The sequence below is a fragment of the Paenibacillus sp. TC-CSREp1 genome, from assembly GCF_050171015.1.
Taxonomy (GTDB): domain Bacteria; phylum Bacillota; class Bacilli; order Paenibacillales; family Paenibacillaceae; genus Paenibacillus; species Paenibacillus silvae.
Genome location: NZ_JBNOKM010000026.1, coordinates 1 through 57,671, shown reverse-complemented (window position 1 = coordinate 57,671; position 57,671 = coordinate 1). Strand labels below are relative to the sequence as shown.

Here is a 57,671-nt window from a genome sequence, read left to right as displayed (position 1 = left end):
CCGAGTCCGTACAAAAAGCCGTGATCCGTTACAGGAACCACGGCTGATGCCAGCTGAACCAGCTTTCCGTTCATCGCGGCATATTGCATGTTATACGGTTGCCTTCTGCTGTGACAGGAAGTTGCGAAGCATCTGATGACCATGGTCTGTAATAATGGATTCCGGGTGGAACTGTACCCCTTCGATCGCATACTCCTTGTGACGCAGACCCATAATTTCACCTTCTGCCGTCTCCGCTGTAATCTCCAGGCAATCCGGCAGACTGCTGCGCTCTACAATCAAGGAATGGTAGCGCGTTGCTGTAAACGGAGAAGGCAGCCCGGTAAACACGGACGTACCCTGATGGTGCATCTCGGACGTTTTGCCATGCATCATACGATCTGCACGAATAACATTGCCACCGAACGCCTGTCCAATAGCCTGATGTCCAAGGCATACGCCAAAGATCGGAATGCTGCCTTTAAAATGATCAATAACCGCCAGGCTGATCCCCGCCTCATTCGGCGTGCACGGCCCTGGAGAGATCAGAATATGATCCGGTGCCAGCGCTTCAATGCCTGCCAGATCAATTTCGTCGTTGCGGCGAACTTCCACCGTCTCCCCCAATTCACCCAGATATTGAACCAGGTTGTACGTAAAGGAATCGTAATTGTCGATAACCAGAATCATATGCCCGCTCCTCCTCATCTTCCGCCGCAGCAAGCGGCAGGTACCTTGTTTATTTTAGATTCGTTACGCCGTTCATTTCGTCAGTTTGCTTCTCTGCTTCAGCTCGTTCACTATAATTTACAGCTCTCATCATCGCCCTGGCCTTGTTCCGACACTCTCTGTATTCACGATAGGGGTCGGAATCAATGACAATACCTGCACCAGCCTGCACATACCCTGTACCATCCTTAATTGCAAGGGTGCGGATGATGATATTCAGCTCCATATTACCACTGTAATCTATCCACCCGATGGAGCCCGTATATGGCCCCCTACGTACTGGCTCAAGCTCTTCAATAATCTCCATGGTGCGTACTTTAGGGGCACCCGTTATCGTCCCGCCTGGAAACGTTGCGGCAATCACATCAAATACCGACAATCCTTCTGCCAGTCTGCCTTCTACCTGTGATACAAGATGCATCACATGGGAATACTTCTCGATGGTCATTAGCTCAGGCACATGGACCGTGCCGTATGCAGCAATTCGTCCAATATCATTACGCTCCAGGTCAACCAGCATAATATGCTCGGCCCGCTCCTTCTCACTGCCAAGCAGCTCATCCGCCATCGCCTGATCTTCTGCCGCATCACGCCCTCTTCTTCTCGTTCCGGCAATCGGGCGTGCGCTTACTTTGCCATTCTCCACTTTGACCAGTAATTCCGGCGAACCGCTGACCAGCTGGAAGTCTGGACTGCGAAGCATCCCCATATACGGTGAAGGATTCACAATTCGCAGCCATTCATAGATGTGCTCACCACCCGACTGCAGTTTCTTCTCATGTCTGAGCGACAAATTCACCTGAAACACATCACCTTGACGAATATACTCCTGTACCTTGTGCACCGCCTGTTCAAAGTCCTTCTGCGGGAAGGTGGTATACCATCCTTCCGTTTCCTGCTCCGATTCTTCCGGCCGCAATGCAAGATGCACCTGTCTATGACGCAGCTCCAGGGCCTGCTGCTGCTCTTCTGCCTGGGCAAAGCCCAAAATATGAAGCCATCGCTGCTGCATGGCTGCTGCGCGCCGCTCTGCTGCCGCATAGAGGCTGCGAAGATCCGTATGCTCCTGCTGCTCTGGATTCAATTCCAGATGCACCATGCAGAAGAGCGCTTGCTGCTCATGGTCGTAAGCCCATACCTCTTCAAAACGCATCCACCAGTAATCCGGCAGCGCAGGCTGGTCTTCAGCCAGTGTTGGCAGCTTCTCCAGCGACCTCGCCACATCGTAGCTGAGATACCCGGCACAGCCACCTGCAAAATCCGGTGCTCCATTCACCCTCGGTGCGCGGTAAGGAGCCATCCATCTTTTTAATACGTCCAGCGGCTTGCCCCGATCTGTCCGAGTAATCCCTTGAGATACGTCAACAATTGTAGCCTCCAGCCCTTTGCCAGAAACGATGGAAACGGGATTTAAGCCAAGGAATGTGTATCTTCCTCCCTTGCCATTCTCCAGCACAATCGCATCAGGGGATGCATACTGCCATGCCGCTTCCCACGTCAGCGGTAAACCGCCATGATAGGGCCCCTCATCCGACCTCGTAATATAAGGCAGCATCGTCCAGCCTTGAGCAGCCCACGCTTCCCAGTCGGCGTATGTAGTCATCTGGTGTGTCATTGCGGCCCGCCGCCCTTTCCTCTGTCGCTATATATGTTGTGTATTACATGTTCAACTTATATAGTTCTTATTGTTTGATAGTATACTAAAGCGTCGTTGCTTTTAAAAGCATTACGCAAAAAATCCTCCCCACCCGTCAGGGCAGGAAGGATTCATTTTTACAAAGCATACAACAGAATCATCTCGTCAGAATATATGATGCATGCCAAATCGTTATATTATGCTTACGCTTCAAAGTTATACAGCGGTGTGCTCAGGTAACGTTCACCGTTACTTGGCACGATTACAACTACACGTTTACCTGCCCCAAGCTGTTTCGCTACCTGGAGACCTGCACGAATCGCTGCACCGGAAGAAATACCGGACAGGATGCCCTCTTCTTTTGCAACTGTACGAGCTGTTTCGAACGCATCCTCATTCTCGATGTGAATAATTTCGTCGTAAATTTCCTGATCCAGAATCTCGGGAATAAAGTTGGCTCCGATCCCCTGAATTTTGTGAGGGCCAGGTTTGCCTCCGGCAAGGATTGGCGATGCTGCTGGCTCTACTGCTACAATTTTAATGCCAGGGAATGCTTCTTTAAGCACTTCACCCGCACCTGTAATTGTTCCGCCAGTACCAATACCGGCAACGAATGCATCCACTGTTCCACCAACGGACTGAATTGCTTCAACAATTTCAGGGCCTGTCGTTTCGCGGTGAATTTTCACATTTGCTTTGTTCTTGAACTGCTCTGCCATGAAATACGTTGGATTCTCTTTGAGCAGCTCTTCGGCTTTCTTAACTGCACCGTTCATTCCTTCTGCCCCAGGAGTAAGCACCAGTTCAGCACCATAAGCACGAAGCAGGTTGCGACGCTCCAAGCTCATCGTTTCAGGCATAACAATAACAGCCTTGTAGCCTTTAGCCGCAGCGACCATCGCGAGGCCGATTCCTGTGTTACCGCTTGTTGCTTCAATGATGGTACCGCCTGGTTTCAGCTTGCCTTCTTTTTCCGCTTCTTCAACAATGCTTACTGCGATACGATCTTTAACACTTGATCCCGGGTTCTGATACTCCAGTTTCACCAATACTTCAGCGCTGCCTTCAGGTACGATACGGTTCAGACGGACAAGCGGTGTACCTCCGATGAGTTCTGTTACGTTATTAACTACTTTAGCCATATGAATGCCCTCCTTAGTGGGATGAATATATTAAAATTCATGTATGTCAGATCTCGATGTGTTTTTTATATCCGAGTAAACGAGTAGGTATTTATTATTTTCATATTATCAACGTTACAGGACATTGTCAATATGAGTACTCAAAAAAATACTTTGCCTTAGGCCCAAGGGCTGTAGACAAAGTATTTTTATCCAGATGCAATATCTATAAGACGGGACAATAGTCATTTATAATCATGATCTCACGATGCTGGAATATCAGAGATAATGACGGCTTTGTATTTATCTCGCAGCATCTCTTCCACCTGTGACAACGGATCAGCCTGACTTAGCGCCAGCTGCAAGCGAATCTCTTCATGCACTTCCTCAGGCGATTGTTCCTGGCGCTCGACTTTATCATTCAGCTTGATGATCGCATAGCCTTCTTCCACCTCTACCGGACCACCAAGTTCACCAACTTGCAGTTGGGCCGCAAGCTTCAGCATCGCCTTAGGTTGAAACGGATCATTCTGTTCAATCCAGCCAAGCTTGCCGCCGGAGTCACGGGAATAGCTATCCACGGATTGCGTGCGAGCCGCCTCTTCAAAGTTCTGCCCGTTCCTTAGAGCAGTCAGTAAAGCTTCCGCTTCCGATTTCTCTTTGACAACGATCATCGACAGGTCATACTTCTCAGGTGTGATGTAATCTTCACGATGCTCTGCCCAATACTGTTTAATATCATCATCTTTGATCTGTATGCCAGCGGTAGCAATCTTCTCCAGCAGCAAACGATAACCCGCCTCCAGCTCCAGATCCTGTTTTGACAGGCCAAGCTGCGATTTCATCGCATCATAATAAGACTTCTCGGAGTCATACCCATCCATGGATTCAGCCATTTCTCGGGCAATCTCCTTCGGAGTCACGACCAGATTCTGCTGAACAGCCTCGGCATATACCGCTTTCCGATTCAGCATCTGAAGCAGAATTTCGCTGCCGTAACGTCGTTTTAATTCAGCAATCCAGGCTTGATCTGTAATGACTTCCCCATTAATGGTTGCAACCGTGCTGCCCTCTTCCTGATTTGTATCCTGAGGTTTCTCTGCTTCGTCTTTACCTTGGTTGAGCACCTGCATAGCCATCACTGTACCCATAACCATTACGCCCAATGTCAAAATAACAACTGCCGTCCACAGTCCCTTTTCCTGTCTGTTCATACCTCATCCCGTCCCTGCATCGATCAGCTCTTGGCTTGTTCTAGGATGGTTTCCAGCTGCTCTTTGTTAAAATCATATGTTTCGTTACAAAATTGGCAAACCACTTCGGCCTGTCCTTCTTCCTCAATTAACTGCTCCAGTTCAACCTGACCCAGACTGATTAACGTTTTCTCCAACCGCTCACGTGAACAGCTGCAATTAAAACGAATATCCAGTTCGCCCATAACCTGCACATCTGGCAGAAGACGGCGCAGCAGCTCCTCCAGCTCAAGTCCCTCATTCAGCAAGGTTGTTACGGGTGGCAGAGCACCGATCGCATTCTCAATCTCCGTAATCTCCGGGTCCGTTAACCCTGGCAGCAGCTGAATAATAAAACCTCCCGCGACAATAACGGAGTTATCCGTATCTACCAGGACCCCTACACCAACTGCGGAAGGCGTCTGTTCTGATTGTGCAAAATAATACGTAAAGTCTTCGCCCAGTTCCCCCGAAATAATAGGGATGCTGCCGCGATACGGCTCCTTCAATCCCAAATCCTTCGTGATGTTGATGAAACCTTCTGTACCTACGGCTCCGGCAACGTCCAGCTTGCCAAGTCGGTTACTTGGCAGATGTACATGCGGATGAGTAACGTAACCCCGTACCTCACCCTTGGCATTGGCATCAGCTACGATCTGACCAATTGGACCGTCGCCCTTAACCTGGATGGTCAGCTTCTCTTCACCTTTCAGCATCGCTCCCATAATAGCCGCTGTTGTGACTGTACGCCCCATGGCTGCTGTAGCCGTGGGAAACGTATCATGTCTTCTTCGCAGTTCTTCCACCAGTTCCGTTGTCTGAACGGCAAAGGCTCTTACCTTTCCGTTCATCGCTGTACCACGGATCAACCGGTCAAGCTTGTTGTTGTTTTCCAAGTCATTCAGCCTCCTTTGGCGTGTGATTTTGATTCCATTCCTTTAACAGAAAAAAACGGCTCAACATTAAAGCTGATACTCCAGCCTGCTGTACGCCGCCCTTTGTATGTCTACCTCTCCCTGTTCCGCTCATAGATGACTCGCAGCCCTTCAAGCGTAAGCAGCGGGTCCACCTTCTCGATACTTCGGGTCTCTTCAGCAATCAATGAAGCAAGGCCACCTGTTGCAACAACCATGGGATCAGCATTCATCTCTTGACGAATCCGCTCCACAATGCCGTCCACTTGTCCGGCATATCCATAGATAATGCCTGCCTGCATCGCATGCACCGTATTACGTCCAATCACTTTCTTGGGCTTCTCCAGCTCTATTCGCGGCAGTTTGGCTGCCCACTCATAAAGCGCCTCGGTAGCAATGTGAATGCCGGGCACGATGGCTCCTCCTAAATAATGACCCTTTTCATCAATACAGTCAAACGTTGTGGCTGTTCCAAAATCAACGACCACAAGCGGGCCGCCATACTTCTCTACGGCCGCCACAGCGTTTACGATCCGATCCGCTCCAACCTCACGCGGGTTCTCGTATCGCAGATTCAGGCCGGTTTTGATGCCCGGCCCCACAAGCAGTGGTTTTCTGCCCACATATTTCTCACACATCGCCTCAATAACATTCACCAGCGGTGGAACCACCGATGAAATAATAACACCCTCGATGTCATGGGCCGAGATACGGGACATATGAAATAAATTATAAATCAATACGCCGTATTCATCCACTGTGGACTGACGGGATGTGCTCAGACGAAAATGGTGCAACAGTTCACGGCCCTGATATACCCCGAGCACAATGTTACTGTTGCCCACATCGACAACTAGAATCAAAGAGGTTCACCCCTCTTTCTTTTCGTTTAAATCCAGGCTGATATCCAGGCTCTCAAAAGAATAGGTTAACCTGCCAACTGAAATTACATCCACACCCGTTTCCGCAATTCCACGAATAGTTTGCAGAGAAACGTTACCAGAAGCCTCCACTTTCACATGCGGAGCCTGTTCACGAATCAGTGCAACCGCCTCCCGCATCCGATCAGGCTGCATGTTATCCAGCATAATGATATCTGCCCCGGCATGCAAGGCCTCCTGTACCTGGGCCAGATTTTCCGTCTCTACTTCAATCGTCATCGTATGCGGAATGACCGCACGCGCACGCTGCACCGCTTCGGTAATTCCGCCTGCACCTTTGATATGATTATCCTTGATCATAACGGCATCATATAACCCGAATCGATGATTAGCGCCGCCGCCAACACGTACAGCATACTTTTCCAGCAGGCGATGGCCTGGCGTTGTTTTGCGTGTATCGACCAGTCTCGTCTTCAGGCCCTCGAGTGCATCCACGTAAGAACGTGTACGCGTAGCAATACCCGACATCCGCTGCAACAGGTTCAGGGCGAGCCGTTCCCCGGTCAGGAGGGAGTGTGTGCTGCCCTCAACTTCAGCCAGTATCGTACCCGGATGGACAGCATCACCGTCACTCACTTTTGCCGTATAACGAAGTGCCGGATCAACGACTTGAAATACAAGCTCAGCAATGGGCATGCCTGCAATGATTCCTTGATCCTTGGCATGGATGACAGCTTTGGATTCACTGCCTGTGGGGATGGTCACACTGGTGGTGACATCTCCTGCACCTACATCCTCGTGCAGCCAGCCTTTAATCGTCTCGATCAATTGTTGATTGTATCCATTCAATATCATGACATCCATTCCTCCACAATCGCTTGTTCTCGCTGCTGCAAACTATGCTTCTGCCACATCGCATCGTCTCGGGCCGGGTAATCTTCACGATAATGCGCCCCGCGACTCTCCTCACGATGAAGTGCTCCGCAAGTCACCAGCCATGCACAGGTAAGAAGGTTCGCATATTCCAGCTCTTCTCTGTAGTTGAGGCTTTGATCCAAAAACGGAAGCTCCTGCTGCAAATTATCCAGGGCCTGCTGCAGATTTTTGCCGTTTCTTCGCAGACCGACTTTACGAACCATCATTTTCTGCAGGCTCAGCCGTTTTTCTGATATCGGTTTGGATTGCTGCTTCTGTTCAGCACTGCTGTTATCCATGCTCCGAGATTTCACATCTCTACCAAGCGACGGTGCTAGGGAAGGTAGCGATTCAATACGTTCCACAATTCTGCGGCCAAATACAATCGCTTCAGACAAGGAATTGCTTGCCAGGCGATTCGCTCCATGTACACCTGTAGATGACACTTCGCCGCAGGCAAATAATCGTGGAATGCTGCTTTCGCCGCTCAGATCGGTTTTGACCCCGCCCATCATGTAATGTGCTGCAGGTGCAACCGGTATCCAGTCTGATGTCATATCAAGACCATATCGCATACAGGTTTCATAGATCGTAGGGAAGCGATGCTTTACCATCTCCGGCGGCTCATGTGTAATATCAAGGTAAACAAATGTACTGTTCGTTAATTCTATCTCGCTGACAATTGCTCTGGCTACGATATCGCGTGGCGCAAGCTCCAGCTGGGGATGATATTTTTCCATAAAACGCTCCCCTTTTACGTTGCGCAGATATGCGCCTTCCCCGCGTACTGCCTCGGATACCAGAAAGCGCGGAGCACCGGGATAACACAAAGAGGTAGGGTGGAACTGAATAAATTCCATATCACGCACAACGGCACCTGCACGATATGCCATAGCGACTCCATCAGCGGTTGCAACATCAGGATTGGTTGTATAGCGGTAGAGCTGTCCAGCCCCGCCAGAGCACAGCACCGTGGCCTTGGCTCTGACAAATACTTTTGAGCCGTCTTCCTTCAAAACCAAAGCACCAATACATTCGCCCTGATCCGTAATCAAGTCGATGACAAAATGCTCATCCCATACATCAATTACCGGATGTTCATGTACCTCAACGGCAAGTGCACGAACAATCTCATATCCTGTTGCGTCTCCATTGGCATGCAAAATACGGCGGTGGCTATGCGCACCTTCCTGCGTCAACGCCAGTTCGCCGTTCTCCAGGTCAAACAATGTCCCCAGACGGATCAGTTCCCTGACGCCTTCTGGCCCTTCATTCACCAATACTTCTACTGCTTCGGAGCGGCATAAACCCGCTCCGGCAACAAGGGTATCCTGCAGGTGGTATGCAGGCGAATCATCTTCAGCAATAACAGCCGCAATGCCTCCCTGCGCATATCGGGTGTTACTCTCAAGTAAAGACTTCTTCGTAATCATCAGCACGCGATGCTGTTCACTGGCCTTAATCGCCGTAAACAGCCCGGCAATGCCTGAACCGATCACGAGCACATCGGTCTCCACCATGGGCAGCGCAGAGAGATCAAAATCATGTATATATTGCGGTATCTGCGGTTTCATCTCATTCACCTGTCTCGGAGCAAGAGTAACGCATGTTACTTCACCAGTAACATGCGCTCTAGTGATTCTCTGGCTTTATCAGCAACAGCCGGCGGAACATAGATCTGTGGTTTCATCGTTTCCAGACATTTAACCAGCTTCTTCAGATTGTTGACCTTCATATTCGGACATACAAGGAACTTCGTCGCGAAGTGGAACTGTTTATCCGGACTGTCGAGACGAAGCTGGTACCCCGTTCCGTCTTCTGTACCTACGATAAATTCCTTTGTTGCTGACTTTTTGCAATATTCAAGAATGGCCGTTGTGCTGCCTACAAAATCCCCCATCGCCACAACTTCAGGACGACATTCCGGGTGCACCACGAATTCGGCATTAGGGTATTTGGCTTTCATCTCCACCACATCTTTGACCGTTAACATATCATGTGTATTGCAGTAGCCTTCCCAGATAATCATCTTTTTGTCTGTGTGCTGCTGCACATAATGTCCAAGATTTTTATCAGGTACCCAAATAATTTCATCAGAATCTACGGACTGGATAACCCGAACTGCATTCGCCGATGTACAGCAAATATCCGTTTCTGCTTTGATCTCAGCCGAGGAGTTAATGTATGTGACTACTTTCGCATTCGGATGCTGTGCCTTCAGCTTGCGCAATCCGTCTACGTTCACCATATCAGCCATCGGACAACCGGCACGTTCATCTGGAATCAGAACCGTTTTGTTTGGAGCCAGAATTTTAGCGCTTTCACCCATAAAATGAACACCACAGAACACGATCACATCAGCATCCGTCTGTGCAGCCTTCTGGGCCAGCAGGAATGAGTCTCCACGGAAGTCAGCGACTTCCTGTACTTCGTCACGTTGATAGTAATGAGCCAGAATAATGGCATTACGTTCCTTTTTGAGTTCCATCAGCCGCTCACGCAGCTCACGATTCATCTCAGCCTTGCGCTCTAAAGCCAGAGCTTCCACTTGTGATCCTCTCCTTATCGGGACAGCGCCAAGCGCTGTTTCATAGGGCTAACCTAAGTCGTTATGTTCGCTTGAGAAACGAATCACAAGCGGTTTAACAACTAATGTACACAACGTTCACGACTCTGTCAATAAATGAAAAAGGGCAGGATATCCCCTCATATCCCACTCATTCTATCCGGTTCGCCATCTAGCTCTCGATTATCCGTTTCTCCTTCAAAGGAATAATTGTTACAAAAAAAAGAGAGCCGCGAGGGCTCTCTTTCTTATTCCGGCTAATTGCCGGTTATATGACATGTTAAGATGTTGGCTTGGTGCCGCCATCATTCGGATCATTGCTGCCCTTATCTACGTCTGGAGCTTCGTTAGGAATATCTCCAGCCAGCGGCTCAGATGTTTCATCTTTGCCTTGAATACGGACACGAACATCACCGATGTTATCAATGATTGGTTCGCCACCTTCACTTGGCGTGCCTTCTCCAGAGTTGTCGCCTTCTGCTTTTGGTGTAAGGGAACCTGTTTCGATCAATTGTTTGATCTGATCCATTTCCAGTGTTTCCACCTCAAGCAATGTTTCAGCAATCAGATGCATCTCTTTGGTATGTTTGATCAGCAAAGCTTTACACTTCTCATAACATTCATTAATAAAGCGCTGCATCTCTTGGTCGATCTCATATGCGATGGAATCCGAGTAATTCTGTTCGTGACCGATATCCCGTCCAAGGAATACCTGCCCTTGTGAACTTCCGAATTGCATTGGACCCAGTTTCTCACTCATACCGTATTCCATAACCATGCTGCGCACGATACCTGTCGCTTGCTGGAAGTCACTGTATGCACCGGTACCAATCTCCCCGATAAACAATTCCTCCGCAACGCGGCCCCCAAGGAGTCCGGTTACTTTATCCAGCAGCTCTTGTTTGGTAACGAGCATACGATCTTCTTTTGGCAACATGATTACATATCCACCCGCACGTCCGCGCGGAATGATGGTCACTTTATGTACCATATCAGCATGTTCCAGGAAGTATCCTACAATGGTATGGCCTGCTTCGTGATAAGCGACAATGCGTTTCTCACGGTCACTGATAACACGGCTTTTCTTCTCCGTACCTACAATGACGCGGTCAATCGCTTCATCCACTTCACGCATCGAAATATCTCTTCTGTTACGACGGGCTGCAAGCAGTGCCGCTTCATTCAGCAAGTTCTCCAGGTCTGCACCGGAGAAACCTGTTGTACGCTTCGCAATAATATCCAGTCTCACATCTTTCGTGAGTGGTTTGTTGCGGGAATGCACTTTCAGAACAGCTTCACGGCCTTTAACATCAGGACGATCCACTGTAATCTGACGGTCAAAACGACCTGGACGCAATAACGCAGGGTCCAGAATATCTGCACGGTTCGTAGCAGCAACGATGATAATACCTTCGTTTGCTCCAAATCCGTCCATCTCAACGAGCAACTGGTTGAGGGTTTGTTCACGTTCATCGTGACCGCCGCCAAGACCAGCACCACGTTGACGTCCTACCGCATCAATCTCGTCAATGAAGATAATACATGGGGCGTTTTTCTTTGCATTTTCAAACAAGTCACGTACACGTGATGCACCGACACCGACAAACATTTCAACGAAGTCGGAACCGGAAATACTGAAGAATGGTACACCCGCTTCACCGGCTACGGCACGTGCGAGCAATGTTTTACCTGTACCCGGAGGACCTACGAGCAATACGCCCTTTGGAATCCGTGCACCAACTGCTGCGAATTTACGAGGGTCCTTGAGGAAGTCTACGACTTCGACAAGCTCCTGTTTCTCTTCATCAGCACCTGCCACATCTTCAAATGTAACCCGCTTTTTCTCTTCGTTATAGAGTCGAGCACGGCTTTTGCCAAAGTTCATTACTTTACCGCCGCCGCCTTGTGCCTGATTAAACAGGAAGAAGAACAGCAGGAACATAATGATCAAAGGAATAAAGGAGGTCAGCAGTGTTAGCCAGATGCTGTCACCTTTCATTGGTTCCTGGTGATATTCAAATTTGTTTGTTTCACTTGCAGCTACAAGCTCGTTGATTGCCTCATCCGTAGGAGGAATATACGTTGAGAAATTTTCTGATTTGGCTCCGTCAGGTGTTTGTTTGTATCGACCAGTTACGAGATACGTCTGACCGTTAAACTGAACCGTCACTTCGGAGACATTGTTGGCTTTGATCGCTGCACGCAGCTGATCATATCTAGGATTATCGGTGGCTTCACCGCCATTGCTGACGAACTGAACTATCCCCACCACAACCAAAAAAAGAATCAAATAAAAAGCAGAATTCCGGATGAACCGATTCATCCCCTACCTCCTCTCGAGACACTTTAATTATTTTAACATAGCCCGACACGGCTTCTCAATAGAAGCCATATACAGCTTCGGGCTTGGGCCCTAGCACGATATTAGCTAGTATAAATTTCTGGTTTCAGAATCCCGATATAAGGCAGGTTCCGATACTGCTCGGCATAATCTAGACCATACCCAACGATGAACGCATCTGGAATGTCAAACCCTGTGTAATGGGCTTCCAATTCCACTTTGCGACCCGATGGCTTATCAAACAGCGTAACCACACGCACCGTCTCGGCACCGCGGTTCTCCAGCAGTTCAATCAAATAGCTAAGTGTGAGTCCACTGTCGATAATATCTTCGACAATCAGAACTTCACGTCCTTCAACAGATACATCCAGATCCTTGATAATTTTGACAACACCGGATGACTTGGTAGATGCACCATAGCTGGACACAGCCATAAAATCCATCTCAACCGGTACCGTTATGTTCTTAACCAAATCAGCCATAAATATAAACGCACCTTTGAGCACGCAAATGACCAAAGGGTTCCGGTTAGCATAATCGGCACTTAGTGTTGCACCTAACTCTTTCACCTTATTCTGAATTTCTTCTTCACTGATCAATACTTCCTGAATGTCGTTCTGCAACTGTGCGAACCTCCTAAGTTATACTATGAAAGCCTTACCTGAACCATAACCACTACCCCTGAATCGCTGAATCGCCTACAGTCATGTACAGGATTGCGGAAGTGCTCTCCCTGACAGGGGCTACATCAGACCGGCGAACTCCCGGTAACCAAATGATGTTGCCCGCTCCGTCACATACCACAGGAATACATGGTCTGACAGATGGGGGAATTTTCTCATCGATGAAAATATTTTTCACCTTTTTGCTTCCGTTTAATCCCAGTACTTTCATGGTATCTCCAGGTAACCGTGAACGTACAACCAGCGGCATCAGCAGACTGTCCGCATCAAAAGCGGCTTGATCCGCCGATTCCGGTACATGATAGTTCTCGGGACTCATCGCCATAAACCGAATGTATCGGTTAATCTCGGTGAGTGAAAGCTCATAAGTTCCGCTCCATTGTGCAAGACGATACTCGTAAGATCGATCCTGTACGTCTGTCCGTATGCCAAAAGAGATGAGATCATACTCCCGCGTACAAACGAGTGTCTGTCCTATATCCAGGCTCCAGGTCGTCACATCGGTATCCATAACCTTGCGCCGAATAGTTTCAATACGGGTAAAGTCGACAAAATCACTGTCCAAAGGCAGATAATTCAATATTAGTTTAATCAACCTTCGTTGTAAAGCGACATGTAACTTCAAGAAGGAAGGCGCCTCAAAGGTCTGCCTTCCACCGTTCACCTGCACTAGACACCTGTATGTGTCAAGAGCACTCTGCTCCATGAAATCGTCTTCTTCACCCACAATTTCGGCAAGTCGATTCAGTGACGGCGTGAGTTGTCCATTATATTGCCCCAAAAAAGGCAGCACATCCAAACGAATCGCATTACGCCGATATTTGCGTTGATCATTGCTCTCATCATGAAAGTAAGTAAAACCCTGTGTAATACAAGCTTCTACAAGGTCCGTCTTGTTTATACGAAGGCATGGGCGAATAAGTTCCACATTTTTTTCACGCCGTTTGAATTTCATACCTACCAGCCCTGACAGGCCGCTCCCCCGCAACAAATGAAGCATAACCGTCTCGGCCTGATCATCAGCATGATGTGCCAAAGCAATGCTTGCAGCACCGTATTTATCAGCTACCTCATGTAAAAAAGCATAACGCCGATTACGGGCTGCCTCCTGTGGTCCTTGCCCTGTCTGCTTCATATAGGAAGGTATGTCTGCTTTGATCCATTCAAATGCAATGCCAAGCTGACTCGCCAGCTCCATCATCTGATGTGCTTCTTCATCTGATTCTTTGCGAAAGCCATGATGTACATGGGCACAGATCAGTTCAAGCGGTACATGCTGCTTGCTGATCTCGTGCATGATATGCAAAAAAGCCACCGAGTCCGGACCGCCCGATACAGCGACGACAATCCGATCCCCGGGTACCCATAACTGATGCTCTTCCGCTGCATCCAGTACGTTATTCACCAGTGTGTCCCAGCGTAAAGCCTCCATACCTTTTCCTCATTCCTTGCGTTATGTATATGCACCCTTACCGTCTAGAAGCGCAGTGCATAGATGAGTACCCCGATAAGTAAAATGACTGATAAAGCAAAGGCATTTTTCAGCCAGCGCGGTGTGCCATTTCTTGAGCGTCTGCGCATAGGTGCAGGGCGTTCCATCAATTCCTTCCACGCCTTTGCAGCAACACCTGCATCCTGAAATTGACCCCGGAGCGCTCGAATAATCCAGTGCCGGAAAGGGCCTAAACGCTCGCTTCGTTCAACCAGCCGCACGAGTTGATTAACATTTCGTAATTGCGGCAGTCCATCTGCAGCCAAAGCTTTCAACGCGTCTGCTTCCATAATATGAATCAGTAGAAGTGCAAAAGCAAACACATCATATGAAGCATCCGCAGTTCGGCTACCTGCATTCCAGTACCCTCGATCGTACCATTCCGTGAACTGTTTGACACTTCGACCAATCGAAGTAACACCGCCATAATCAATCAACTCAACATGTCCATAATCAGAGACGAGTACATTCTGAGGTTTGAGATCGCCAAACACCCAGCCGGCTTGATGTAACTGACCAAGCTTCTGTAACAGCCTTAACCCAACCAGGAGTGTCCAGTCTGTTCCTTGACGCCGAATAAAATGATGCAGCGCCTCTCCCTGAACGTAACGCATTACATAAAAGGGAATATCCCGGCCTCGAACGGCATAATCGTCCACATCTTTAAGATAGGAAGGTATGCCGCTCTGCCGAAGGGCTTCATGATTACGCTGCAACTGAAATGATTTGAGCACATTGATCTCAGACTGCAAATCGACCGGATCAAATCCCATTTTGAGTGCATAGTGCTTGCCGTTCTCTCCCCGCTGGACAAGAAACACAACCCCGTTAGCACCTCTGCCCAGCAGCTTCCGAATTGTATATCGGCTTCGATTCCATTTTCCCGTAATAACGGTTCCCGGCGGGAAAGAGGCATCAGACAACGTTGTCACCGAGCATCCCTTCTCTTTCAATGCGATAGTTCCCTTCTATTTCCTGCTGTTCCTCCAGTGTACCATATCGGTAAAAATCAATCACCTTCTGAATTGCAGGACCTGTCGGTGTCGCCCCCTTGGTCTGCAGCCGTCCAAACAAGGAACGAACACGCCCCGGATCATCGGTCCAGTCGATGTCCATAACCGCATGCTCTCCGCTGTGGCGGCCTGGAAAATGAAAAACAGAAAGCCGGCTTTTGCCTACCCGTGCCTGCAAGCTTAACATCAAATCCCGTATGCCTTCCTCTACTGCTGCCAGCTTTGGCTTCATGCTTGCACTGACATCAATGAGCAGGGAAACCTGCAAGGCTGTAGTCTCTGCCAGATTGTCCATCACTTCTACAACCTGTGAACGCTGTGCAGGCTCCAGATCAGTGACCGTTTTGGAACCTTCCCCCAAAATTTGAGTTAGCTCTCTATTAACCGCTTGCTGAATCGTTTGAACCACCGTTTTTCTTGTCATCATCTGCATCGTATGTGCTAATTGTCTTGTGCCTACAATCTGGCTGATTCCCCCTCCTGCTCTGGCAATGTCCTCAATCTCCCGACTTCCCAGCTCTCCAATGGTGCCGTAGTCAATGACACCTACAACATTAACAGTAATGCCCTCCTCCCGTGCCTCAGCTGCTGCAAGTACCGGACTTACACCCACATTGGAACAACCGTCTGTAATTAACAAAATTTGTTTCATCCGATATCCCTCCGTCATTCGTACTCTTCAACTCTATGACTAGCATTGCCAGATTGAAGAGAGTTCAAACGGATTGATCTGGATTGAGACAACTGCCTATGGACATGATCTATACGTCAGGTTAACTAACTTACAGTGCGTGGGTGCTCCATACGGCTGATGCCAGGCACTCGCAGGGTTGCCCATTCCGGGCGGAAATGCTCAACTTTGCCAACCACAACAGTCATATCATCTAAAATTTCCTGTTTCTGATACCGAATCACACTTTCGAGCAGACAATCTGCAAGTTCTTGTGGCTCATCTGTATCAATTTCCTGAATGAGGCGTTTCATCCACAGCTCTTTGTTCACTGCATATCCTGGCGCATCATAGATTCCATCAGTCATCATGATCAAAATATCACCTGGCTGCAGCTGCAGCGTGACAAGATCCACCTCTATATCTTTAATAATGCCAATCGGCAGATTGCTTGCCGAAACCTGGATAACCTCCTGTCCACGTTTGATAAAGCTCGGTGTAGAGCCAATTTTCATAAACGTTGTCTCTGCTGTGTACTCATCAATGAGTGCCATATCGACTGTAGCGTACATCTCCTCCGGAGAACGCAGCATCAGCACCGAATTGACGGATTTGATCGCCAGCTTCTCATCCATGCCTGATTGAAGCAGCTGCTCCAGAATGTTCAGTGCAGCACTGCTTTCCATGCGAGCCCGCTCCCCGTTCCCCATCCCGTCACTGAGCGCGACAGCAAACGTGCCATTACCCAGTTCTACCGTGCTGAAGCTGTCCCCTGACATCACATCGCCTCCCTTGGCCGCGGCAGCTACACCTGTTGTGACCTCGAACGTTTTTGCCGAGCCAAAGGTAACGGTTGCCAGCCCCTGGCGTGGGTCAGTCATCGTTTCATGCAGCACAGCAATATGCTCGTCCAGCACGTTAGAGATCAGCGGAGCGATCATTTTGCGGCATTCATCAAACCCCCTTGTGTATGCGTGTACAATCTCGATCTCTACATTGCCCGCTTCCAGATTGATAATTTCAATAGAATGAATGGATAATCCAAGGGACTCCAGCGCATCCCGAATCTGTTCCTCCTGCTGCACCATCTCCTCACTCTCGCGTTGAATTTCTTTGGCCAGGTCCTCCATCACCTGGGATACGCCGGATAATTGTTCGGCAACCAATTGACGACTATCAATAATCTGACGTTTCCATTGCATGTTGTGCTGATGCAGGCCATATTGGGCACGCATCACTTCAAGCACTTCCTCCGGCTTGGCACATACCCTGTTCCATTCGACCGGGATTTGTTTACCTGACATCTCCGGGTTCGCTTCAATGGAACTCATCACATCCGTCATATAGCTGTAGGTTTGAATAAATTTGGCGTCCCAGCATTGCGCACGCTTGAAGCAGCTTGCACAGGTTCCTTCAGCAACTGCATTCATGAAATGTTCCATGCCGCCTTCTTTGTGTACCGGTTCCCCTGTACCGGACATCTGATCGAAGCTGCGGGATAATTGACGGAACACTTGGGAAAAGCGAGTCACTCGCTCCGCTGTAATATCCCGAATGCGTTTAGCATATTCATGCTGGGACTTGGTGTGATCCTGCGTACCCGGTACATATTTGGAAATGGCAGCAAGCATACTCTTTGGCGTAAGCATAAACAACACAATTGCCGCACACGTTTCCCATAATGAATTCATCACATCACCCGGACCACTCAAATAGATGGATAGAATAGAGGAACCCAGCAGCATGCCTAGTGCAACCGCAGCACGTTTTCCCTCTCTAAGCATGCCTGCCAGCATACCGGCAAAAGCAAGCAGACTCATCTGATATACGGCGGACATATCGGCCAGACTTAGAATCAATCCTGTTATCACCCCTACCGACGCACCCAGGGGGGCTCCGCCCACCAGCGCAAAAACTAGAATGAGATATCGGGAGAGCATATGCTCCACCGAAAGCGACTGAATGGACCAGCCCACCGCTCCGGTCATGACCGAGGCCAGCAGAATGATCAGGCACAGGATCTCCTCGTTCTTTAGGCTGAATTTCTTTTTGCGATACGTAAAAATCGGAATGGCCTGAATGAACACAAGGGTGAGTACAAAGCTTAGCACCGAATCCATCGTCAGCATCAGCATCGCATACCAGCTGAACGAAGGACCAATCACCACGGCGAACAGCTTTACCATAAAAGTTGTCGTAAACACCATCGTTGGTGCATAAGATAATTCAGCACGATCATGAAATTGCAATCCCCGGAACAGCAGATAGAAGATTGCCATCTCGGAAGCGACAATGAGTGATACCGGAAACGGAGCGAACAGACTGCCGGCCAGCAGCGCCGCACCCACTGGAATGATGTAATCCCTGCGCATAAAAGCAATCACCGCAAAGTATGCAATAGCAAAAGGAGATAGTTCATTCAGAATCATTGCTTTACCCAGCAGAAATCCCATAAAGGTAAGCAGCAGTACCCATTTGCGCGAAGCTACCGCCTGGACAGCCTTGCGGGAACCCAGCCAGTGCTTCAGGCGTACTGACAGCTCCTCCCGAGCTGCAGCACCTCCTTTGCCTGCTTTCATTCCCGGAATTTGAATGACATTCCACTTCTCCATCATGCTCAAGGCACCCCATTCGATTGATTTGATTTCGTGTTTCGTTCTCGATGGTTCTGATTATAGATAGAATGCAAGACGTAGTTTGTCAGAATAGCTGGACGAGCTGCAAAAAGTTTACGACAAAAGAAACATTCACGGCGCGATGGTGTTAAACCCTCGGCCTTATTGTAGTTTTTCGTATTCCAGAGCAGACCTGCTCCGATCCGCATGTCTGATTTTGAACGTGAAGCTGGAAGGTGTCGCCACGATCTGAGCAGGATAACTGGGGAATGCCACGGAAACCTGTCGGTAAAAAATGGTAGACGACAAATGTTCTTATCATTCCATCTAGCGGTACGCTGGAGTGCGGAAATGATGTCATGCCTCAGCATAAAACGAATTCCTCTCCGAGGTTTCGCCGAAATCAGAATCGGAATAACAGCCTCTTCAACATTTCCTGAACATAACCCGGGGAAGCACAAAAAAACCGTCAGCCGATTGGCTAACGGTTCTGCTTATATATTTCAAATCAGGTTGGACAGATTACACACGCTTCGCGCCACGGCCGCCGCGTTTGCCCTCTGTATTCTTCTTAAGCGAAGAAATACGTTCTTCACTATCTTTCAGGAAGCGTGACATTTTATCCTCAAATGAAGGTTTGCCTGCTGCGGGCTTAAAAGAACGGCCTCCGCGGTCACGGTTAAATCCACCGCCACCACCACGACCTTGGCCACCACTTGGGCCTCCGCCGCCGAATCGTTCGCGATCTCCTCCACTGCGTTCCGGTCTAGGAGCTCTTGGGGGTCTGGATTGTGTTTGTTGCTCTACCGGTTTGTCAACAGCCTGTTTGATGGAAAGTCCGATCTTGCCGTCCTTGTCAACGTTGATAACCTTTACTGTGACTTGGTCATTCAGCTTCAGGTGGTCGTTGACATCTTTGACATAATTGTCGGCGATTTCCGAGATGTGAACGAGACCCGTGACACCTCCTGACAGATCCACAAATGCTCCAAAATGCGTGATTCCTGTCACCTTGCCCTCTAACTTGGTGCCCACTTCAATTGCCATAGAATAAAATGATCCTCCCTTAAAAATATACAACCCGATTTTTTGAATGCCAAAATCAATGCTGCGCTACTTGTAATTATACCTTATGCCATAAACCAAGGTCAACTGAGCAAGCGCCCAATGGAGAGCCTATTTTTTCCGATTTAACCGCATAAGACGTATTGAAATCAGGCCTTGCTCAGCAAAGGACCAAATTCCATTAGTTCCCTGCCCCTTCAACCTGAATTGGTGTTTCTTCAGGCAGGTAGTATCCTTTTTTTCGTGCCAGCTGTCCTATGTATTCAGGGTCCTTCAACCGGCTGACTTCATACTTCAGCTGTTCCAGCTGCTGCTTCGTATCCTGCTTGGACGTTTGCTGTTGGGCCAAATAAGAACTCTTGTCCGAAATTTGCGCATTCTGCACCAAAAAGGTATATCCCGCCCAGATCGCAAAACAGGTTACAAATGTCAACCAGATCATAAGACGTCTTCGCGCACCGGCAGACTTCCCTTGATTGGCTGGACTTTTCTTTCTGCCCACAGGTGTTCTACTCATTACCTGGACCTCCTTGAAACCAGCGTTTCCATATCGCTGCAATTCTTGTACCCGCCTGGACCATCCATCGAGGCGTTACCCAATATCTCAGGAGCGGCCTGAACATCCAGCGAAACAATTTGCCGAAAGGGATTAAACATTGCAGCACCAGTTTGCCCAGGAATATTAGTATCGCAAGCATAAAGCCGAATAATACACGTACTAATCGATATATTCCCTTCACTGGCATTACAATCAGGATGTTAAGGATATGTCCACACCACTGGATCAGTGTTCTTGCGAGTTTAATTAACATTACCACAAAACGCTGGGTTGTAACACTTAAAAGCCAAAAATAGAAGCAAACCCCGATAATCAGCCCCAAAAAGACATAAAACCGCAGCTGTCCATGGTTTCCGGCGTACAGCATCCGAAACACGAACAGCGCGGAAGCAACCCAGTACAACAGATCAAGCGTATGGATGCTCCACCTTGGAAATCGCAGCTGACCGGACAGTACCCGGTAACTGTCGTAAGCCACGCCCATCACGACTCCCGATAACAGCATCCAGGTCAGTGTGATCCACTGCGCATCCAGAATCATCGGAACATCTTGCCGAACAGGCCTTTACTGTTTTTGGACTGGGAACCGGGGTCCAGATATTGAAGCGAGCTGACCGTGCCCTCAATGGATAACAAACCTTCCTCCAGGCTCAGGTTTTTGATATGTAAATTATGCCCCCGGATGGTCAGATGCCCAAGCTCGGTCTGTAGCAGAAATTCCTCACTGTCAAAGCTCTCCACATTGGAGACTCCTGTCAAATCCAGCAGTTTCCGATTTTGCATGCTCAAATGATGCTGTTTGGCCTTCCCTCCGTGCTCAACCATGGCATGTACCCCTCCTTCTTTAGTACATAGCTTATGGATGAGTGCCAGAGAATAGAACCTCTGCCCACAGATCAATTCCTTTCTCTCTTGCTGCAGGCATAAAAAACGCCCTTCCGGTACCGGAAGGACGTTTTAAGCAGTATAAAATGAAACATGTACGGGATCGGAGCTACCAGTCCAACCCGTTATCCTTGGCAATCGGCTCTTCCTTAACCAAGGTATAGAGGCTGCTCGCCTCATCCTTCTTGGTGCTCTCGGCAAGACGCTCCACCTTCACGGTGACCAGCTTCTGACCAAACTGAACCGTCAGCTCATCGCCTACTTTAACAGCAGCGCTGGGCTTCGCTTCCCGTCCGTTCACCAGAACACGTCCTTGTTCAGAAACGTCTTTGGCTACCGTGCGGCGTTTGATCAGCCGAGATACCTTCAGGAATTTATCAAGACGCATTATTTTACAGCTTCTTTAAGTTTGTTACCTGCTTTGAATGCAGGAACAGTGGACTCAGGAATCACGATCTCATTCCCTGTTTGCGGGTTACGTCCGGTACGACCGGAGCGTTTGCGGGTTTCAAAAGTGCCAAAGCCGATCAATTGTACTTTGTCGCCGCTAGCAAGTGCATCTGTAATTTCGCCCAAAAAGCCATTCAATACGGACTCGACATCTTTCTTAGTCAAACCGCTTTTGTTAGAAATGTTGTTGATCAAGTCTGTTTTGTTCATGTTAAAAGCCTCCCAAATTGAAAAAAAAGTATCTGCGGGCCTAGCAGCCTTATGTGGGCAAAGCTAATCCTCGCACGGTTACTACACATGTATTCTGGCTTGCATGCTAAATTCCTGCCTTGGTCTGCGACTTTTTTTAGCATTTGTCGCACTATCGCAGAGATTCGTCTAAGTCCAGTACCCGAAACGTTCTCTTGTTAAACACCGCCATTGACCTGTTTTCCCATTCATTTATCAGGTTTCGCATATCGTCATGAACACATGTTCGTATAATCATAACATACGGGCTGGCTTAATTGGAATAAGAAGTTTGGATATTTTGGCAAAACGAATCCGCTACAGTCCTGCCTTTTTGGCTTGCTGCCAGAACTGCTCCATCTCTTCCACCGAGCTGTCCGCAGGGGTTTTACCCTGCTCACGCAGCCGTTCCTCGATGAATTGGAATCTGGCGACAAACTTGCGGTTGGTGGCTGCGAGTGCCTCCTCCGGGTCAGTATCAATAAAACGCGCCACGTTAGCTGTAGCAAACAGTACATCCCCGAGTTCCAGCTTGCGAGCCTCGGCATCATGTCCCTGCTGCACGGCTTCCTTCAGTTCAGAAAGCTCTTCCTCGATTTTTGCAAATACACCCTCAACATTATCCCAGTCAAAGCCAACCTTGGCCGCTTTCTTCTGGAGCTTGTAACCTTTCATAAGTGCAGGCAGATCACGCGGGATGCCATCCAGCACAGAGGCCCTCTGCACATCCTGACCTTTGCGCTTTTTCTCCTCTGCCTTCATCTGTTCCCAGTTCTGCAGCGCTTCATTCGCATCTTCGGCCTGATTATCACCAAAAACATGAGGATGACGGAAGATCAGCTTATCATTCAACCCCTCGATCACATCATACACATTAAATGTGCCAATCTCTTCTTCCATCTGGGAGTGCAGCATGATCTGCAGCAACAAGTCCCCCAGCTCCTCCTTCATATGGTCCGGGTCATCCTCATCAATAGTTTCAATGACCTCGTATGTTTCTTCAATCAGGTTTTTACGGATGGACTGATGTGTCTGCTCCTGATCCCACGGGCAGCCACCCGGGCTGCGAAGAATGTTGACGATCTCATGCAGCCGCGCAAAAGAGCGACGGCGCAGCGTATCATCTGTATTTTTAGGAACATAAATTAATGACAGATTGCCATAACCGGGGGTACGATCCAGTTCATGCAGCGGCACCTTGTGAATGACCTCCTGACCCTGCACACCAAGCGCATGGCCTACATACACGGGATAATCATCCGGGTAAACCTCCATCAGACACAGCTTCACATCCGAAGCAGTGAACACATCGTATACTTGTCCGATTAACGTGTGCAGCTGCGGCTGAACCAGTTCAGGATTCAGACTGCTGGCATCCAGCAGCTGAAAGCCTTCAATGGGGTCGAAGCCCAGCCGGATAAATGCTTCATCCAGAAAGCTCTCCCCGCCCATGATCCGCAGAGAGATCCCCTGCTGTGGGCAGCGCTCCTTCAGCAGTCTTACACTGGCTTCGGCTACCATCGGATGGCCCGGCACGGCATAGACAATCTCGGTACCCGCAGCCCCTGCGCGCGCTGCCTCGATCAATTGGCTTGCAATCTCCTCATAGACCTCCGGGAAAGAGGATTTTGACTCATAGATGGCGTCAAACGACGTCATCTCCAGCCCCTCCTGCTGCAGATCATTCAATACCGGATGATCTAATGTGCGTACATATAATGTAGCCGCATGTTTCATTTTTTTAATAATACCTAATGTGAGTTGGTCCGCATCCCCGGAACCCAGGCCTACCACTGTTAACGCTGCACTCATTGCGATTAAACCTCCATCCGAACCGCCCTGCTCGTCAATACTTACACAATGCTTATTCCCGCGGCACATTTATGCCCAATAAACATGTCCATTCCGACCGAACAGGTTGGCGCTCGATAATTACACGTATTATACCAGAATCTGTAGATATCCTATAATTTCATCTGCATCAGGGGTGTTTGGCAGACTCGACAATGTCCATTTTTTTTCATATATAAGAAGCACGCTGCTTACTGTGCTGAACGGGATATGTCCACCTGTGTGATCTTGTGCGTTGACCGCACTACTGTTCCTCAAGACAGTGCAGAAACTGGCTGCAGCTGCGATCCATGGGTTAGCGCAGTACACGCAGTCTGCGCAGCAGCCCCGCCAGACGCGGCCCCAGCTTCGGCAAGGCCGCCAGCTCCGCGGCGGTCAGCAGCCCTGTCCGGGCCGCGGCCAGCACAAACACGGCCGTGCCTGCGGCCATGCCCAGCAGGCTCACGCCCATCGCAGCCAGCCGATGCGTGGCAGCGATGCCCACGCCGCCGAGCACCGCTTCGGCGGCCCAGGCCATGCCCAGCGCCGCTAGGCTCATGGCGGCGATCACCAGCGCCGGCTTCGCCAGGACGGCGCCAGGGGCAGGGCGCATGGCGGTAAGCCGCGCCAGCAGCGCCACATTCAGGCCAGCCGCCAGCATATAGGCGGCTGCGCCCGCAATCGCCGCGCCGCTGATGCCCAGCGCCGGCACAAGCATGACATTCAGCAGCACCTTGACGCCTGCGGCTGTCAGCATGCTGAACGCGGGAGCGCGCACGGCGCCGAGGCCCTGCAGCAGCGCCGCCGCGATAATGCTGACGGTGCTGCCCGCTGCCGTCAGCGCCATGTACCGCAATGCTTCGGTGCCTGCGGCATCCCCGTACAGCATGCGGTTAATCGGATCAGCCAGCACCGCAAGACCTGCGGATGCCGCCAGACCGATAAGCCAGAACCAGCGGAGCGCAACGCCTGCTTGCTGCCTGACGGCTTCCGGCCCGCCCTTCAGACGTGCTTCGGCCATCGCCGGAATAAACAGCACCGAGAGTGACGTAGCCAGCATCGTCACCAGCTGCACCAGCGGCAAGCCGCGGTTGTAAATGCCGAACGATACCATCGTCTGCACTTCATCCAACCCTTCACCCTGCAGCAAACGCGGGACCGTGAACGTATCCACCAGATTCATCAACGGCACGGCGAGTGAGCCAAGACAGACCGGAATGGCATAGATCAGCAATGTGCGTATCCATTCTGCGGTGGTACGCCTAGGCTCCAGAGCTTGTCCATCGGCTTCTGCCACAGCAGCATTGTGTACCGCCGCCTTTTTATCTGCCTTGTTCCTTCTTCCAGCATATCGGGGACCATCTTGCAAAGCTCCCTCGAACTGTCCCGTCTTTCCCTTATCCTTCAGTCGCTCTGGACTTGCATACAACGCTTCTTCAACCACCATACGCTCAGCATGCTCTGTCCGCTCTGTTCTTCGATGCCAGTATACGAATGCTAACATCACGGCAAGTCCAGCGCATCCGCCCGCCACCGAGCCCAGCATGGCTCCTGCGGCGACCGTTTCGAACGAAGCCTCCTGATGAATCAGCCATAACAGTACAACGATCATAACCGTAACCCGCACCGTTTGTTCGACCACCTGAGATATCGCTGTGGGCATCATCTGCTGCATACCTTGAAAATATCCGCGCAAACCTGTCATCAGCGGCACACATAACAGCGCCAGGGACGCAGCGCGAATCGACGGAATAACATGCTGATTGCCGATCAGTGTTGCACTCCATGGCGCGCTGGCATACATCACAATCGCTGTAATGATACCGAATCCTGCGAGCAGCAGCGAAGATATTCGGATAATTCTACGGCTCTCTGCCAACTGGCCCAGCGCTTGCTGCTCTGCTACAAACTTGGACACAGCCAGCGGTAGCCCTGCAGCAGCAAGCGTAATGATAAGCATATATAACGGATAGACCGTGTTGTAGATGCCAAAAACACCGTCTCCCCCTAGATTTTGCAATGGAATCTTCTGAAAAGCACCGATGATTTTGGAGATGATGGCGGCAAGCCCTAGAATAAACGCTCCCTGGAGCAGCCTTGTACCTGAAGATGACTGTTTCATAACTTTCTGGTTCCTCCTGTGTGCACCCTGACATTCAACAAAGGGAGCATAAAGCTCCCTTTGCTATTATACCTGCCAGAAGGCACACACACGAACATCATTTGATTCCAACAACTTGTAATCAGATCATAGCCTCTTCCTATCTACCCCAGATAACAGCGATTGGAAGGTTACTGTGTCATCGGAGTACTTGTGTAAACACCTGTAGTTCAACTTATATGTAAAAAGCAAAAACTCCCGTATGCCCGGTACAGGCTCACAGGAGTTCAGCTGCTGTCTATTGTTCCATTTGCTTGCCAAGGAAACCTGCAGCGGTCTCAGCCATTTTGGTTTCCATCTGAGACATCTTCACGGATTCATCCTTATTGTACAGGATGACCGTTCCAATCGGATCGCCTCCGGAAATAATCGGTGCAATAACAAACGAGGATAACGTCTCGTCATGATCTTTGCTAATCTCATAGGTACCGCTTGTTGCTTCAATCATCGTTTTGCGGTTTTCCATGCAGTTTTCTACAAGGCTGCCAACCTGCTTGTCCAAATATTCTTTCTTGGAGCCGCCTGCCACTGTGATTATGGTATCCCGGTCAGAAATCATCGTAACGTGACCTGTACTCTCATATAACGATTCTGCATATTCTTTGGCGAAATCGCCTAGCTCGCCGATCGGTGAATATTTTTTTAATATAACTTCACCATCCCGATCCACGAAAATCTCAAGCGGATCTCCTTCACGAATACGTAACGTACGACGGATCTCTTTTGGAATGACCACACGACCCAGGTCATCTATACGGCGGACAATACCAGTAGCTTTCATTTTACATGTTGCCCCACTTTCTCGAGAAGATTTTTCAACTACTGTTCCTTAATGGGTAGAGGAAAGTCCCAGAACGTTTAGTGTGATTTCTTGACCATAGTATTCATCTGTTCCCAAGTCCTTATACATGCTTTAAGGAATATCGTTAATAATCTTTTGCAAAAAAAGAAAACGAAGCACAGAAAGAACCTTGTCGTTCTTTCTGTGCTTCGTTAAGAGCTTGTCCTGTATAACGTGCCATAATTCGCTCTGTCAGGTCTTCAGAGCTTCCCTGAAGCGCACCGCTTGGCAGCATTATAATTTATTTACTGCTTGTACCCTCTTCGGTTTTCGAATCCGTAGTTGTACCTGTTCCTTGATCTGTCTTCGCGTCGGTACCTTTGGAATCTGTTTTGGATTCGTCCGTTTTGGTTCCCTCTGTTCCTGTACCTGTTCCTGTCGTACCTTCCGTACCGCTTGTGCCTTCCTCTTTCTTCTCGGTTTTAGGAAGCTTCACTTCTTTGATGATTTTTTCCAGATCTTTTTGCATGAATGTATCGATTTCAGCTGCAGCCAGCTGGCTTTTCAGTGTTTCTTTCTGTTCAGCCGTCAATTTGGCGTAATCTGCTTCCGTACGAGCTTCCACCTTCATGATGTGGTAACCGTACTCCGTTTCAACCGGATCACTAATCTTGTTCAGTGGCAATGTTTTGGCTGCTTCCTTGAATGCCTCTACCCAAGTGGAAACCGGCGTATTTTCGTACAGTCCGCCTTTTTCAGCAGATCCTGGATCCTCAGAGTATTTTTTTGCAATTTCAGCAAAGTCCGCTCCGCCATCCAATTTTGCTTTTACTTCTTTTGCAATTTTCAAAGCGTCTTCTTTCTTACGCTCTTTTTGTGTTTTAGGGTCAGTAAAGTTAATCAACACATGACGTACAGATGCCGTTGTGAACTGATCTTTGTTTTTCTCAAACTCAGCCTTCAGCGCATCTTCGGTTACGCCAGTCTCTTTATCCTTGATGACCGTCATAATACGAGTCATATAGTCTTTAATGTTCTGATCTGTCAAGTTTTGAGCTTTCAACATCTCAGTCCATTGATCTTCCTTAACAGAAGCTTTCATTTTGTCGAATTGCTCGGTTGCTGTTTTCGCACCTGCTGTTTTTGCTTCCTCACTCGCTTTGCCACTCAAATATTCATAAGCAACTTCCTGTTTAACCAGGTATTCCTTGAAATCATCCATATCCATCATTTGTGCATATTCAGGATAGAGGAACTTCATGACACGCTGCTCCAGGTCGAATTCATTCGCTGTGATCGTGCCACCATCATATGTTGCTACGACAGCACTGGTATCCTTTGATTCCGGTGCTTTCGCTTCTTCCTTCTTGCCGCATGCAGCAAGCAAGGACAGGGACAGTACTGCCACCAAACCTACGGACAGCACTTTTCCCACTTTTTTATACTTTGCTAACATCTTTTAGTTCCCCCTTTGATTTAAAAGCAGTCTTCATGGACTCCAGAAATTTCTCTACCAGCTCCATCAGTTGCTTATCCCCAAGCCCCTTGCCTTTGACATGAATCAGCATTTGGGGTCCTTGTTCAAATTGTACACGTCTTTCGAACTGATTTCCAATGTGTGAGATTTTTGAGAGCTCAAAGGCATTTTCACGCCCCTCATAGAACTTCAATGTAAGGTCATGCCCGCGCTGTGTAATCGACTCAATTCCGTAGATTTTGCCGTACACTTTGAGGCGCGCCACGGCCATCAGGTTAATGACAGCCTCTGGCAGATCACCGAAGCGGTCAACCAGCTCATCTTCCAGCTCCATTGCATCGTCGAAGGAAGAGATGACGGCTACCTTTTTATAAATCTCGATCTTCTGAATACTGTCATAAATATAGTCAGATGGCAAGTAGGCATCCATGCTGAGATCCAGCGTGGTATTCCACTGATCCGAAGGCACCGGCTCTTCACCCAGCATGGTAACTTTACGTTTGTTGATCTCTTCAGCGAGCATCTGTGAATACAGATCGAACCCGACGGAAGCAATGAATCCATGCTGCTCCGCTCCAAGCAGGTTACCTGCGCCACGAATGGACAAGTCACGCATCGCAATTTTGAAGCCTGAACCCAGCTCAGTGAATTCTTTGATGGATTGCAGACGCTTCTCTGCCACTTCGGTCAGCACTTTATCCCGCTGGTACGTGAAATACGCATAGGCAATCCGGTTGGACCGACCTACCCTTCCGCGCAGCTGGTAAAGCTGTGACAGTCCCATTTTATCCGCATCATGCACAATTAATGTATTTACATTCGGAATATCTACACCTGTCTCGATGATGCTGGTGCTCACCAGTACATCATACTCTCCGTCCAGGAAGTCGAGGATCGTCTTCTCCAGCTCCGTTTCGGTCATCTGACCATGCCCTACGCCCACCTTGGCTTCCGGCACCAGCTCCGAAATTTCCGCAGCCATCTCCTGGATTCCCTGAACGCGGTTATAGAGATAGTACACCTGGCCGCCACGTGCAAGCTCACGCTCGATCGCTTCACGAACCAGCGCCTGGCTGTGTTCTACTACATACGTTTGAACAGGGAAACGATTCTCTGGCGGTGTTTCGATAACAGACAAGTCACGCACACCCAGCATCGACATGTGCAGCGTACGCGGGATCGGCGTCGCTGTAAGGGTCAGCACGTCCACGTTGGTTTTGAGCTTTTTCAGTTTCTCCTTATGGGTTACACCGAAACGCTGTTCTTCATCGACAATGAGCAGTCCGAGATCTTTAAATACCAGATCCTGTGACAGCAAACGATGCGTACCGATAACAATATCAACTGTACCGGATTTAATGCCCTTTGCTGTCTCATTTTGTTCCTTGCGGGAACGGAATCGACTAAGAACATGAATGTTGAACGGATAACCCGAGAAACGCTCGCGGAACGTCTCATAGTGCTGCTGGGCCAGAATCGTGGTCGGAACAAGCACCGCCACCTGTTTTCCCTCGATCGCCGCTTTGAACGCAGCCCGAATAGCTACTTCCGTTTTGCCGTAACCAACGTCTCCACACAATAAACGATCCATTGGACGGTTTTGTTCCATATCTTTTTTGATTTCCTCAATCGCACGCATCTGATCCCGTGTCTCATCGTAAGGGAACATGTCTTCAAATTCCTGCTGCTCAGCAGAGTCCTTGTCGAAGCCGTATCCTTTGGATGTTTGACGTTCAGCGTACAGCTTGATCAGATCATCAGCGATATCCTGAACGGAGGAACGAACTTTATTTTTAACCCGTGTCCACTCGTTACCGCCCAGCTTGTATATCTTCGGCTCCTTCTCTTCGGAACCCACATACTTCTGAATTAGATCAATCTGCTCAATAGGAACAGACAACTTGTCGCCGCCTGCATACAGAATGTGCATGTAGTCCTTGTGGATGCCAGCGACTTCAAGTGTACCGATCCCGAGATATTTACCAATCCCGTGATTCTGGTGAACGACATAATCGCCCACTTTCAGCTCACTATAGGACTTAATGCGCTCGGCATTGTCGATGTTTCGAATCGGCTTGCGGGCTTTACGCTGCTTCTGCGAGAACATCTCGCCTTCCGTAATGACCGCCAAATGAATGGACGGCATCTCGAAACCGGTCTGCAAGTTGCCATTCAGCATCTCTGGCTCAGGGATGTCGTAATCCTGCAGCACACGGCGCATCCGATCCATACGCTCCTCGCCATTAGCCAGCATCAGCACCTGAACGCCTGCCTTCTGCCAGCGTTCCATCTCTGCCTTCAGCACGTTCATCTGCCCGTGGAAATCCTGCATGCCGCGGCTAATAAAGTTCAGAATGTTCTGAGGCTGCGTATGTGGTACCTGACGCAAGAAGATCGACATAAATATGGTCTGGAACGAACGCTCATAGAGCAGCTCGTCCCCATCTGCCGACAACGGCAGATCAGGCAGTGTTTTACCATTTTGCATCAGATGCAGGTTCCACTCCGATTCGTCCCTGTCCAGTTGTTTCGAGGTTTCCGACAATCTCGCCGGCTCATCCATCACCAGTATTGTATCTTCTGGCATATAGTCATAAATCGTTTTATTTTCTGGATAAAGCGGGGAGATGTATTTGTACATTTCCGAAAAATAGACATGCTGACGCAGCAGCTCAATCTCCCGGTGCATCTCTTCCCGCAGCCGCAGCTTGGCCTGACGATCCGTCATTTTCTCCAGCTGCTGCTCCAGCAGAATTGCCGCCGTGTCGGCTGCTTTCTCCATACGCTCCCGATCTGCAATCAATTCCTTGCACGGCAGCACGGTAATCTCTTCTATCCGTTCAATCGAACGCTGATCTGCCGGATCAAACGTACGGATTGAATCAATCTCGTCGTCAAATAACTCCACCCGATATGCAATCGATGAAGTCACTGGATAAAAGTCAATAATTCCTCCACGAACGCTCATCTCCCCGCGAGATTCAACGCGTTCCACACGCTCATATCCCAGCGTCACCATCTCCAGCAGAAATGAATCCAGCTGAAGTGTGTTGCCCTGTTTGATCTCAATGTGAGCTTTCGCCATAACTTCCGGCAGTGGAACATAACGTCTTACCCCGGAAAAAGGAATGACAACAATGCCCCTGAACCCTTGGGCACAGCGGACCAATACCTCTATACGTTGAGCAAGCGTCTCCGGGCTTGATACGGCTGCCTCAGCGGCAACAAGTTCATTGGCCGGATAGATTAACACCTGCTCAGGTGAAAGCGCTTCCTGCAAATCTTCTGCAATCTTTTGTGCGGAAAACATATTATGTGTCACGACGAGCAGTGGACGGTCCATTTCCTGATGTAGTGCTGCCAGCATAATCTGACGAGCCGAACCGGATAGGCCGGAAACCAACTGCTCCTTCATGCCGGATTTAACCCCGGCCGTAATGGACGTAAAGTCCGGGTCTTTGGAAAAAGCCTGTATGAGTGCTTGTAACAAAAGGGGCACCTCTCTTATAACTTTCTTGAATATTGCACATATCTGTGCAGCATTTTGATGGTCATCAACGTTTTTTATAATTGGATAGTTATTCCTTTTTGTCCTGTTTCATCATAAAGCATTACTCGGAACATTGCCACATCTGTTCATATGGCTTACCTTGGAATTCAACTTCGAGCAGGGTGACTGAATCAGCCCCTGATTTTGTTCCAACTGAAAAGAAGCCTCAGCAGGCTGCCAAGGCTATAAAAGGCGGGCCGCAATCATATTGCGGCCTTCCCATCTGTCATTTGTTCAATGTACATTCATTGGTAACGTACTTCAACCATCTCTACCTGCGTTGTCTATTGAAGCGGACTAGCAAGCAGGCTTAGCTCGGGGTTATGCTCCAGCGCTTCCTTACAATAATCACATGTAATGCGAACGGTCACATCACCACCGGAATTATACGCTATTATATCCCTCCGCTCGTCGGGGGTCAAGAAATGAAAACCGAGCTGTGCTTCTGTAATTTTAGCCGAATCAATCTGTCCAATAAAAGTACGGCAATGCCGACATACATAATTCACTGACATAGTTATGCCTCCTGAACATGGTTTATACATCCAGTATGTCCAGATTGTCTGAATTGAAGTCGTCATTTTGATCTTTTTTCCAGCCGTACTGGATTATATTAACCGTTGAATTTGGCCATCGTATGTTCAAACGTATTTGTCAGGCTGTACTCGAGCGCATCACATGTCTGCTCAATCGTTTGCTCCAGCGCTTCTTTTTCTTTTTTCATAAATGTAGACAGCACATAATCCACAATGGCATGTCCCGGATCAGGCCTTGATATCCCCATGCGAACCCGGTTAAACTGCTGTGTACCTGTATGCTGAATAATGGACTTGATCCCATTATGTCCACCTGCGCTGCCCTGATAACGCAAACGCACCTTGCCAATCTCGGTATCCATATCATCGTACACAACGATCAGATCTTCCAGGCTCACTTTATAAAAATCCATATAAGCCCTTACGGATTCACCGGAAAGGTTCATATAAGTCATCGGTTTGATCAGCACCGTTTTGACGCCACCAATGTTGCCCTCTCCGATAAGAGCTTTACATTTATTTTGCGTAACAGAGATGTTATGGCGTTCTGCAAAACGATCGAGTGCCATAAAACCGATATTATGCCGCGTTTTGGCATAGTTCGATCCTGGATTCCCAAGTCCGACAATCCACTTCATCGTATTCCCTCCTTCGGGTTAGCCTGAGGCGAGGCATAGACTTCGAATGTTATATTTCATATAATATCAGGAAAGCACATATCGAACATTTTATCCACCTAGGAAGGTGAGCGGGTTTTGCGCGAAGATAACGGACAACTGACTCAACATAGTGACTTTATTTATCATCTGGAGCATCACGTGCCTGTACAGGTATATGACCGTGACACCCATATCGAGATTGGTTTAATTACTCGTTTCGATAGTCAATTTGTCGAAATTGCCGATACACTTTTTCACAGACGCCGCTTCCGCTTTATTTCCCGTCCGGGATATTAATGCACGTTGGCACCCTTTGTTCATCCTAATTAAAAAAACGGCACGCCGACAGGGGTTACATTTTCCGTTCAACCGGAAGACGTAACCCCTCTACTACTTTATGCAGACATCTTATTCAATTTCAAACAGCTTGCTGATGGACAATTCCTCATGAACACGGATAATCGCTTCCCCAAGCAATGGCGCTACAGACAACACTTTGAGCTTGCTTGTCGGATTGGCATGTGTAATTGGAATCGTATCTGTTACGATGACTTCCTTCAGTGGTGCATTCTCCAGACGCTCCATTGCAGGACCGGACAATACCGGGTGAGTACAGCATGCATATACTTCCTTCACGCCGCCTTCCATCAAAGCATTGGCTCCAAGAACAATCGTTCCGGCCGTATCAATGATGTCATCGATCAGAATGGCTGTTTTGCCTTCGATGTTACCGATAATGTTCATGACTTCACTGACGTTCGGCTCAGGACGGCGTTTGTCAATAATTGCGAGCGGTGCATTCAGGAAATCAGCCAGCTTCCGCGCACGCACGACACCACCGTGGTCAGGTGACACGACAACCGGGTTTTCAATCTGTTTCGAGCGGAAATATTGTGCCAGAATCGGCACACCAAGCAAATGGTCAACCGGAATATCGAAAAATCCTTGAATCTGCATGGCATGCAGGTCCATTGCGATCACACGTGTTGCTCCTGCTTTTTCAATCAGATTAGCAACCAACTTCGCCGTAATCGGATCACGTGAACGTGCTTTACGATCTTGACGTGCATAGCCGTAATACGGGATTACAACGTTAATGGTCTTGGCCGATGCACGTTTCAATGCATCAATCATAACCAGCATTTCCATCAGGTTATCATTAACCGGCAAGCAAGTGGACTGTACGATATATACGTGACAGCCGCGAACACTCTCGGAGAGTTTCACTTGAATCTCGCCATCGCTAAAGCTGGTTGTATGAGATTCACCCATAGGAATCCCGATATAATCCGCAATTTGATGGGCAAGCTTGGGGTTAGAATTGCAAGTAAATATTTTTAGTTTCGAGTCAAAATAAGTCATAAAATAAAAACCCTCCGTGCTGGTTCATTGGAATCTATAAGCGTCTGCGACATGTCGGCACCTCCCGTATTCCGGGAGGTGATGGTTATCAAAACCCTTTATTCGGGTTTAGCGTTCTGTTTCTTGGCTTTGGCACGTCCGCGAATTTTCTCCGCGTAACCGGCCTTGTTCTCCTGACGTGCACGAGCAATCGCCAAATCATTCTCAGGAACATTATGTGTAACCGTGGAGCCCGCAACAACATATGCACCTTTACCAACGGTGATCGGTGCAATCAGATTGACATTGCTGCCTACAAAGGCATTATCTTCAATCGTTGTCACAGCTTTATTATAACCATCATAATTGACCGTTATTGCTCCGCAACCTACATTTACGTTTTTGCCTACCTGTGCATCCCCGATATAACTCAGATGGGACACTTTTGAGCCTTCATCAATTGTAGCATTTTTCACTTCGACAAAGTCACCAATTTTTACGTTTCGGCCTAATTTCGTGCCTGGACGCAAATTAGCAAATGGACCTACCGTTGCATCTGGACCAATCTCTGCCTTGGACACCACGGAATGTTTGATAGCCGCGCCGTCTTGTATAATGCTGTCTTCAATATCCGCATGTGGGCCAATATGGCAGGCTTCACCGATCGATGTAGTGCCTTTAAGAACGGTTCCCGGATACAATACTGTATCTGATCCAATGGTAACATCTGCTCCGATATATGTCGATGACGGATCGATGATTGTTACACCATTCAGCATGTGACGCACTGCCAGACGTTCACGCATATATGCTTCTGCTTGTGATAGTGCAAGTCTGTCGTTAACACCGATGGATTCTGAAATATCATCAGACATATACGCCTCAACAACTTCGCCTTCATTCTTGAAGATGCCGATTACGTCTGTCAGATAATATTCGCCCTGAGCATTCTCGTTCGTTACCTTCTCCAGTGCTGCGAACAGCTTGGCGTTATCGAAGCAATACGTACCTGTATTAATTTCCTTAACTGCATCCTCCTGGGGCGTGCAGTCTTTCTGCTCTACGATCCGCTGAACGGAACCGTCTTCTCCGCGGATGACACGTCCATATCCCTTGGGATTATCAAGTTCAGCCGTCAGCACTGTTGCAGCTGCTCCATTTTCCTCATGCAGCTTCATCAGACCTTCCAGCGTTTCGCTTGTCACGAGCGGAGTATCGCCACAAACCACAATAGTTGATCCACTTTCATTGCCCAGCAGCGATTTTACCTGCTTCACGGCATGTCCCGTACCGAGCTGTTCTGCCTGAAGCGCGTACTCTGCTCTGGAACCTAAAAATGACTGCACCGCTTCGGCCCCATGTCCGACAACGACCACACTGCGTTCCACGCCTGCGTGAAGTGCTGCATCCAGCACATGTCCGACCATAGGTTTACCGCATACGGGATGCAGCACTTTGTACAATTTGGATTTCATTCGTTTGCCCTGACCTGCGGCCAGAACAATTGCCATGCGTTTCAAAATTAACGACCTCCTGTTCTGAATCCCCTTGGTTTCTGTACCTTGTTGTCTCCAAGTGAGTATCGTTCAGCCGGCTTCAAGCCGGTTTTGTTCATCGCCTGCTGACGCTGTAATCACGCGTAACAACGCAGTCGCGAGCAGCTCGCAACCTCTATCGTACGCCGTGTGCCCTGCGGGCTTAACTGAATTCCAACGATTCCTGAGATGCCGCTCTGCAACCAAACGCAATATGCGCTCTGGTCCTCTTTTGAATAAACTCAATACTGAATATATCTTATTCCGGTCAAAAAGAAAAGAGAGCCATAAGACATGGCTCTCTTTTCCTTCGAACCCCAATAATGTTCTCAGGCACCTTCTTCAATGACTTCTTCCTCAGTCGCTGCTCGATCATACTCAGTTAATACTGCTGCCTGAATCTTCTCACGCGTACCGGAAGAGATCGGGTGGGCGATATCACGGAACTCTCCGTCAGGAGTCCGCTTGCTCGGCATTGCAACAAACATTCCGTTGTTACCATCGATGACACGAATGTCATGTACGACAAATTCATTATCGATGGTAATGGATGCGATAGCCTTCATTCTCCCTTCCGAGTTAACGCGGCGGAGTCTGACATCCGTAATTTGCATGTGTGTGTTCACCACCTTTTTCCATCAGAACTTGGTGTATAATTCCACACAGCATATACGAACTCCTTCTTTTTATGACCATAAAAATATCCTAATATCAGGAATTTTTTTATTTAATACACAATTCGACAACGTTAGTGCCAGGTCGATGGAAAAGAACCTTTCCCGACATGTTATTCGCCATGATTCTACAGGTCAAAATAGTTACCTGGCGAGACAGAAATATGTCTGCTCTTCGCATCAACTGCTGTCAGCTTCGCGAGAGATACATAATCCGTCAGCAAACGCTCCTCGGAGTCTACTGAACCGGACTCCACCAGCACACCCACCCCGGCTACCGTTGCATTAAACTCTGCCAGCAGATCAATCATACCTTGAACCGTACCCCCGGCCTTCATGAAATCATCCACAATTAGCACACGGGAATGCTCTTTCATTGCCCGGCGGGATAGGGACATGGTATGCAGACTTTTGTGGGACCCGGATACATAATTAATACTTACGGCCGATCCTTCCGTAGCCTGATGGTCCCTGCGAACGAGCACAACAGGAAGGTTAAGCTGGGCTCCAGTCGCATATGCGAGCGGGATTCCCTTGGTTTCCACCGTCATGACTACATCAATGTTCATATCGCCAAAAGCCGTTGCAAAGATTTTGCCCGCTTCATTCATCAGAGCCGGCTGCCCCAGAAGGTCTGACATATACAGATAACCTCCCGGCAAAATCCGGTCTGGCTGTGCAAGCTGTGTAGACAACCGATCAGCAAAAGCAAGAGCATGTTCCACAGGCACCTTCGGAATCCACTTCACTCCACCGGCAGCTCCCGCCAGTGTATGCAGTTCTCCTGACCCACCTTCTTCGAACACTTCCTTAATAATGGCCAGATCCTCACTGATCGACGACTTGGCAGCACCATAACGTTCGGCAAATGTGGTGAGCGGAATCACCGTATGTGGTCTCGACAATAAGTATTGCGTCATTTCAACCAGCCTTGCGCTTCGTTTTAACTTCTTCACAGAGATCCATCCTCACGATCACGGAAACATCCAAATCCGAATAATTATTTAAAAATATACCACCTTTATACGTGTTTGTACATTATAAAAGTAAATTTCACGTTAACATCCGCACAGCGTAAACTTCTTTGCAGAAGCCACGAAGGCCGTTATAGACCCGGGCCACTTTGGACTCCTTCGACACAAGTCCGAATACAGTTGGGCCACTCCCGGACATCAGCACCCCGTCTGCACCAAGGCGAATCATCGCATTCTTGAGATGCTGTACTTCCGGGTAAAGCTTCAAGGTCACATCCTCCAGCACATTACCCATCTGACTGCACACCTCTGTGAAGGACTGACTACGAATCGCCTGCTCCATTTTGGCGGCACTTGGATGCCGAACAATCTTGTCGCTGCGAAAGCGTCCATACACATCGGCAGTAGACACATTGATTGGAGGTTTGGCTAAAATCACCCAGCACTGTGGCGGATTAGGTATCGGGGTCAGCCTCTCTCCCCGTCCTGTTGCAAGCGCCGTTCCGCCTGTAATACAGAACGGCACATCCGACCCCAGCTCGGCACCCAGCTCCTGCAATTCCTGATCTGGAATGTCCAGCCGCCATAGACGGTTCAGCCCGCGAAGTGCAGCCGCTGCGTCACTGCTGCCCCCGGCAAGACCGGCAGCAACCGGAATTTTTTTGTCCAGATGAATATGAACTCCCGTGCGTACGTTGTAGCGCTCCTTGATCAGTCTGGCTGCCTGAAATGCCAGATTCTTCTCGTCCAGCGGAATATATCCCGCCTGACTGGAGATCACAATGGTATCGCGCGGCAGTTCCGACATCTCAAGCCGATCGGCCAGATCAACCATCGTCATGATCATTTCAACTTCATGAAATCCATCACTTCTTTTATGTAGGACATCCAACATCAAATTAATTTTAGCTGGCGCTTTTTCGTAAATTTTCAAGACGTTCACCCGTCCTCACCTTTTCCCTAAGACAACTTAACATATTATATCAAAATGGGACTGTCAAGTCATTTCTATTCCGCATCTACGGGGAAAAAGCAGGGGTATTCCAAATGAAATATCCCCGCTCTTCAATCTGATGAACGCTGACTATGATTTACGCGCTGCCTGCTCTGCCATCTGAATCGCCCGCTTCACCATGTTGCCTGCATCCTTGGCCTTGATCCCGCCCCAGCCCTCCTGCTGAACCGTATCATAGAAGCCGAGGTCCTTCGCCAGCTCATACTTCAGTTCCTCCGACATGACACTTCTTCTTCTGCGACTCATGATTGATCCTCCTTCATGGAAAAGTGATGGTGTAATCGAGGTGATAAGGCCTTCTAATTCCAGAATGCAGTATACCCAGGTCCTGGTCTGCCTGACATCTGATGCAGGGATATCTCCATGACCTGTCCCGTTAGTATGCCGTTCCTGCAGGATCATCATTCTTTCATGATCTCCCCATATAAACTCTTCATTAGATCCGCATATAAACCCTTCGTTAGTTCCGCATATAAACCCTTCATTAGTTCCGCATATAAAAAGCGACCCGCCCTCAAGGGGTGAGCCGCCTGTAAAACAATGCTTACGTCTCCATGAAGGAGTTCGTCTCGCTGCCAGGATCAAAAACCATGACCTCTACAGACTCCGTAAGTATATCCGCATAACTGTATGATACTCGCTTGAAGGTTTCCTGCTCTTCATCAAGCTTTACAATAAAAACAGAAGGGTACGTTTCTTCCAATACACCCGTACGCTCAATCGTCTTACGGCGGCCACCATTAGCCCGCAGCGTAATTTTCTGACCAATATGTGCATCGAGATTGCGTTTGATATCCAACAGCGTATTTTTAGCCATTGTGGACGTCCACCTCTTTTCTTGTCCATTATACCGTATTTTACAGTCATTGTCAAATCAAAGATAAATATTATATCAGCAGTAAAAAGTTGTTGTCAATGATTTTTTTCGCAAAGAAAAAAGCCCTTTCCAGGGCCCTATCCAATTTGGCTTATACTGCGGAAGGATTTACTTTTAATGTGGATAAATCGTTAAGACCCGGCAGACCTACCCGATAACTGCCTTTGGTTTCCACACCACCAACACCCTGAATGCCGCTGATAGTATTGTGGAGCACGTCATTCATGTTTACCGTATCTCGAACCGACGTGAAGGAAGCTTTGGCAGCCACATAGACCGGATCAAGCGCATGGATGAGAATTCTGCCAGGGGAGCTGGCAAAATTCGCTCCAGCACGCAGCAGTGCCTCAAAATGAGACTGACATGCTCCCGCAATAATGGTTAGTGCGTCCAGATGACGCTCATACTGCCTTGCCACCTGGATAGCAGAAACGAAATTTTGCGAATTTTTGTAGCTTCCGAGACTGTACAGATCATATGGCTGCCTTGTCTTTAATACGCCGTCATGACCTGTGATTACTACGATATCAGGACGAACTTTGGGCAGCAGGCGGTATAACGTATCCGCCATAGCAGACTCATGCACATACTGCCCTTCTGCAGGAACGCGAAGCTGCTCATATAGGTTCATGCTCTTTTTCAGATAGTTCGGATCTCCATCCAGATGCAGCACCTTGCCGGGCATTTCAAAATATGCCGGTTCCTGCTGCGCAGCCCATTCTTGCATCAGACCTTCCCGATTACGCTCCGCCTGCTCCATCCGGTGCTGCTGAAGCCGCGAGAGTGTCTGATGGGCTTTAATATGTGCCTGCCTTGTCTTTGCAGTCTGTGGTTCATAGGGAACCTGTATCAAATCATCCACCGGGGAGTCTGCCATCAGCCGGAACTCAGTCCCTTTAATGACCGCAGCATCCGCCTGAAGTCCCTCTACCCGAAAAGTCACATCACCACCGTATGACTTCCGAACGACCAAGTCTCCGATATTCATCAACATTATCACCTCTACCCCATCGTATGGGCAGAGACCCGGATTGGTTCATTCGAATTTACAGGTCGCCGCGAACTCCAGCATCCCACATGACGGTGCTAAGGGTCGCATACTCCTGCAAGCTTAATGTTTCTCCGCGCCGGGAAGGCTGAATGCCTGCCTGTTCAAGGAGCTGATCTGCCTGCTCCCTGTTCTCCTTCGTGAAGAAGCGTGCTTTCAGATTGTTAGAGATCGTTTTCCTGCGCTGGGCAAAAGAAGCCTGTACGACCTCGAAATAGTGCTTCTCGCTCGGAACCTGTACTGGCGGCTGCTCACGCACCTTCAGCTTGATTACCGCCGACTCTACATTCGGCTGAGGAATAAATACAGTAGGCGGAACCACACAAACCAGTTCCGGCATACTGTAATACTGCACGGCAATGCTAAGGCTGCCGTAATCCTTGGAGCCTGGCGCAGCTGCCATTCGTTCGGCCACTTCCTTCTGAATCATGACCACAATGCTGTCCACCGGCAGCTTCTCCTCCAGCAGCTTCATCATAATCGGGGTCGTTACATAATAAGGCAGGTTGGCAACAACGCTAACCTTATCCACTGAAGCAAAGTCAGTAGCAAACAGCTCGGCCAGATCCAGCTTGAGTACATCTCCGTGATGAACCCGTACATTCGGATAAGGCTCCATCACCTCTCCGAGAATCGGGAGCAGACGCTGGTCAATCTCTACCGCGGTAACCGGACCTGCCACGCGAGCCAGACGCTCTGTGAGCGCACCGATGCCCGGTCCGATCTCCAGCGCACCTTTGGATTCGTCAAGATCGGCTGCGCCGACGATTTTGTTCAATATATTTTGATCAATCAGAAAGTTCTGACCCAGACTTTTTTTGAAGGAGAATCCATGCTTTTGAATAATCTCCTTGGTGCGTTTCGGTGTAGCTATCTCAATGGTTTGATCCATGTCCTTCATAAGTTCACAATCCTTCACGTTCAATTTGCGCCAGTGCAGCGGAGAATTCTTCTCTGGTAATCTGAAATACACTCAATCGTTTGTGGAACTGCTTGCCGTTACAGTATCCAATCCCGAGCAGGTTGCCCATCTCCATCCGGCGTGCAGCAGCCCGTGGGTGTACAATCAGACCTGCTTCGATCAGATCCTCCCAGTCAATAAGAGGAGGTGCACCCTCATATGAGGTATGTACACGTGCCAGTGCATGACGAATGGCTTCTGGAGAAGCATTCTCTACCCCGATATCGCCTTTGCGCGTTGCATCTGCCTCTGGAATAAATGCATGCTTGCAGCCAGGAATTTTATTCGCAATAATTTTGCGGATTCGCTCTCCGGCATGATCGGGATCGGTCAGGATAATCACACCTCGTCTCTCCTGAGCAAGTGCGATTCGCTTCAGCACACGCTGATTAATTGCAGAACCTCCTGTTTCAATGGTGTCCGCCTCAACCGCCCGCCGAATGGCTACCGTATCGTCCCGGCCCTCCACCACAATCACTTCTTTTATCATGTTCCTTTTCTTCCTTTCTAACGCAAAAAGAAGAGGAATATCCTCTTCTCTGCCAAACGGCGGAGGAGACTGAATTCAGACCCCTCCGCCGCATATTCCGCATGAATCATTCATGCAACTATTTTATAGCATTCCCATATCAAAGTAAAACGATTTTAGTTCGCTTCCGGCTTCACCGGTCCAATCACGTAGACCGTTTTGCCTTTTTTACGTCCGAAATTCAGGGCATGCTTCACACTGTCGTAGTAAACGTCAATTTTATTGCCTTTAATCGCACCGCCTGTATCTTCCGCACGACGGAAGCCAAGGCCCTCGATGTATACCCACCAGCCAATAGGAATGACTTTAGGATCAACCGCGATGGTGCGCCCTTCTGTTACACGAGTACCAGAAGCCGTTTTCGTACCAATACCTGGCTCTTCGGCAGAGTAGGCAGTCATGGATACATTTTTTAACACCTTGGAATATTTAAAAGAAGTCCCGGCGACCGTAATCACCTTGCTGCCCGAGGCAGATGTTTTCGTCGAGTTCGCTGTTGTTGCTTTTTTGCTTGAGGTTTTGGCCGATACCAGTTGAACCTCAGGTGCTTTCACTACTGGTTTGGCTTTTGTACCTACCGCGATGACCTTATCTACACGATTAGTCGCGATCGTTTTGCCTACCATTTTTTTGGAGACGAGTTCCCCATCTTGAAATACCTTTTCGATATGCTGCACCAGTGTGCCTTCTTTACCGTTTACAACAACACGGTTATCCCCTTTGAACAAACTAGGATCTGCCGTTTTTACAACCTTGTACGCAATCGGGTGCTTCACATCCACAGTATGCTTTGTTACACGCACTACCCGAATCTTCATATCCGCTTTAATTGCGGTTCCAAGCGCTGGGTACACTTTATCATGATTTGCAACTTCAATACCTGATTGCTGAATTACATCTTGTACCGATGAATCGGTTGTATACAGAGTCTTGGTGTCTCCGTCTGCCGTAATTTTTACTGGAACGGCCCGCTCGATAACGATTCGGTCTCCATCTGCAATGGCCCCGTTCATGGGCATGGATACCTTGTCGTGAGGGCTGACTGTGATTGACTGCTCCTCCAACATTTCGTGAAGCATTCCTGTACGAGTCTCTACCACTTGAGCTTTGCCGTCAATAACCAGCGAAATTTGCTTCCCGGCCTGACCGTAAACGACTAACAAGATCATGATTGCAAGCGCAATTGAGAATATCGCGATCAGTGCCATTTGACGCAAGTTCTCATGCTTCCACCGCAACGCGAAAGACTTACTGGATGATCGTGACTCATGGGTCTCTTCTGGTTGGAATGTGCCCACTTCTCCGTCCTCCTTCATAGCCTCGCCGTCTAAAGTAATGCATGATGTATGTGACGCGACTATACCAAATTTTCCTACAGAACACAGATCAGAGGTAATGACCGGTTCTGCACCATGAACCCCTCTTCGCAACATGATGCCATCTTCGGAAAGCTTGCCGTAAGATGACGTTATTTCTTTTATTCAAAACAAAAAAAGCCAAAGAAAGAGTGTTAAGAGACTCTTTCGTGGCTTCCGAATGATTTGAATATCGGAAATTCATGCACGAGGTTGCCTCTCTTTTTCCGCTTGCGAGGTTAGCTGTCGGGTTCGGGCGAAAGAGAGCCGCCCTATCTTAGGTCACCCGCTCATGGCGGACGCCCTTGAATTCACCCCGAGACCCAAAGAAGAAATCAAATACGGCTTCGCAGATTCATTCGCTGCTTTTGGGTCAGCGAACGATGCGCATCGGCTGCAATCACCGATGTTTAAGCCCTATTGGTTCCCCCGCTCTCCGATAACGGAGACTCAGCGAGATTGATTCATGAAAGTATTGTTGTCTTATCGGAAAGTGTCCCTTTGTTCATCCCCCGAACATCTGTCCAATTTTCCGCACAACAATTCACTGAAAAGATGATATCCTGTTTTGATGCATGTTGTAAAGCATGGATCAAGTACGTTTTTCTAAATATTTGGTTAAAATATTGTAATATTCTTCAATTATTCGAATCAAAGAGCAGATTACCTCTCTATAACTCCCTTTTTCACCTGATTTACTCGATTTCTTATTGAATCCCAAATCGTTCCATGGCATTTTTGGTTGTTATTGCAGCAATTTCCTCGACCGAAATGCCTTTAATTTCCGCAGCTGCCTCGGCAACCAGACGTACATGCGCTGTTTCGTTTCGTTTTCCACGATAAGGATGGGGTGTAAGATATGGGGAGTCGGTTTCCAGGAAAAATCGATCCATCGGAACCTTCGCAAGCACCTCTTTGGGCTGCTTCGCATTTTTGAAAGTGACCGGTCCGCCGAAGGATAAGTGGAACCCTAAATCCAGACACATTTTTGCTGTTTCCCAGCTGCCTGAAAACGAATGCATGACTCCGCCAACTTCACCAGCCTTTTCTTCACGCAAAATACGAACAATATCCTCATGAGCATCGCGATTATGAATAACAATAGGCATATTCAACTCACGTGCTAATGCAATTTGTTGTCGTAATACGCGGTGCTGTACGTCCTTTGGTGAAGTGTCCCAATGATAATCCAAACCGATCTCGCCAATGGCTACCACCTTTTCATGTTTGCACAATGATGCAATCCATTCCAGATCACCCTCCTGCATCGTAATTGCATCCACCGGATGCCATCCCACCGCCGCATAGATAAAATCGTACGTTTCCGCCAGCTTCATCGTTGTCGGGATCGTCTCCCGATTGAAGCCAACATTGATCATACGTGTGACGCCTGCATCTACAGCCCGCTGGATCATGTCCTCCCGGTCTTCGTCGAATTGTGGCGCATCGAGGTGTGTATGTGTGTCGAATAACATGCTGTTTATTTCTCCCTTCCTGTCGATATAAAAATCCAGATTATTTCTGTATCAGACTCTCAAAATTATTTTTTTCTTAACCAATTGATTGGGACGATTTATTATTTCTTTATTTTCATTTTTAACACTCAAGCAACTATATATAGAAGGAAAATAAAAAGTCAAATCAATATGTTGCATCTAAACTGCATCTGGAACTGAACATTTCCTCTCTTCAATTACAAAATTATGTCGATCTACATTTACTCCCCATTAAAGCAGATTAATGTATCATGTAAAATAGCTCTCTTAGAAAGTCTTTCGATATCGAAATGTTCACCCTGCTGCACCACTCGGAATTACAGAAAATAGGGGCGTATATGGGACGGCAATTCATGCAAAATGGCATCCACCTTGTTTTGCGGGTAGTACAGATGATGTTTCCCTAGATGAAGACCGCTGATGGAACGCACAATATCGGAGACCTCTGACAATTCAATGAGTTTGTCCTGCCGATCCAGCAGAAGAATCTGTTTATCAGTAGATTGATCTGGACGAAACACATCATATGGATTATCCGTTGGAAAATCAATCTCAAGATCATATTCGGGATTCAGTCCTACGTGAACAAATGCCTCCCGAATCTCTTCAATGATGTTTAAGTCGATCTGTTCAAGCTCCACATATTTATACAACTTGCGATCCATAAAACGCTCGCACAGCTCGCTCAGAACAGCATCGTCCTCTTTACGCCACTGCATAAAGGCTGTCTGTATCAATGCTTCATCAAGCTGCAGATACTCATCAACGGAGATTTCACCATTAAACAGCTGAGGCAGTGGCTCCACCATGAAACGAAATGAAAATTGCTGCTTCACAAGCTCCTTTGCCCTTTTGAAAATTTGACGCAAAATAATTTCGGAGCTGCGCGTCACAGGATGAAAATAAATCTGCCAGTACATCTGGTATCTGGACATGAGGTAATCTTCAACAGCGTGCATGCCAGACTCTTTAACGACAATCCGTCCATGATACGGACGCAGCATCCGAAGAATTCGGTCCAAGTCGATGGTACCATAATTCACTCCGGTAAAATACGCATCTCGGAGCAGGTAATCCATTCGGTCAGCATCCAGCGGACTGGTCACCAGATTTACAACAATCGGTTTATCATAGGTTTTCTGGATGACAGAAGCAATTTTCTCTGGAAAATCAGGAGCGTACCGTCTTAGAATCGCCCCTACTTCGGTATCCCCCTGGATAATGCGGCAAGTCCAATCTTCATGATGCATATTAAAAGCCTCTTCAATGGAATGTGAGAAAGGCCCATGTCCAAGATCATGAAGCAGGGCAGCACAAAGTGCCACCAGCTTTTCTTCCTTCGGCCAGTCCGAATAATGACTTCGTTCAAACTGAGAGATAATTTTGCGTGTAATTTCGTATACACCTAAGGAATGGGAAAAGCGGCTGTGCTCTGCCCCGTGAAAAGTAAGATAGGACGTCCCTAATTGACGTATGCGGCGTAGCCGCTGGAATTCAGGTGTGTTGATGAGTTGCCAAATAATCGGTTCTTGCACATGGATGTAATTATGTACCGGATCTTTGAATACTTTTTCTTCCGTCAGACGATGTTCCATATCCATTCACTCCTTTTAAAATTTCTCTTGTTATAGATATTACCGCGTTTGGCTTCGTTTTTCATCAAGGATTCGACACACTTTGACGAACTTTGTCGAATAAAGGTGTTTTAACGTTTTCCAAATCGACAAAGCTGACATGGATGTTTAAATGCGAAATATTGCTCACAATCCCTTACTACCAGCAAACTCAACAAAAACCCCCTTTATTTTAAGCTAATTTTAAGGTTGACTGTTTTGGGAATCGTTGGTATGATGAGTATCATAAAACATAAAATAATGTCGAATAATGACAATGATAGTTAGCTGAGAGGAGCACTGATTATAATGATGAAATCAACAGGTATTGTAAGAAAAGTGGATGAACTGGGACGGGTAGTTATTCCAATCGAATTGCGTCGTACGCTCGGTATTGGTGAAAAAGATGCTCTGGAAATCTATGTAGACGGCGAGCGCATCATGCTGAAAAAATACGAGCCAGCTTGTATCTTCTGTGGTAACGCAGAGAACGTAACTTACTTCAAAGGCAAAATCGTTTGTAACGAATGTATTTCCGAAATCCCTGCACCAGTAGCAAAATAAAAAATAACAGGTATCATTGAATTATCTATATCGTTAATTCTAACCTTTTTATATTCCTTAATGTCCCTCCCGGTGTGTACCCCACCGCTGGAGGGATTTTTTCTACCCATCATGAAGAGCTGTCACATATCTTTCACATTTTATTGCAATACCCACTTTTCATTTTAAGGTTTTACTAAGGTTAGATTTAAGTTCCCTTTCAGGTCATTTACCCCATTTTTTGAAAATGTTATTTGTTCCAGCCTTTTTATTCGATCAGCGCGTTGTATACATCCCGTTTGGTCAGACCGCGATCCCCTGCTGTTTTTTTCATCGCATCCTTCCGGCTGTTTCCTTCATTCTCATAGTGCGCAACATGCTCTTCCAGTGAAAGAACCTGCCACCAGGCTTCCCGTTCAGCCTTACGCTCCTCTTCCCGGATTCCTTCCACCAACAGACAATATTCGCCTAAAGGGGGGTGCTGCTCCAGCCATTCGATACATTCCTGCAAATTACCTCTTACAAATTCCTCATGCCGCTTGGTCAGCTCCCGTGCCAATACAATCGAACGATCGCCCAGAATCTCTTCCAGGTGCATTAACGTTTTGCGAATACGATGAGGGGATTCATAGAACAACAGCGTTCCATTGGATTCGTTAAAGGACTCCAGCACTTTCCGCATATCCTTTTTCTCCCGTGGTAAAAAACCACCAAACGTGAATCGCTCCGTTGGCAACCCGGATACGATCAAAGCGGATAATGCAGCATTCGGACCTGGAATCGGAATTACCGTAATTCCCGCTTCAATTGCAAGCTTCACCAGATCAGAACCCGGGTCTGAAATGGCTGGAAGACCCGCATCACTGACCAGTGCCAAATTTTTTCCTTCTATTATATAGCGTATCAATTCAGGGCCACTTGCACTCTTATTGTGCTCATGATAACTGAATAGCATAGACGGTGTAATTTCAAAATGGGTCAGCAGCTTTCGCGTTTGACGAGTATCTTCTGCGGCAATAATGTCACAGCTCTGCAATGTCTTGATTGCACGGAACGTCATATCCTCCAGATTGCCAATCGGTGTACCCACCAGATAAAGCTTACCAGCATGATCGGACTGCTCACTGAAACTTTTCTGAACATGCAGTGTCATCTAGTTTCCTCCTTCCTTCGTACGTCCAGCCTGCTGCTGGCCATAGTAGATCTCCATAATCTCATCACAATAATTCCCCTGTTCATTGTAAACAATAAGCGGCGGCAGCATGCGCACCTCTGGCTTGCCATCCTTCATCGCTTCAATCAGCACCATATTGGCTTCCAGATGAGCACGCGGATGCACCATACGAATACGTTTGGGCTCCAGCTTGTACTGACGCATTAATGATATGATTTCACCCAGTCGCTGCGGGCGGTGAACCATCGATACCTTTCCCCCATTGCGTACAAGACGATTGCATGCCTGAATGACTTCCTCCAGGGTGCAGCCAATCTCATGACGTGCCATCGCCTGATGTGTATTGGCTTTAAGATCACTCCCATTCAGAGGCATGTAAGGTGGATTAACAGTAATTGCATCGTACACGGCATGTCCTGTCTCATTCACCAGTTCCCGAAGGTCTCCCTCACGAATCAGGATGGAGGCTTCAAGCTCATTAAGCTGCACACTTCGACGTGCCATATCAGCCAGTCTCGGCTGAATCTCGATTCCCTCCAGGCTTGCCTGTGTACGTGTTGTCAGCAGAATAGGCACAACGCCGTTACCTGTGCATAGATCGAGAACACGTCCGCGCTTCGGTACAGATGCAAAACGTGCAAGCAATACAGCGTCCATCGAAAAACTGAACACTTCATCGCTTTGAATAATTCGCAAGTCGTGAGAGAGCAGATCATCAATTCGCTCCGACTCCTGTAAAATCACTTCATGGTCTGTCATATGTTACACTCATCCTCCGGTATTCTATAACGTTTATAACCTTGAAAAAAAACCGTAGGGAATCCCTACGGCCATTTCATTTATTCAAAAAAGACAGGCAGAACAGACAATCTCCTTCCGTCCGCAAATGTCCATAATAGACGTTGCAGATGTGGAAGCCTTCGTGATACAACCGGGCCAGATTATCGTAACCCTCTCCCACCACATCTTCACCCGCAGCCGGGCCAGCCGGTCTTGCTACAGGTGCAAGCGCAGAGGAGATCGGCAGATCAGCCGGCGCTTCACGCTTCAGCAGTTTGCGTAACTGCTCATTCTCAATGGTAAGCCGCTGATTATCCTCCAGCAGCTCTTTAACAATCATTTTTAATTCTGCTAAATCACCGTGCAACTGACCCATTTGGGTTTCCATTTCATGAATGTGTGTGAACAGATTTTTCTTTTCCAAGTTTCCACCCCGAAGCAACCTTTATGGTTTACTTGATAACGACGTCATCCAGCGGAAGTTCTTTGACTTTACTGATGTCGAACAGTTGAACATGCACCGTGCGGTTACCTGCGTTAATTCCGACAACTTTACCTTCACCCATTGAAGTGATGACCAGTTTGCCTACTGCCGGCAGTTCTTCTCTCACACTTTCGTAATTATCATGCTCAAATTTCAGACAGCACATAAGTCTTCCGCACAACCCTGAAATTTTCGTCGGATTCAGTGACAAGCTCTGATCTTTAGCCATCTTGATTGATACCGGCTCAAAATCTCCCAACCAGGAGGAGCAACATAATACACGTCCGCAAGGTCCGATTCCACCAAGCATTTTTGCTTCATCACGGACACCAATCTGTCTCAGTTCAATTCGTGTCCGGAAGATGCTAGCCAGATCCTTGACCAGCTCGCGGAAATCTACTCTTCCTTCTGCCGTAAAATAAAATATGATTTTATTGCGATCAAACGTAAATTCTACATCGACCAGCTTCATCTTGAGGCCATGGTCTCTGATTTTATTTAAACAAGTACCGAAAGCTTCCTTGGCTGCACGCTTGTTCTCATCCACTACGCGGGCATCTGTATCACCAGCAACGCGGATAACCTTTTTGAGCGGCAGTACCACATCAGCTTCGCCTACTTCCTTCTTACCCACGACAACCTTGCCGTACTCAACCCCTCGTGCCGTTTCCACGATCACGCAGCTTTCTTGCTCGATAGGAAGGTCCAGGGGATCGAAGTAATAAATTTTGCCCGCTTTTTTGAAACGGACACCCACTACACTGTACAAAAAATTAACCCCCTTGTAAGCCAACCCCACTTCGTCTGAAGCCCTGACTTCTTAGGGAACCCGCCGAAGTTATAACCGTTTGCATAGGATTGGAACTCACATGATGCTCTCCAGCCTTATGCCAAACCGATCAAAAATTGCTCCAGACAAAGCTGGCCATTGACATTAAACCGCAATTTTTTTCTGCATGCCGCGGCCAAATCCATATAGGAGACCCACTGCTCCGTGCTGCGGGTATGTGCCAACTGAGACAGCATGTCTAACTGATCTATAAAAACGATATGTTCATGCCTACCGTACTGAACATACAGCATGTCCCTGAACCATAAATGGAACAGACTAAGCAGCATGTCCAGATGTTCCGAGAGTCCTGTTTTAAAAAGCTTCTGCTGTGCCGAGATCAAGGATGTGCTTCCTCTGCCCAGGGACTCCTTCCCTAATTGTAACATTACGTTTCTAATTTCTGCAAACCAATTCTGCTGGAGAATTTCTCTACATGCTTCCAGTCCTGACGCTAAATGGACAGCGGGCCGGGCCAGATTCACAGGATACTCTTCCTCTATCAAAATTTGAAGCATTTCCTCCGGATTGAGCGCACTGAACGGCACCAGTTGGGAACGAGAGCGGATCGTAGGAAGCATAGCTTGACCGTTATCTGTAAGCAGAATACCTACTGCAGGCACCTGAGGTTCTTCCAGAAATTTCAGCAGGCTGTTCGCCGCCTGAACCGTCATTTTCTCCGCCTGCTCTATGATATACACCTTGGGGTGTCCCGCCTCTGACCGGTAAGAGAAAATGCGCTGTAAATCGCGAATCTGATCTATTTTAATGTTATTCCCATCCGGTGCCAGTATCGTCAGATCCGGATGGTTTCCATGTTCTATTTTACGACATTCAAGACATTTCCCGCAGGCGTCATCCTCAAGCTCTGTGCAGAAGATTGCCTTGGCGAATGCCAGAGCTGTTTGCAGCTGCCCGCTCCCGGGCGGACCACTGAACAAATATGCATGACTGATCGCCTGACGTCTCAAACTGCTTTGTAACAATTGCTTGGCTGCCTGTTGGCCCTTAATCTGTTGAAAGGACATACTTCCTCCTCAAAAGCTTAAATTAATAAGCATCCCCCTAATTTCTCCTACTTGTTGTAAAAGAGTGATCTTCCCTTCTTCTGTATCCAGCAATTCATCCGCCATAGATAACAGAGCCGAGTCAATCTCATCAATCAGTTTGTATCGTTTACCTCTGCCCCGACGATCCCATCCCCGCGTTTCCTTCATCGTGACACCGCGGCGGACCGTCTCTTCAAGAAACCTTTTGACTAGCTGCTTGTAAGCCTTCAGCTCACGAATCGTCATAGAACGACTCAAGCGTTCGCCCTGAAGCTGAATTTCACTTAGTCGGCGATTAAGCTCTGCTTGTGAAGCACGTTCGCCCTGGTGATTCATCATATCAGAGAAACTTTTGGATTGAACCGGCTTGGAGCCGGAATCATTCGTATTGATTCCACTCTGCATCGGCCTGAATCCAGGATTAATTTTCATGGATACGCCTGCTTTCTATTCATCGTTAGGCCAATCGCACATCAGCACAGAGCGCGCTGCGCCTGTGCGTAAGATCGTTCTTATATGTTTAAACTTCATTGTATATATAATGGTAGAAAAGATGATCTTATCTACGATTGTGTTCTAACTCGTCTCTCCCCAAAGAAGGTCCTCACTCTGGAGTAAAGTCTTCTTTGGGAGAGAGTGTACCGGTTCCTTTTTATCAAAAAGGGCGCTCCATAAGTTGGCACGTATGCATACAGGATACGTCCTTTACATCATTCCTTATCATCTTGCAAGATACAATCATGCTATTGATAATGAAAACACTCATGGATTTCATGCACAGACAGATCAGAAATGCTCGAAACGATCTACCGGAAGAACAAATACCGTTGCTCCACCAACTTGAACTTCAACAGGCAGCGGCAGGTACGAGTCGGTCGTTCCGCTCATAGGTGTAACCGGAGTTACGAGCTGTTCACGAACCTTACAGCTGCTGCGAATAACGTTCATAACGGATTCGACCTGACTATCATCGACACCGATCATAAACGTCGTGTTGCCTGCCTTCAAAAATCCACCCGTACTGGCAAGCTTTGTTGCCCGAAAGTTCGCTTTGACCAATGCGCTGGATAATCGGTTGCTGTCTTTATCCTGTATAATCGCAACAATCAGTTTCATCCTGCATAACCTCCTTCAGAATAAGCACTTTTAGCAAAATGCCATGTCTATATATTAGACAATTACTCGTCAAAATCCTTCAAAATCCCGTTCTCCAGCGACAAAATCATCGCTTTCTCCACCTCATCCGGATTCTGTGAAGCATCAATCATTTGAATACGCTCTGGAAATTGCTTCTGTAGCAGGAAGTACGCTTCACGTACTTTACGATGAAACTCCAGATTCTCCAGATCCAGACGATTGACTTCACGACCATCGTGAGCTTCAATACGCCCAAGTCCCTGTTCCGGCTCAATATCGAGATAGAGAGTTACATCTGGCATCAAATCGCCAATTGCAAAACGATTAATCGCCCAGACATTCTCTATTCCTAGGCCGCGAGCATATCCTTGATAGGCCAGACTGCTATCGACAAACCGATCACAGATGACCGTTTTGCCCGCTTGCAGCGCAGGCTCTACCTTCTCCGCCAGATGCTGGCTTCGTGCTGCTGCATAGAGCAGTGCTTCGGTTCGGGCATCCATCGCCGTATGAAGAGGGTCAAGGATGATGCTGCGTATTTTCTCTGCAATCTCAATCCCGCCAGGTTCCCGTGTGATTAAGTAAGGTATACCCCGTTTCTCAAAATAAGAACCGATTCTACCGATCATCGTCGTTTTCCCTGAGCCCTCTCCTCCTTCCAGCGTAATGAATTTACCTCTGCCCTGCATATGCTTCCCTGCCTTCTGTATTCATAGCTGCATCCATTCAAGGCTATTATGCAAGTGCCTAGACCCTCTTACATCAGGATATGATGCCACTCGCCCAGAGGTGTATCGTAAACAACTGCATTTAATAACACTAAAATAATACAAGCTTGTTTTCTTTCTATCATACTATAAGCAGGCTGTTCCTCCAACATGAAACGTAAGACCTTTTTCAACCAAGATATATATCACTTTAAATCAAACAGGTGACAAGCACCCTATTATCGTCTTAACCTGCCGTAAAGGCAAATAGCAGCTCCATTAGTGATGGCGGATAACAAGACAAGAGCAAGAGCCATAGAAACATCTAAAGCTGAAAATGCTACATACTATCTGAGCCTTCTGCAAGCTAAACACTAGTGAGCTTTCTATTCTTCACACATCGTTAACGCTGCTTCATGACCTTTAATGTACGTGCTGTATGATCGGATATTCCGTGAAACCTGGCTCCTTCCTCGCGTAAAGTTCTTATTCGTGCTATTACCTTGGTACTTATATGCTCTCCAGGATACAACAGAGGAATCCCCGGGGGATACGGAATAACCATTTCTGCCGAACGGTAGCCTGAGCTATCTTCAATGGGTAATTCGATAGTGTCTGTCTCCTTGATCGGTTGAAGGGAGAATACCACAGGCTCCGAAACAGCATTGTTTTGTTCCTTAATGTTCCACGTGGAAACATATTTTGGTGGATTGTTCTCGGCAACTGACTGTGCAGACCTGATCAAAGGCAGCGAATACTCAGGCGGCATATTGTCCTCATGTATATGTCGCAAAGCCTCTAACAGCTGCTCGGCATCCTGTAAGGTCGAGCCAAGACTGAAGAGCAGAACGACGTTCCGCTCGTCGCTCATCTCGGGCACGCAGCCGCAGGCTTCCAGCTGCTGCTGCAGCCCATAACCGCTCAGCACCCCTGTGTCGTCATATATGACGACCTTGAATGGGTCCTGAGCGGTATAGCCGGCGCGGCCAGGCATCGCCGCCGGCACTTCATGGCCGCACGGCGGCCCCTGCTGCAGCGGCACATCCGCAGGCTGCAGCAGTTGGAAGCGCGGCAGCTCCGCCAGGCCGCGCTTGAAGGCTTTCACGGCAGCAAAACCTGCCGTGAAGGCCTCTGCGCCGTGCACATGCAGCAGCCGGCGCGACAGATCAAGCGAAGCCATCACCGGGTACGATGGGCTCGAGCTTTGCACCATGGCCAGACGCTGCCGCAGCAGGGACCGGTTCAAATGCGGTCCCTGCACGTGCAGCATGGCTCCCATGGTGAATGCGGCCAGCATCTTATGCGTCGACTGCACTACACCGTCTGCTCCGCAGGACAGTGCAGACGCAGGCAGCTCCGAATGCTGCCCGTAATGCGCGCCATGCGCTTCATCCACGAGCAATGGCATGCCAGCATCATGGCAAACCTCGGCAATTGGCGTCAAATCCGCGCCCATGCCATAATAATTCGGCAACGTGACAAATACGCCCTTTGCCTCAGGATACTTCTGGACAGCAGCCTGAACCGTCTCAACCGACGGCATGACAGCAAGTCCAGATACAGGGTCAACCCATGGCTCCAGAAATACCGCCCTTGCGCCCCCCAGCATTAAACCGTGAATGACCGATTTATGTACGTTGCGCTGAACCAGCACAATACTCTCCGGCTCATCGCACACCGTCAGCAGTAAAGACAGATTGCCCGCGGTACTGCCACCCACCAGAAAAAAGCTTTCTTCCGCACCAAAACAATCCGCTGCCAGATCCTGCGCCTCCCTGATGACTCCCTCAGGATGATGAAGATCATCCGTGCCCGTAATCTCTGTAACGTCCATCTCCATCATCTCCAGATACGCGCGAACGGGTACAACTGAATTCTGGAAACGGTCTGCATCATACAATCGTCCTGCAGGATTCTGCTCATCAACAGGATTCAATGGATTCACTCCCGCAAAGACAGCCTCCCCCTGTTCATGCTCCCTCTTTTGTCCAGTCCCTGTCACCCTTTCTTTCTCAGTGAACGTTTCTGTCCATTTTTGTTCCTGCACTGTATCTTGCTTCGTATGCCCTATCCACCGATGATAGGCTTGTCCATTTTTGTGTCCGGGCACATGAAATGAACGCTGCTTCGAATGACGGTATGCAAGTAATGCTTCATATATAGGTGCCTTCTCTTTGCCAACCTTTGATTTATTATTTTCATTCATAAGTTAACCATCCTGTGACTGTTATTCTTTTTTTATGCCCATTGAACCTGTATTCGTTATAATCAGCATACGCCTTCTATACAGGCCACACAAGATATTGCTCCACATCACATAACAAAAAAAGGGCCCATAGGCCCTTCTCAATTCAGTAGCATAAGAATATGAATTTCTAACGTTTAACCGGAGAATAAAACCTCCATGAGACGCTCATTTGGCAGTCAACTCAAGCGTTCTTTTGTACCCATATCTGTTTCATCTGATGAATAAAAAAATTATACTTCGCATCCTGCGCATCGGTATGAACCATCTCAGCTTCACAAGTATCGCATATGAATTCAGATACAATAAAAATGCCTTCTCTCTTCCTCTGTTCGCAAATAATACATGTGTGTTCGGCATGTTCTTCCATGAACCATCCCACCTTGTTTTACGTTTACTATCAGTATTGCACAGTTTCTATTATTTTAAACATTTTCATAGTGCTTTCTTTCTATAAAATATATATATTCGCTTCCACCTCTATAGGTGTCTGTACCGAAAATTACAACCGGTAATCTATGCTCAAGCATCCTCTGCATGGATAGGATCACCCATTTCCCTTATCATGAACCAATGTTAACCCTTTATACAGTCTTACCGTAATCCAAACTTCATAATAATAATCTTAAAAAAACTTGGAATTTCAGCCGATATATAAGATATGATAACGATATCAGAGTTTTCCAGCCCTATCATCCATATCCCCAAATACATATGCATAGCCCATTCTATTACTGTATACCTGAAGGAGGATTTATAATCGTATGATCGCCGAACCGGAGAATAAGGCAACCTTTTATCAGTACCGTCTTCTGAAAAAAAAGGCTATTGCCCGCAGTGTCATATACAGCTACCTGTGTTTACCCGTTATGATGCTCTTTTTTAATCTGCTAGCCTTCTCCTGGACCGGCCTCTTCTTCTTTTTGCTGGCAGGGCCGATCACCCTATGGATTCATTATGTCATCGCCAGAACCATCCTGCTGCTGGTACGCACCTCCTATGCGAAGCGCTGGCGCTGGAACCTCAGAATGCCTTGGTTCGGCTACGTTCCAGATCAGCATTTTAGCTATCGCATGTTTGTCCGTGTTCATCTGAACATGAGCTGGATCGGTTTATGTATCATTACTGTGTGCCTGTTATGGTCGCCGGTGTCCTTCACGATGTCACTGCTATTCTGGCACCTCTGGATGCTTGGACCTCGCTTCTACGTCATACTCATCCTCGCTCGCGGACGTAAAGATGGCCTCATTAAATTAAACGAGCAAGATGTCTCTTATTATCTTCAGTAAGGTGAATCCGACATCATCCCTGTACCTCATCATGAGATTTAAATCTATCATCCAAAAAAGGTTATCCACTGTGGATAACCTTTTTTATTCCCCGATTTATCTGACCTTCATCTTATCCACAGCATCGGGTTTGCTTACTCTTTCCTTTGCTCCAGATGTCCTTTTCTATGCCTTATCATAAAACTCCGGGGTTACCCTTTTCCTTCTCCTTTCTCTGCTGCTTAAAAAAATAAAAAAGCCCTCATCGTATCGAAGAGGACATTCAGTATATGGGAACATTACATTGTTAATTGTTACGTCACATCATGAATCCGATCAATCATCTTCACCAAGTGATTTAACGGTCGTTTGCGTTGTTTCATTCCGAGGAACCATTAAAGTAAAAGACCCATCATGAACAGCTAACTGTACGATATGTCCTTCCTTCGCAAAAACATGCAGGTTGCTGGAAGTGTTTGAGGATTGTTTAGTCTGCTTTTCCGTCCATCCCCAACTTTTAATCTCGTCAAGATAAACCTCGGGTAGGCTCATACCTTCATTAATTCCAGACAATGTATATCGAACGTAATCCATATCCGAGTTATTCTCGGACTGGTCAGATTTATTCGCTACTTTGGGTACCGGAAAACTCTTCTCGTTAACCGCACCTTCATAAGAGGTCCATACAGATCCTGAAGCTTCACCGCAGCCTGCAAGAACAATCGCTAGACAAAGCAACAGTATGGAATGAAGTCCAACTCTCCGCCAACTTAACACACACACCCTCCTTTTCACAGCTGCACAATCCAGCTCTTCGGTCAGGTACTTTTAGCATATTTAACATAGTCCTATTATACTGGTTTTACCCCTGCCATCCGTAACAAAAATGTTACCTTCACATAACGAAGATGTAAGCGCATCATATGCAAAAAATCTTAAAAAATAAAAACCACCACCGAACATCATCGGCAGTGGTTCTTTGCTTGGCGGCTTCCTACTCTCCCAGGACCCTGCGGTCCAAGTACCATCGGCGCTAGAGGGCTTAACGGTCGTGTTCGGGATGGGTACG

At 48.0% G+C, this 57,671-nt stretch carries 56 protein-coding genes, 1 rRNA gene and 1 riboswitch (1 of these 58 running past the window's edge); of the genes, 3 read left to right on the top strand and 54 right to left on the bottom strand.

Going from position 1 to position 57,671, the window contains the following annotated elements; genetic code table 11:
* From ACQSGY_RS27520 to pth, 29 genes are all read right to left on the bottom strand, one after another.
* Positions 1–89: the beginning of an aminotransferase class IV gene (locus tag ACQSGY_RS27520; protein WP_427181773.1), read on the bottom strand. Its footprint begins 805 nt before the window's first position; 89 of the gene's 894 nt are visible here — the first part of the coding sequence; its start codon is at positions 87–89; its stop codon lies beyond the left edge, outside the window.
* Between the two features lies 1 nt (position 90).
* Complete coding sequence (pabA, locus tag ACQSGY_RS27515) at positions 91–669, bottom strand: aminodeoxychorismate/anthranilate synthase component II (RefSeq protein ID WP_110899202.1); 579 nt, start codon at positions 667–669, stop codon at positions 91–93.
* A gap of 49 nt (positions 670–718) precedes the next feature.
* Positions 719–2,323, bottom strand: a complete 1,605-nt coding sequence (locus ACQSGY_RS27510) for an anthranilate synthase component I family protein (protein ID WP_427181771.1) — start codon at positions 2,321–2,323, stop codon at positions 719–721.
* A 224-nt stretch (positions 2,324–2,547) separates the two neighbouring features.
* Positions 2,548–3,486 carry a cysteine synthase A gene (gene cysK, locus ACQSGY_RS27505; protein WP_188594813.1) on the bottom strand — a complete coding sequence of 313 codons (939 nt, stop codon included), beginning with the start codon at positions 3,484–3,486 and terminating at the stop codon, positions 2,548–2,550.
* A gap of 242 nt (positions 3,487–3,728) precedes the next feature.
* The gene (locus ACQSGY_RS27500; RefSeq protein WP_289376213.1) at positions 3,729–4,679 is read right to left on the bottom strand and encodes a peptidyl-prolyl cis-trans isomerase; all 951 of its coding nucleotides are present in this window, start codon (positions 4,677–4,679) and stop codon (positions 3,729–3,731) included.
* Positions 4,680–4,702: 23 nt separating this feature from the next.
* Entirely contained in the window at positions 4,703–5,593 is an 891-nt protein-coding gene (hslO, locus tag ACQSGY_RS27495; protein ID WP_426333835.1) for an Hsp33 family molecular chaperone HslO, read from the bottom strand.
* Positions 5,594–5,703: 110 nt separating this feature from the next.
* Positions 5,704–6,474, bottom strand: coding sequence for a type III pantothenate kinase (locus tag ACQSGY_RS27490; protein WP_427181769.1), 771 nt, complete (start codon positions 6,472–6,474; stop codon positions 5,704–5,706).
* Between the two features lie 6 nt (positions 6,475–6,480).
* Entirely contained in the window at positions 6,481–7,347 is an 867-nt protein-coding gene (nadC, locus tag ACQSGY_RS27485; protein WP_426333834.1) for a carboxylating nicotinate-nucleotide diphosphorylase, read from the bottom strand.
* Positions 7,344–8,981: an L-aspartate oxidase gene (gene nadB / locus ACQSGY_RS27480; RefSeq protein WP_427181767.1), complete on the bottom strand. Its 1,638-nt coding sequence runs from the start codon at positions 8,979–8,981 to the stop codon at positions 7,344–7,346. Before nadB ends, nadC begins: the two co-directional genes overlap by 4 nt.
* A gap of 35 nt (positions 8,982–9,016) precedes the next feature.
* Positions 9,017–9,955 (bottom strand): quinolinate synthase NadA, encoded by a 939-nt coding sequence (gene nadA / locus ACQSGY_RS27475; protein WP_427181766.1) that lies wholly within the window; start codon positions 9,953–9,955, stop codon positions 9,017–9,019.
* 298 nt (positions 9,956–10,253) lie between these two features.
* Complete coding sequence (gene ftsH, locus ACQSGY_RS27470; RefSeq protein WP_111273266.1) at positions 10,254–12,296, bottom strand: ATP-dependent zinc metalloprotease FtsH; 2,043 nt, start codon at positions 12,294–12,296, stop codon at positions 10,254–10,256.
* 101 nt (positions 12,297–12,397) lie between these two features.
* A complete protein-coding gene (gene hpt, locus ACQSGY_RS27465; RefSeq protein WP_216520627.1) occupies positions 12,398–12,937 on the bottom strand; it encodes a hypoxanthine phosphoribosyltransferase in 540 nt (179 codons plus the stop codon).
* Positions 12,938–12,989: 52 nt separating this feature from the next.
* Positions 12,990–14,429 carry a tRNA lysidine(34) synthetase TilS gene (gene tilS, locus ACQSGY_RS27460; protein ID WP_427181765.1) on the bottom strand — a complete coding sequence of 480 codons (1,440 nt, stop codon included), beginning with the start codon at positions 14,427–14,429 and terminating at the stop codon, positions 12,990–12,992.
* A 44-nt stretch (positions 14,430–14,473) separates the two neighbouring features.
* On the bottom strand, positions 14,474–15,421 hold the full coding sequence (locus ACQSGY_RS27455) for a serine/threonine protein kinase (protein WP_145406570.1): 948 nt from the start codon (positions 15,419–15,421) through the stop codon (positions 14,474–14,476).
* Positions 15,405–16,154 (bottom strand): VWA domain-containing protein, encoded by a 750-nt coding sequence (locus tag ACQSGY_RS27450; RefSeq protein WP_427181763.1) that lies wholly within the window; start codon positions 16,152–16,154, stop codon positions 15,405–15,407. The genes ACQSGY_RS27455 and ACQSGY_RS27450 overlap by 17 nt, the downstream gene beginning before the upstream one ends.
* A 125-nt stretch (positions 16,155–16,279) precedes the next feature.
* Positions 16,280–18,787 (bottom strand): stage II sporulation protein E, encoded by a 2,508-nt coding sequence (gene spoIIE, locus ACQSGY_RS27445; protein WP_427181762.1) that lies wholly within the window; start codon positions 18,785–18,787, stop codon positions 16,280–16,282.
* A gap of 522 nt (positions 18,788–19,309) precedes the next feature.
* A complete protein-coding gene (locus ACQSGY_RS27440) occupies positions 19,310–19,834 on the bottom strand; it encodes a S1 domain-containing RNA-binding protein (protein ID WP_110899216.1) in 525 nt (174 codons plus the stop codon).
* 199 nt (positions 19,835–20,033) lie between these two features.
* Positions 20,034–20,369: an FtsB family cell division protein gene (locus tag ACQSGY_RS27435; protein WP_145406572.1), complete on the bottom strand. Its 336-nt coding sequence runs from the start codon at positions 20,367–20,369 to the stop codon at positions 20,034–20,036.
* The gene (gene yabQ / locus ACQSGY_RS27430) at positions 20,362–20,952 is read right to left on the bottom strand and encodes a spore cortex biosynthesis protein YabQ (protein ID WP_145406573.1); all 591 of its coding nucleotides are present in this window, start codon (positions 20,950–20,952) and stop codon (positions 20,362–20,364) included. The genes ACQSGY_RS27435 and yabQ overlap by 8 nt, the downstream gene beginning before the upstream one ends.
* Complete coding sequence (gene yabP / locus ACQSGY_RS27425) at positions 20,949–21,236, bottom strand: sporulation protein YabP (RefSeq protein ID WP_110899219.1); 288 nt, start codon at positions 21,234–21,236, stop codon at positions 20,949–20,951. The genes yabQ and yabP overlap by 4 nt, the downstream gene beginning before the upstream one ends.
* A 169-nt stretch (positions 21,237–21,405) precedes the next feature.
* Positions 21,406–21,684, bottom strand: a complete 279-nt coding sequence (locus ACQSGY_RS27420) for an RNA-binding S4 domain-containing protein (RefSeq protein WP_056697423.1) — start codon at positions 21,682–21,684, stop codon at positions 21,406–21,408.
* Complete coding sequence (locus tag ACQSGY_RS27415; protein WP_090924617.1) at positions 21,684–21,956, bottom strand: HU family DNA-binding protein; 273 nt, start codon at positions 21,954–21,956, stop codon at positions 21,684–21,686. The genes ACQSGY_RS27420 and ACQSGY_RS27415 overlap by 1 nt, the downstream gene beginning before the upstream one ends.
* 336 nt (positions 21,957–22,292) lie before the next feature.
* On the bottom strand, positions 22,293–23,786 hold the full coding sequence (mazG, locus tag ACQSGY_RS27410) for a nucleoside triphosphate pyrophosphohydrolase (protein WP_427181760.1): 1,494 nt from the start codon (positions 23,784–23,786) through the stop codon (positions 22,293–22,295).
* Positions 23,787–24,120: 334 nt separating this feature from the next.
* Positions 24,121–25,926: a putative polysaccharide biosynthesis protein gene (locus ACQSGY_RS27405; protein WP_427181758.1), complete on the bottom strand. Its 1,806-nt coding sequence runs from the start codon at positions 25,924–25,926 to the stop codon at positions 24,121–24,123.
* Positions 25,927–26,203: 277 nt separating this feature from the next.
* The gene (gene spoVT / locus ACQSGY_RS27400) at positions 26,204–26,746 is read right to left on the bottom strand and encodes a stage V sporulation protein T (RefSeq protein ID WP_427181757.1); all 543 of its coding nucleotides are present in this window, start codon (positions 26,744–26,746) and stop codon (positions 26,204–26,206) included.
* A 301-nt stretch (positions 26,747–27,047) separates the two neighbouring features.
* Positions 27,048–28,202: a peptidylprolyl isomerase gene (locus ACQSGY_RS27395; RefSeq protein WP_427181755.1), complete on the bottom strand. Its 1,155-nt coding sequence runs from the start codon at positions 28,200–28,202 to the stop codon at positions 27,048–27,050.
* Entirely contained in the window at positions 28,186–31,713 is a 3,528-nt protein-coding gene (mfd, locus tag ACQSGY_RS27390) for a transcription-repair coupling factor (protein ID WP_216520642.1), read from the bottom strand. The genes ACQSGY_RS27395 and mfd overlap by 17 nt, the downstream gene beginning before the upstream one ends.
* Positions 31,714–32,057: 344 nt before the next feature.
* The gene (locus ACQSGY_RS27385; protein WP_111273255.1) at positions 32,058–32,288 is read right to left on the bottom strand and encodes an anti-sigma-F factor Fin family protein; all 231 of its coding nucleotides are present in this window, start codon (positions 32,286–32,288) and stop codon (positions 32,058–32,060) included.
* Positions 32,289–32,386: 98 nt separating this feature from the next.
* The gene (gene pth, locus ACQSGY_RS27380; protein WP_111273254.1) at positions 32,387–32,947 is read right to left on the bottom strand and encodes an aminoacyl-tRNA hydrolase; all 561 of its coding nucleotides are present in this window, start codon (positions 32,945–32,947) and stop codon (positions 32,387–32,389) included.
* Between the two features lie 117 nt (positions 32,948–33,064).
* Between pth and ACQSGY_RS27375 the strand changes: the two genes are divergently transcribed.
* Positions 33,065–33,265 (top strand): hypothetical protein, encoded by a 201-nt coding sequence (locus tag ACQSGY_RS27375; protein WP_110899227.1) that lies wholly within the window; start codon positions 33,065–33,067, stop codon positions 33,263–33,265.
* A gap of 111 nt (positions 33,266–33,376) precedes the next feature.
* Here ACQSGY_RS27375 and ACQSGY_RS27370 read toward each other — a convergent pair whose 3' ends face one another.
* The 13 genes from ACQSGY_RS27370 to ACQSGY_RS27310 all read right to left on the bottom strand — a co-directional run bounded on the left by ACQSGY_RS27370 (position 33,377) and on the right by ACQSGY_RS27310 (position 46,368).
* Positions 33,377–34,330, bottom strand: a complete 954-nt coding sequence (locus ACQSGY_RS27370; RefSeq protein WP_017691370.1) for a ribose-phosphate diphosphokinase — start codon at positions 34,328–34,330, stop codon at positions 33,377–33,379.
* Between the two features lie 98 nt (positions 34,331–34,428).
* Positions 34,429–35,820 (bottom strand): bifunctional UDP-N-acetylglucosamine diphosphorylase/glucosamine-1-phosphate N-acetyltransferase GlmU, encoded by a 1,392-nt coding sequence (gene glmU / locus ACQSGY_RS27365; RefSeq protein WP_221443994.1) that lies wholly within the window; start codon positions 35,818–35,820, stop codon positions 34,429–34,431.
* 353 nt (positions 35,821–36,173) lie between these two features.
* Entirely contained in the window at positions 36,174–36,458 is a 285-nt protein-coding gene (spoVG, locus tag ACQSGY_RS27360) for a septation regulator SpoVG (protein WP_017691372.1), read from the bottom strand.
* 188 nt (positions 36,459–36,646) lie between these two features.
* A complete protein-coding gene (gene purR, locus ACQSGY_RS27355) occupies positions 36,647–37,474 on the bottom strand; it encodes a pur operon repressor (protein ID WP_427181752.1) in 828 nt (275 codons plus the stop codon).
* Between the two features lie 97 nt (positions 37,475–37,571).
* Positions 37,572–38,426, bottom strand: coding sequence for a 4-(cytidine 5'-diphospho)-2-C-methyl-D-erythritol kinase (ispE, locus tag ACQSGY_RS27350; RefSeq protein WP_427181781.1), 855 nt, complete (start codon positions 38,424–38,426; stop codon positions 37,572–37,574).
* Between the two features lie 150 nt (positions 38,427–38,576).
* Entirely contained in the window at positions 38,577–38,753 is a 177-nt protein-coding gene (locus ACQSGY_RS27345) for a small, acid-soluble spore protein, alpha/beta type (protein WP_090924606.1), read from the bottom strand.
* A 298-nt stretch (positions 38,754–39,051) separates the two neighbouring features.
* Positions 39,052–39,324, bottom strand: a complete 273-nt coding sequence (gene veg, locus ACQSGY_RS27340; protein WP_110899231.1) for a biofilm formation stimulator Veg — start codon at positions 39,322–39,324, stop codon at positions 39,052–39,054.
* Positions 39,325–39,475: 151 nt separating this feature from the next.
* The gene (gene yabG, locus ACQSGY_RS27335; protein ID WP_111273251.1) at positions 39,476–40,372 is read right to left on the bottom strand and encodes a sporulation peptidase YabG; all 897 of its coding nucleotides are present in this window, start codon (positions 40,370–40,372) and stop codon (positions 39,476–39,478) included.
* Positions 40,373–40,430: 58 nt separating this feature from the next.
* Positions 40,431–41,333, bottom strand: a complete 903-nt coding sequence (rsmA, locus tag ACQSGY_RS27330) for a 16S rRNA (adenine(1518)-N(6)/adenine(1519)-N(6))-dimethyltransferase RsmA (RefSeq protein ID WP_427181750.1) — start codon at positions 41,331–41,333, stop codon at positions 40,431–40,433.
* Between the two features lie 4 nt (positions 41,334–41,337).
* Complete coding sequence (gene rnmV / locus ACQSGY_RS27325; RefSeq protein WP_216520645.1) at positions 41,338–41,883, bottom strand: ribonuclease M5; 546 nt, start codon at positions 41,881–41,883, stop codon at positions 41,338–41,340.
* 155 nt (positions 41,884–42,038) lie between these two features.
* Positions 42,039–43,220 (bottom strand): ubiquitin-like domain-containing protein, encoded by a 1,182-nt coding sequence (locus ACQSGY_RS27320; RefSeq protein ID WP_248064951.1) that lies wholly within the window; start codon positions 43,218–43,220, stop codon positions 42,039–42,041.
* 269 nt (positions 43,221–43,489) lie between these two features.
* Positions 43,490–43,743, bottom strand: a riboswitch (cyclic di-AMP (ydaO/yuaA leader).
* Between the two features lie 241 nt (positions 43,744–43,984).
* Positions 43,985–44,752: a TatD family hydrolase gene (locus ACQSGY_RS27315; RefSeq protein ID WP_427181748.1), complete on the bottom strand. Its 768-nt coding sequence runs from the start codon at positions 44,750–44,752 to the stop codon at positions 43,985–43,987.
* A gap of 338 nt (positions 44,753–45,090) precedes the next feature.
* The gene (locus ACQSGY_RS27310; RefSeq protein WP_289376228.1) at positions 45,091–46,368 is read right to left on the bottom strand and encodes an HD domain-containing protein; all 1,278 of its coding nucleotides are present in this window, start codon (positions 46,366–46,368) and stop codon (positions 45,091–45,093) included.
* Positions 46,369–46,695: 327 nt separating this feature from the next.
* Here ACQSGY_RS27310 and ACQSGY_RS27305 point away from each other — a divergent pair, with 327 nt between their 5' ends.
* Positions 46,696–46,950 carry an AbrB/MazE/SpoVT family DNA-binding domain-containing protein gene (locus ACQSGY_RS27305; protein ID WP_017691383.1) on the top strand — a complete coding sequence of 85 codons (255 nt, stop codon included), beginning with the start codon at positions 46,696–46,698 and terminating at the stop codon, positions 46,948–46,950.
* Positions 46,951–47,197: 247 nt separating this feature from the next.
* Here the strand turns inward: ACQSGY_RS27305 and rsmI are convergent, their stop codons facing one another.
* The 10 genes from rsmI to ACQSGY_RS27255 form a co-directional block, all read right to left on the bottom strand.
* Positions 47,198–48,082 (bottom strand): 16S rRNA (cytidine(1402)-2'-O)-methyltransferase, encoded by an 885-nt coding sequence (gene rsmI, locus ACQSGY_RS27300; RefSeq protein ID WP_427181746.1) that lies wholly within the window; start codon positions 48,080–48,082, stop codon positions 47,198–47,200.
* Positions 48,083–48,862: a tRNA1(Val) (adenine(37)-N6)-methyltransferase gene (locus ACQSGY_RS27295; RefSeq protein ID WP_427181744.1), complete on the bottom strand. Its 780-nt coding sequence runs from the start codon at positions 48,860–48,862 to the stop codon at positions 48,083–48,085. It abuts the gene before it with no gap.
* A 76-nt stretch (positions 48,863–48,938) separates the two neighbouring features.
* Positions 48,939–49,307 carry an initiation-control protein YabA gene (locus tag ACQSGY_RS27290; RefSeq protein WP_184190182.1) on the bottom strand — a complete coding sequence of 123 codons (369 nt, stop codon included), beginning with the start codon at positions 49,305–49,307 and terminating at the stop codon, positions 48,939–48,941.
* Between the two features lie 28 nt (positions 49,308–49,335).
* Positions 49,336–50,136, bottom strand: a complete 801-nt coding sequence (locus tag ACQSGY_RS27285) for a PSP1 domain-containing protein (protein WP_111273244.1) — start codon at positions 50,134–50,136, stop codon at positions 49,336–49,338.
* A gap of 116 nt (positions 50,137–50,252) precedes the next feature.
* A complete protein-coding gene (holB, locus tag ACQSGY_RS27280) occupies positions 50,253–51,224 on the bottom strand; it encodes a DNA polymerase III subunit delta' (RefSeq protein WP_427181743.1) in 972 nt (323 codons plus the stop codon).
* Positions 51,225–51,233: 9 nt separating this feature from the next.
* Positions 51,234–51,677: a YaaR family protein gene (locus ACQSGY_RS27275; protein WP_111273242.1), complete on the bottom strand. Its 444-nt coding sequence runs from the start codon at positions 51,675–51,677 to the stop codon at positions 51,234–51,236.
* A 354-nt stretch (positions 51,678–52,031) separates the two neighbouring features.
* Positions 52,032–52,361 carry a cyclic-di-AMP receptor gene (locus ACQSGY_RS27270; protein WP_047914178.1) on the bottom strand — a complete coding sequence of 110 codons (330 nt, stop codon included), beginning with the start codon at positions 52,359–52,361 and terminating at the stop codon, positions 52,032–52,034.
* Between the two features lie 62 nt (positions 52,362–52,423).
* Entirely contained in the window at positions 52,424–53,071 is a 648-nt protein-coding gene (gene tmk, locus ACQSGY_RS27265) for a dTMP kinase (protein WP_427181741.1), read from the bottom strand.
* 421 nt (positions 53,072–53,492) lie between these two features.
* Positions 53,493–55,295 carry an aminotransferase class I/II-fold pyridoxal phosphate-dependent enzyme gene (locus ACQSGY_RS27260; protein WP_427181739.1) on the bottom strand — a complete coding sequence of 601 codons (1,803 nt, stop codon included), beginning with the start codon at positions 55,293–55,295 and terminating at the stop codon, positions 53,493–53,495.
* A gap of 223 nt (positions 55,296–55,518) precedes the next feature.
* Positions 55,519–55,704 (bottom strand): sigma factor G inhibitor Gin, encoded by a 186-nt coding sequence (locus tag ACQSGY_RS27255; protein ID WP_110899245.1) that lies wholly within the window; start codon positions 55,702–55,704, stop codon positions 55,519–55,521.
* Between the two features lie 394 nt (positions 55,705–56,098).
* Between ACQSGY_RS27255 and ACQSGY_RS27250 the strand changes: the two genes are divergently transcribed.
* A complete protein-coding gene (locus ACQSGY_RS27250) occupies positions 56,099–56,623 on the top strand; it encodes a hypothetical protein (protein ID WP_427181737.1) in 525 nt (174 codons plus the stop codon).
* A 315-nt stretch (positions 56,624–56,938) separates the two neighbouring features.
* On the opposite strand, the gene ACQSGY_RS27245 is transcribed toward ACQSGY_RS27250, so the two are convergent.
* Complete coding sequence (locus ACQSGY_RS27245; RefSeq protein WP_145406593.1) at positions 56,939–57,379, bottom strand: hypothetical protein; 441 nt, start codon at positions 57,377–57,379, stop codon at positions 56,939–56,941.
* 204 nt (positions 57,380–57,583) lie between these two features.
* A 5S ribosomal RNA gene (rrf, locus tag ACQSGY_RS27240) occupies positions 57,584–57,671 on the bottom strand; the annotation flags it as partial.

Excerpts from the sequence above, each read along its gene's own strand:
- pabA (WP_110899202.1), bottom strand. The coding sequence starts at position 669 with ATGATTCTGGTTATCGACAATTACGATTCCTTTACGTACAACCTGGTT.
- ACQSGY_RS27510 (WP_427181771.1), bottom strand. The coding sequence starts at position 2,323 with ATGACACACCAGATGACTACATACGCCGACTGGGAAGCGTGGGCTGCT.
- cysK (WP_188594813.1), bottom strand. The coding sequence starts at position 3,486 with ATGGCTAAAGTAGTTAATAACGTAACAGAACTCATCGGAGGTACACCG.
- ACQSGY_RS27500 (WP_289376213.1), bottom strand. The coding sequence starts at position 4,679 with ATGAACAGACAGGAAAAGGGACTGTGGACGGCAGTTGTTATTTTGACA.
- nadC (WP_426333834.1), bottom strand. The coding sequence starts at position 7,347 with ATGATATTGAATGGATACAATCAACAATTGATCGAGACGATTAAAGGC.
- nadB (WP_427181767.1), bottom strand. The coding sequence starts at position 8,981 with ATGAAACCGCAGATACCGCAATATATACATGATTTTGATCTCTCTGCG.
- ftsH (WP_111273266.1), bottom strand. The coding sequence starts at position 12,296 with ATGAATCGGTTCATCCGGAATTCTGCTTTTTATTTGATTCTTTTTTTG.
- tilS (WP_427181765.1), bottom strand. The coding sequence starts at position 14,429 with ATGGAGGCTTTACGCTGGGACACACTGGTGAATAACGTACTGGATGCA.
- ACQSGY_RS27450 (WP_427181763.1), bottom strand. The coding sequence starts at position 16,154 with ATGAAACAAATTTTGTTAATTACAGACGGTTGTTCCAATGTGGGTGTA.
- spoIIE (WP_427181762.1), bottom strand. The coding sequence starts at position 18,787 with ATGATGGAGAAGTGGAATGTCATTCAAATTCCGGGAATGAAAGCAGGC.
- ACQSGY_RS27440 (WP_110899216.1), bottom strand. The coding sequence starts at position 19,834 with ATGGCAATTGAAGTGGGCACCAAGTTAGAGGGCAAGGTGACAGGAATC.
- ACQSGY_RS27435 (WP_145406572.1), bottom strand. The coding sequence starts at position 20,369 with ATGAGTAGAACACCTGTGGGCAGAAAGAAAAGTCCAGCCAATCAAGGG.
- yabQ (WP_145406573.1), bottom strand. The coding sequence starts at position 20,952 with ATGATTCTGGATGCGCAGTGGATCACACTGACCTGGATGCTGTTATCG.
- yabP (WP_110899219.1), bottom strand. The coding sequence starts at position 21,236 with ATGGTTGAGCACGGAGGGAAGGCCAAACAGCATCATTTGAGCATGCAA.
- ACQSGY_RS27420 (WP_056697423.1), bottom strand. The coding sequence starts at position 21,684 with ATGCGTCTTGATAAATTCCTGAAGGTATCTCGGCTGATCAAACGCCGC.
- ACQSGY_RS27415 (WP_090924617.1), bottom strand. The coding sequence starts at position 21,956 with ATGAACAAAACAGACTTGATCAACAACATTTCTAACAAAAGCGGTTTG.
- mazG (WP_427181760.1), bottom strand. The coding sequence starts at position 23,786 with ATGAGTGCAGCGTTAACAGTGGTAGGCCTGGGTTCCGGGGATGCGGAC.
- ACQSGY_RS27405 (WP_427181758.1), bottom strand. The coding sequence starts at position 25,926 with ATGAAACAGTCATCTTCAGGTACAAGGCTGCTCCAGGGAGCGTTTATT.
- spoVT (WP_427181757.1), bottom strand. The coding sequence starts at position 26,746 with ATGAAAGCTACTGGTATTGTCCGCCGTATAGATGACCTGGGTCGTGTG.
- ACQSGY_RS27395 (WP_427181755.1), bottom strand. The coding sequence starts at position 28,202 with ATGTTAGCAAAGTATAAAAAAGTGGGAAAAGTGCTGTCCGTAGGTTTG.
- ACQSGY_RS27385 (WP_111273255.1), bottom strand. The coding sequence starts at position 32,288 with ATGTCAGTGAATTATGTATGTCGGCATTGCCGTACTTTTATTGGACAG.
- pth (WP_111273254.1), bottom strand. The coding sequence starts at position 32,947 with ATGAAGTGGATTGTCGGACTTGGGAATCCAGGATCGAACTATGCCAAA.
- ACQSGY_RS27370 (WP_017691370.1), bottom strand. The coding sequence starts at position 34,330 with ATGACTTATTTTGACTCGAAACTAAAAATATTTACTTGCAATTCTAAC.
- glmU (WP_221443994.1), bottom strand. The coding sequence starts at position 35,820 with ATGGCAATTGTTCTGGCCGCAGGTCAGGGCAAACGAATGAAATCCAAA.
- spoVG (WP_017691372.1), bottom strand. The coding sequence starts at position 36,458 with ATGCAAATTACGGATGTCAGACTCCGCCGCGTTAACTCGGAAGGGAGA.
- ACQSGY_RS27345 (WP_090924606.1), bottom strand. The coding sequence starts at position 38,753 with ATGAGTCGCAGAAGAAGAAGTGTCATGTCGGAGGAACTGAAGTATGAG.
- veg (WP_110899231.1), bottom strand. The coding sequence starts at position 39,324 with ATGGCTAAAAATACGCTGTTGGATATCAAACGCAATCTCGATGCACAT.
- yabG (WP_111273251.1), bottom strand. The coding sequence starts at position 40,372 with ATGAATATCGGAGACTTGGTCGTTCGGAAGTCATACGGTGGTGATGTG.
- rsmA (WP_427181750.1), bottom strand. The coding sequence starts at position 41,333 with ATGAAGGACATGGATCAAACCATTGAGATAGCTACACCGAAACGCACC.
- rnmV (WP_216520645.1), bottom strand. The coding sequence starts at position 41,883 with ATGATAAAAGAAGTGATTGTGGTGGAGGGCCGGGACGATACGGTAGCC.
- ACQSGY_RS27315 (WP_427181748.1), bottom strand. The coding sequence starts at position 44,752 with ATGTTATTCGACACACATACACACCTCGATGCGCCACAATTCGACGAA.
- ACQSGY_RS27310 (WP_289376228.1), bottom strand. The coding sequence starts at position 46,368 with ATGGAACATCGTCTGACGGAAGAAAAAGTATTCAAAGATCCGGTACAT.
- ACQSGY_RS27305 (WP_017691383.1), top strand. The coding sequence starts at position 46,696 with ATGATGAAATCAACAGGTATTGTAAGAAAAGTGGATGAACTGGGACGG.
- rsmI (WP_427181746.1), bottom strand. The coding sequence starts at position 48,082 with ATGACACTGCATGTTCAGAAAAGTTTCAGTGAGCAGTCCGATCATGCT.
- ACQSGY_RS27295 (WP_427181744.1), bottom strand. The coding sequence starts at position 48,862 with ATGACAGACCATGAAGTGATTTTACAGGAGTCGGAGCGAATTGATGAT.
- holB (WP_427181743.1), bottom strand. The coding sequence starts at position 51,224 with ATGTCCTTTCAACAGATTAAGGGCCAACAGGCAGCCAAGCAATTGTTA.
- ACQSGY_RS27275 (WP_111273242.1), bottom strand. The coding sequence starts at position 51,677 with ATGAAAATTAATCCTGGATTCAGGCCGATGCAGAGTGGAATCAATACG.
- ACQSGY_RS27270 (WP_047914178.1), bottom strand. The coding sequence starts at position 52,361 with ATGAAACTGATTGTTGCGATTATACAGGATAAAGACAGCAACCGATTA.
- tmk (WP_427181741.1), bottom strand. The coding sequence starts at position 53,071 with ATGCAGGGCAGAGGTAAATTCATTACGCTGGAAGGAGGAGAGGGCTCA.
- ACQSGY_RS27260 (WP_427181739.1), bottom strand. The coding sequence starts at position 55,295 with ATGAATGAAAATAATAAATCAAAGGTTGGCAAAGAGAAGGCACCTATA.
- ACQSGY_RS27255 (WP_110899245.1), bottom strand. The coding sequence starts at position 55,704 with ATGGAAGAACATGCCGAACACACATGTATTATTTGCGAACAGAGGAAG.
- ACQSGY_RS27250 (WP_427181737.1), top strand. The coding sequence starts at position 56,099 with ATGATCGCCGAACCGGAGAATAAGGCAACCTTTTATCAGTACCGTCTT.